Annotated in this window: 68 protein-coding genes, 1 pseudogene and 1 other annotated feature (1 of these 70 running past the window's edge); of the genes and pseudogenes, 1 reads left to right on the top strand and 68 read right to left on the bottom strand. The window is 46.3% G+C overall.

Annotated elements, in window-relative coordinates; translation table 11 throughout:
* On the bottom strand, positions 1-185 hold the start of the coding sequence (locus QD47_RS16860; protein ID WP_044647216.1) for a phosphoadenylyl-sulfate reductase. 508 nt of this gene lie to the left of the window's left edge; 185 of the gene's 693 nt are visible here — the first part of the coding sequence; it begins with the start codon at positions 183-185; the stop codon falls past the left edge of the window.
* 311 nt (positions 186-496) lie between these two features.
* Between QD47_RS16860 and QD47_RS16855 the strand changes: the two are divergent.
* Positions 497-2,077: pseudogene (locus tag QD47_RS16855) on the top strand (NAD-dependent malic enzyme).
* 364 nt (positions 2,078-2,441) lie between these two features.
* On the opposite strand, the gene rpsI reads toward QD47_RS16855, so the two are convergent.
* The 67 genes from rpsI to QD47_RS16530 all read right to left on the bottom strand — a co-directional run bounded on the left by rpsI (position 2,442) and on the right by QD47_RS16530 (position 56,144).
* Positions 2,442-2,834: a 30S ribosomal protein S9 gene (rpsI, locus tag QD47_RS16850; RefSeq protein WP_013312140.1), complete on the bottom strand. Its 393-nt coding sequence runs from the start codon at positions 2,832-2,834 to the stop codon at positions 2,442-2,444.
* Positions 2,835-2,854: 20 nt separating this feature from the next.
* Entirely contained in the window at positions 2,855-3,292 is a 438-nt protein-coding gene (gene rplM / locus QD47_RS16845; RefSeq protein WP_014278298.1) for a 50S ribosomal protein L13, read from the bottom strand.
* Positions 3,293-3,475: 183 nt separating this feature from the next.
* On the bottom strand, positions 3,476-4,261 hold the full coding sequence (truA, locus tag QD47_RS16840; RefSeq protein ID WP_044647215.1) for a tRNA pseudouridine(38-40) synthase TruA: 786 nt from the start codon (positions 4,259-4,261) through the stop codon (positions 3,476-3,478).
* 150 nt (positions 4,262-4,411) lie between these two features.
* A complete protein-coding gene (gene rplQ, locus QD47_RS16835; protein ID WP_013312143.1) occupies positions 4,412-4,777 on the bottom strand; it encodes a 50S ribosomal protein L17 in 366 nt (121 codons plus the stop codon).
* A gap of 34 nt (positions 4,778-4,811) precedes the next feature.
* Positions 4,812-5,756: a DNA-directed RNA polymerase subunit alpha gene (locus QD47_RS16830; RefSeq protein WP_014278300.1), complete on the bottom strand. Its 945-nt coding sequence runs from the start codon at positions 5,754-5,756 to the stop codon at positions 4,812-4,814.
* A 135-nt stretch (positions 5,757-5,891) separates the two neighbouring features.
* Positions 5,892-6,287, bottom strand: coding sequence for a 30S ribosomal protein S11 (rpsK, locus tag QD47_RS16825; protein WP_013312144.1), 396 nt, complete (start codon positions 6,285-6,287; stop codon positions 5,892-5,894).
* 19 nt (positions 6,288-6,306) lie between these two features.
* Positions 6,307-6,675, bottom strand: a complete 369-nt coding sequence (gene rpsM, locus QD47_RS16820) for a 30S ribosomal protein S13 (protein ID WP_007432560.1) — start codon at positions 6,673-6,675, stop codon at positions 6,307-6,309.
* Positions 6,676-6,696: 21 nt separating this feature from the next.
* On the bottom strand, positions 6,697-6,810 hold the full coding sequence (rpmJ, locus tag QD47_RS16815; RefSeq protein WP_003333770.1) for a 50S ribosomal protein L36: 114 nt from the start codon (positions 6,808-6,810) through the stop codon (positions 6,697-6,699).
* A 117-nt stretch (positions 6,811-6,927) separates the two neighbouring features.
* A complete protein-coding gene (gene infA, locus QD47_RS16810; protein ID WP_006212898.1) occupies positions 6,928-7,143 on the bottom strand; it encodes a translation initiation factor IF-1 in 216 nt (71 codons plus the stop codon).
* A gap of 2 nt (positions 7,144-7,145) precedes the next feature.
* A complete protein-coding gene (locus QD47_RS16805) occupies positions 7,146-7,454 on the bottom strand; it encodes a KOW domain-containing RNA-binding protein (protein WP_014278301.1) in 309 nt (102 codons plus the stop codon).
* Positions 7,455-7,463: 9 nt separating this feature from the next.
* Positions 7,464-8,003 carry a M24 family metallopeptidase gene (locus tag QD47_RS16800; RefSeq protein WP_044647214.1) on the bottom strand — a complete coding sequence of 180 codons (540 nt, stop codon included), beginning with the start codon at positions 8,001-8,003 and terminating at the stop codon, positions 7,464-7,466.
* Between the two features lie 5 nt (positions 8,004-8,008).
* Positions 8,009-8,653, bottom strand: coding sequence for an adenylate kinase (locus tag QD47_RS16795; RefSeq protein WP_014278303.1), 645 nt, complete (start codon positions 8,651-8,653; stop codon positions 8,009-8,011).
* A gap of 90 nt (positions 8,654-8,743) precedes the next feature.
* The gene (gene secY / locus QD47_RS16790; RefSeq protein WP_044647213.1) at positions 8,744-10,042 is read right to left on the bottom strand and encodes a preprotein translocase subunit SecY; all 1,299 of its coding nucleotides are present in this window, start codon (positions 10,040-10,042) and stop codon (positions 8,744-8,746) included.
* On the bottom strand, positions 10,042-10,482 hold the full coding sequence (gene rplO / locus QD47_RS16785; RefSeq protein WP_013312149.1) for a 50S ribosomal protein L15: 441 nt from the start codon (positions 10,480-10,482) through the stop codon (positions 10,042-10,044). The genes secY and rplO overlap by 1 nt, the downstream gene beginning before the upstream one ends.
* A 43-nt stretch (positions 10,483-10,525) precedes the next feature.
* Complete coding sequence (gene rpmD / locus QD47_RS16780; protein WP_014278305.1) at positions 10,526-10,711, bottom strand: 50S ribosomal protein L30; 186 nt, start codon at positions 10,709-10,711, stop codon at positions 10,526-10,528.
* A 12-nt stretch (positions 10,712-10,723) separates the two neighbouring features.
* Positions 10,724-11,221: a 30S ribosomal protein S5 gene (rpsE, locus tag QD47_RS16775; protein ID WP_013312151.1), complete on the bottom strand. Its 498-nt coding sequence runs from the start codon at positions 11,219-11,221 to the stop codon at positions 10,724-10,726.
* A 27-nt stretch (positions 11,222-11,248) separates the two neighbouring features.
* Positions 11,249-11,617: a 50S ribosomal protein L18 gene (gene rplR / locus QD47_RS16770; RefSeq protein WP_044647212.1), complete on the bottom strand. Its 369-nt coding sequence runs from the start codon at positions 11,615-11,617 to the stop codon at positions 11,249-11,251.
* Between the two features lie 115 nt (positions 11,618-11,732).
* Positions 11,733-12,275 carry a 50S ribosomal protein L6 gene (gene rplF / locus QD47_RS16765; RefSeq protein WP_014278307.1) on the bottom strand — a complete coding sequence of 181 codons (543 nt, stop codon included), beginning with the start codon at positions 12,273-12,275 and terminating at the stop codon, positions 11,733-11,735.
* Positions 12,276-12,308: 33 nt separating this feature from the next.
* Positions 12,309-12,707: a 30S ribosomal protein S8 gene (gene rpsH, locus QD47_RS16760; RefSeq protein WP_014278308.1), complete on the bottom strand. Its 399-nt coding sequence runs from the start codon at positions 12,705-12,707 to the stop codon at positions 12,309-12,311.
* A gap of 32 nt (positions 12,708-12,739) precedes the next feature.
* The gene (locus QD47_RS30860) at positions 12,740-12,925 is read right to left on the bottom strand and encodes a type Z 30S ribosomal protein S14 (protein WP_013312154.1); all 186 of its coding nucleotides are present in this window, start codon (positions 12,923-12,925) and stop codon (positions 12,740-12,742) included.
* A 76-nt stretch (positions 12,926-13,001) separates the two neighbouring features.
* Positions 13,002-13,547, bottom strand: a complete 546-nt coding sequence (gene rplE / locus QD47_RS16755; protein WP_025685933.1) for a 50S ribosomal protein L5 — start codon at positions 13,545-13,547, stop codon at positions 13,002-13,004.
* A gap of 31 nt (positions 13,548-13,578) precedes the next feature.
* On the bottom strand, positions 13,579-13,932 hold the full coding sequence (rplX, locus tag QD47_RS16750) for a 50S ribosomal protein L24 (protein WP_013312155.1): 354 nt from the start codon (positions 13,930-13,932) through the stop codon (positions 13,579-13,581).
* Between the two features lie 36 nt (positions 13,933-13,968).
* Positions 13,969-14,337 (bottom strand): 50S ribosomal protein L14, encoded by a 369-nt coding sequence (rplN, locus tag QD47_RS16745; protein ID WP_007432573.1) that lies wholly within the window; start codon positions 14,335-14,337, stop codon positions 13,969-13,971.
* 34 nt (positions 14,338-14,371) lie between these two features.
* Entirely contained in the window at positions 14,372-14,635 is a 264-nt protein-coding gene (gene rpsQ, locus QD47_RS16740; protein ID WP_007432574.1) for a 30S ribosomal protein S17, read from the bottom strand.
* 50 nt (positions 14,636-14,685) lie between these two features.
* Positions 14,686-14,883 carry a 50S ribosomal protein L29 gene (gene rpmC, locus QD47_RS16735; RefSeq protein ID WP_014278310.1) on the bottom strand — a complete coding sequence of 66 codons (198 nt, stop codon included), beginning with the start codon at positions 14,881-14,883 and terminating at the stop codon, positions 14,686-14,688.
* Positions 14,873-15,307, bottom strand: a complete 435-nt coding sequence (rplP, locus tag QD47_RS16730) for a 50S ribosomal protein L16 (protein ID WP_007432576.1) — start codon at positions 15,305-15,307, stop codon at positions 14,873-14,875. The genes rpmC and rplP overlap by 11 nt, the downstream gene beginning before the upstream one ends.
* 2 nt (positions 15,308-15,309) lie before the next feature.
* Positions 15,310-15,975, bottom strand: a complete 666-nt coding sequence (gene rpsC / locus QD47_RS16725; protein ID WP_044647211.1) for a 30S ribosomal protein S3 — start codon at positions 15,973-15,975, stop codon at positions 15,310-15,312.
* A 13-nt stretch (positions 15,976-15,988) separates the two neighbouring features.
* Positions 15,989-16,321 (bottom strand): 50S ribosomal protein L22, encoded by a 333-nt coding sequence (rplV, locus tag QD47_RS16720; protein WP_013312157.1) that lies wholly within the window; start codon positions 16,319-16,321, stop codon positions 15,989-15,991.
* 36 nt (positions 16,322-16,357) lie between these two features.
* Positions 16,358-16,636, bottom strand: a complete 279-nt coding sequence (rpsS, locus tag QD47_RS16715) for a 30S ribosomal protein S19 (protein WP_044647210.1) — start codon at positions 16,634-16,636, stop codon at positions 16,358-16,360.
* Positions 16,637-16,708: 72 nt separating this feature from the next.
* Positions 16,709-17,539 (bottom strand): 50S ribosomal protein L2, encoded by an 831-nt coding sequence (rplB, locus tag QD47_RS16710; RefSeq protein WP_044647209.1) that lies wholly within the window; start codon positions 17,537-17,539, stop codon positions 16,709-16,711.
* Between the two features lie 30 nt (positions 17,540-17,569).
* Complete coding sequence (rplW, locus tag QD47_RS16705; protein ID WP_013312159.1) at positions 17,570-17,860, bottom strand: 50S ribosomal protein L23; 291 nt, start codon at positions 17,858-17,860, stop codon at positions 17,570-17,572.
* Positions 17,860-18,483 carry a 50S ribosomal protein L4 gene (gene rplD, locus QD47_RS16700; protein ID WP_044647208.1) on the bottom strand — a complete coding sequence of 208 codons (624 nt, stop codon included), beginning with the start codon at positions 18,481-18,483 and terminating at the stop codon, positions 17,860-17,862. The genes rplW and rplD overlap by 1 nt, the downstream gene beginning before the upstream one ends.
* A 26-nt stretch (positions 18,484-18,509) precedes the next feature.
* Entirely contained in the window at positions 18,510-19,133 is a 624-nt protein-coding gene (gene rplC, locus QD47_RS16695; protein WP_013312161.1) for a 50S ribosomal protein L3, read from the bottom strand.
* A gap of 32 nt (positions 19,134-19,165) precedes the next feature.
* Complete coding sequence (rpsJ, locus tag QD47_RS16690; RefSeq protein ID WP_005544556.1) at positions 19,166-19,474, bottom strand: 30S ribosomal protein S10; 309 nt, start codon at positions 19,472-19,474, stop codon at positions 19,166-19,168.
* Between the two features lie 338 nt (positions 19,475-19,812).
* Positions 19,813-21,003, bottom strand: coding sequence for an elongation factor Tu (gene tuf, locus QD47_RS16685; protein ID WP_044647207.1), 1,191 nt, complete (start codon positions 21,001-21,003; stop codon positions 19,813-19,815).
* 94 nt (positions 21,004-21,097) lie between these two features.
* Positions 21,098-23,176 carry an elongation factor G gene (fusA, locus tag QD47_RS16680; protein ID WP_044647206.1) on the bottom strand — a complete coding sequence of 693 codons (2,079 nt, stop codon included), beginning with the start codon at positions 23,174-23,176 and terminating at the stop codon, positions 21,098-21,100.
* A 47-nt stretch (positions 23,177-23,223) separates the two neighbouring features.
* A complete protein-coding gene (gene rpsG, locus QD47_RS16675) occupies positions 23,224-23,694 on the bottom strand; it encodes a 30S ribosomal protein S7 (protein WP_007432586.1) in 471 nt (156 codons plus the stop codon).
* Positions 23,695-23,744: 50 nt separating this feature from the next.
* Positions 23,745-24,167: a 30S ribosomal protein S12 gene (rpsL, locus tag QD47_RS16670; RefSeq protein ID WP_044647205.1), complete on the bottom strand. Its 423-nt coding sequence runs from the start codon at positions 24,165-24,167 to the stop codon at positions 23,745-23,747.
* A gap of 143 nt (positions 24,168-24,310) precedes the next feature.
* Complete coding sequence (locus QD47_RS16665) at positions 24,311-24,562, bottom strand: ribosomal L7Ae/L30e/S12e/Gadd45 family protein (RefSeq protein ID WP_044647204.1); 252 nt, start codon at positions 24,560-24,562, stop codon at positions 24,311-24,313.
* 231 nt (positions 24,563-24,793) lie between these two features.
* Entirely contained in the window at positions 24,794-28,408 is a 3,615-nt protein-coding gene (rpoC, locus tag QD47_RS16660; protein WP_044647203.1) for a DNA-directed RNA polymerase subunit beta', read from the bottom strand.
* A 144-nt stretch (positions 28,409-28,552) separates the two neighbouring features.
* Positions 28,553-32,098: a DNA-directed RNA polymerase subunit beta gene (gene rpoB, locus QD47_RS16655; protein WP_044647202.1), complete on the bottom strand. Its 3,546-nt coding sequence runs from the start codon at positions 32,096-32,098 to the stop codon at positions 28,553-28,555.
* Positions 32,099-32,440: 342 nt separating this feature from the next.
* A complete protein-coding gene (locus tag QD47_RS16650) occupies positions 32,441-33,055 on the bottom strand; it encodes a class I SAM-dependent methyltransferase (protein ID WP_044647201.1) in 615 nt (204 codons plus the stop codon).
* Positions 33,056-33,202: 147 nt separating this feature from the next.
* Entirely contained in the window at positions 33,203-33,568 is a 366-nt protein-coding gene (gene rplL / locus QD47_RS16645; RefSeq protein ID WP_025685943.1) for a 50S ribosomal protein L7/L12, read from the bottom strand.
* Between the two features lie 69 nt (positions 33,569-33,637).
* Positions 33,638-34,141, bottom strand: coding sequence for a 50S ribosomal protein L10 (gene rplJ, locus QD47_RS16640; RefSeq protein WP_044647200.1), 504 nt, complete (start codon positions 34,139-34,141; stop codon positions 33,638-33,640).
* A 72-nt stretch (positions 34,142-34,213) separates the two neighbouring features.
* Positions 34,214-34,365 (bottom strand) — a sequence feature (ribosomal protein L10 leader region).
* A gap of 68 nt (positions 34,366-34,433) precedes the next feature.
* A complete protein-coding gene (gene rplA, locus QD47_RS16635; RefSeq protein WP_014278322.1) occupies positions 34,434-35,126 on the bottom strand; it encodes a 50S ribosomal protein L1 in 693 nt (230 codons plus the stop codon).
* An 88-nt stretch (positions 35,127-35,214) separates the two neighbouring features.
* On the bottom strand, positions 35,215-35,640 hold the full coding sequence (rplK, locus tag QD47_RS16630; RefSeq protein WP_014278323.1) for a 50S ribosomal protein L11: 426 nt from the start codon (positions 35,638-35,640) through the stop codon (positions 35,215-35,217).
* A gap of 73 nt (positions 35,641-35,713) precedes the next feature.
* Positions 35,714-36,247 carry a transcription termination/antitermination protein NusG gene (nusG, locus tag QD47_RS16625; protein ID WP_014278324.1) on the bottom strand — a complete coding sequence of 178 codons (534 nt, stop codon included), beginning with the start codon at positions 36,245-36,247 and terminating at the stop codon, positions 35,714-35,716.
* Between the two features lie 22 nt (positions 36,248-36,269).
* A complete protein-coding gene (secE, locus tag QD47_RS16620) occupies positions 36,270-36,461 on the bottom strand; it encodes a preprotein translocase subunit SecE (RefSeq protein ID WP_044647199.1) in 192 nt (63 codons plus the stop codon).
* A 20-nt stretch (positions 36,462-36,481) separates the two neighbouring features.
* Positions 36,482-36,631: a 50S ribosomal protein L33 gene (gene rpmG / locus QD47_RS30855; RefSeq protein WP_023990562.1), complete on the bottom strand. Its 150-nt coding sequence runs from the start codon at positions 36,629-36,631 to the stop codon at positions 36,482-36,484.
* Positions 36,632-36,964: 333 nt separating this feature from the next.
* Complete coding sequence (sigH, locus tag QD47_RS16615; protein ID WP_014278325.1) at positions 36,965-37,609, bottom strand: RNA polymerase sporulation sigma factor SigH; 645 nt, start codon at positions 37,607-37,609, stop codon at positions 36,965-36,967.
* Positions 37,610-37,786: 177 nt separating this feature from the next.
* The gene (locus QD47_RS16610) at positions 37,787-38,308 is read right to left on the bottom strand and encodes an NYN domain-containing protein (protein ID WP_044647198.1); all 522 of its coding nucleotides are present in this window, start codon (positions 38,306-38,308) and stop codon (positions 37,787-37,789) included.
* Positions 38,309-38,312: 4 nt separating this feature from the next.
* A complete protein-coding gene (rlmB, locus tag QD47_RS16605) occupies positions 38,313-39,059 on the bottom strand; it encodes a 23S rRNA (guanosine(2251)-2'-O)-methyltransferase RlmB (RefSeq protein WP_044647197.1) in 747 nt (248 codons plus the stop codon).
* Positions 39,060-39,117: 58 nt separating this feature from the next.
* The gene (locus tag QD47_RS16600) at positions 39,118-39,576 is read right to left on the bottom strand and encodes a Mini-ribonuclease 3 (RefSeq protein ID WP_014278328.1); all 459 of its coding nucleotides are present in this window, start codon (positions 39,574-39,576) and stop codon (positions 39,118-39,120) included.
* The gene (gene cysS, locus QD47_RS16595; protein ID WP_044647196.1) at positions 39,573-40,976 is read right to left on the bottom strand and encodes a cysteine--tRNA ligase; all 1,404 of its coding nucleotides are present in this window, start codon (positions 40,974-40,976) and stop codon (positions 39,573-39,575) included. The genes QD47_RS16600 and cysS overlap by 4 nt, the downstream gene beginning before the upstream one ends.
* A 24-nt stretch (positions 40,977-41,000) precedes the next feature.
* A complete protein-coding gene (cysE, locus tag QD47_RS16590; RefSeq protein WP_044647195.1) occupies positions 41,001-41,681 on the bottom strand; it encodes a serine O-acetyltransferase in 681 nt (226 codons plus the stop codon).
* 486 nt (positions 41,682-42,167) lie between these two features.
* Positions 42,168-43,628, bottom strand: a complete 1,461-nt coding sequence (gene gltX / locus QD47_RS16585; RefSeq protein WP_044647194.1) for a glutamate--tRNA ligase — start codon at positions 43,626-43,628, stop codon at positions 42,168-42,170.
* A 24-nt stretch (positions 43,629-43,652) separates the two neighbouring features.
* Positions 43,653-44,144, bottom strand: coding sequence for a 2-C-methyl-D-erythritol 2,4-cyclodiphosphate synthase (gene ispF / locus QD47_RS16580; RefSeq protein WP_044647193.1), 492 nt, complete (start codon positions 44,142-44,144; stop codon positions 43,653-43,655).
* Positions 44,141-44,839 (bottom strand): 2-C-methyl-D-erythritol 4-phosphate cytidylyltransferase, encoded by a 699-nt coding sequence (gene ispD, locus QD47_RS16575; protein WP_044647192.1) that lies wholly within the window; start codon positions 44,837-44,839, stop codon positions 44,141-44,143. Before ispD ends, ispF begins: the two co-directional genes overlap by 4 nt.
* A gap of 70 nt (positions 44,840-44,909) precedes the next feature.
* Positions 44,910-45,995 carry a PIN/TRAM domain-containing protein gene (locus tag QD47_RS16570; protein WP_044647191.1) on the bottom strand — a complete coding sequence of 362 codons (1,086 nt, stop codon included), beginning with the start codon at positions 45,993-45,995 and terminating at the stop codon, positions 44,910-44,912.
* A gap of 192 nt (positions 45,996-46,187) precedes the next feature.
* The gene (gene pssA / locus QD47_RS16565) at positions 46,188-46,934 is read right to left on the bottom strand and encodes a CDP-diacylglycerol--serine O-phosphatidyltransferase (protein ID WP_044647190.1); all 747 of its coding nucleotides are present in this window, start codon (positions 46,932-46,934) and stop codon (positions 46,188-46,190) included.
* Positions 46,935-46,988: 54 nt separating this feature from the next.
* Positions 46,989-48,065, bottom strand: coding sequence for a DNA integrity scanning diadenylate cyclase DisA (gene disA / locus QD47_RS16560; protein ID WP_044647189.1), 1,077 nt, complete (start codon positions 48,063-48,065; stop codon positions 46,989-46,991).
* Positions 48,066-48,077: 12 nt separating this feature from the next.
* A complete protein-coding gene (radA, locus tag QD47_RS16555; protein ID WP_044647188.1) occupies positions 48,078-49,451 on the bottom strand; it encodes a DNA repair protein RadA in 1,374 nt (457 codons plus the stop codon).
* Positions 49,452-49,753: 302 nt separating this feature from the next.
* On the bottom strand, positions 49,754-52,198 hold the full coding sequence (gene clpC, locus QD47_RS16550; RefSeq protein ID WP_044647187.1) for an ATP-dependent protease ATP-binding subunit ClpC: 2,445 nt from the start codon (positions 52,196-52,198) through the stop codon (positions 49,754-49,756).
* Between the two features lie 44 nt (positions 52,199-52,242).
* Complete coding sequence (locus tag QD47_RS16545; RefSeq protein ID WP_044647186.1) at positions 52,243-53,307, bottom strand: protein arginine kinase; 1,065 nt, start codon at positions 53,305-53,307, stop codon at positions 52,243-52,245.
* 29 nt (positions 53,308-53,336) lie between these two features.
* The gene (locus QD47_RS16540) at positions 53,337-53,861 is read right to left on the bottom strand and encodes a UvrB/UvrC motif-containing protein (RefSeq protein WP_044647185.1); all 525 of its coding nucleotides are present in this window, start codon (positions 53,859-53,861) and stop codon (positions 53,337-53,339) included.
* Between the two features lie 63 nt (positions 53,862-53,924).
* Positions 53,925-54,389, bottom strand: coding sequence for a CtsR family transcriptional regulator (locus QD47_RS16535; protein ID WP_044647184.1), 465 nt, complete (start codon positions 54,387-54,389; stop codon positions 53,925-53,927).
* A 567-nt stretch (positions 54,390-54,956) separates the two neighbouring features.
* Positions 54,957-56,144, bottom strand: coding sequence for a GNAT family N-acetyltransferase (locus tag QD47_RS16530; RefSeq protein ID WP_044647183.1), 1,188 nt, complete (start codon positions 56,142-56,144; stop codon positions 54,957-54,959).
* Positions 56,145-56,306: the final 162 nt, after the last annotated feature.

The following is a 56,306-nucleotide window of genomic DNA, read 5'->3' as shown; positions in this document are numbered from 1 at the left end:
ACATCACTGGAGGGACTAATTTTTTGCAGCATATCTACAAGCACTACATCCTCCGCCCCAAAGCTACAAGCAAAGGTTAGATTGGGGAATGTATGAACAGCATACTGGATAATTTCCTCGGGCGTAGCCTCTTCCAGCTCAATTGCCTTGACCTTAATCAATGCTTCTTTCTCCAATAAGTTCATTATTAATACGCCTCCGTCTGAAAATTCATAAATAAGTACCATATTCCAAAAGCCGACTAAACTAATAAGAATAAATAAAGTATAAAACTTTCATATTCATTGTCAATCCACAGTATGTGGGCCTGAGATAACCATTTTCAAGCCTGAAATTAGCAGGATCGTTGTTCTGTCAGCATTCTATAACCCTATCCTTCGTATCCGACCAGGTTCATTGACTTTATATAAAATATTCTTATACAGTTCATTTGGGAATGATCCTAAAGTTACTTGGCAACTAAAAGTAATTAGTCAAAGAAAGAAGGTTTGCTTGAATGGAAGCTTTTTACGTCAACGAAGACGGTTCGCTCGCTACTCCGCTCAAAGGAAAAGATGTACTCGCCAATCCGCTTTTAAACAAGGGTGTCGCCTTTACACCGAATGAACGGAAGGAGTTGGGGCTTGAAGGTATACTGCCTCCGACGGTCCTGACTTTGGAAGAGCAGGCCGAACGTGCGTAAAAGCAGTTTCTCGCTTAACCAACCATGCTACGTAAGAATGCTTCGCTAAATGACTTGTATCATCGGAATGTGGTCTTATACTATCGTCTGCATACGATCACCTTTAGCGAAATGCTTCCGATCGTCTATACACCAACCGTAGGTCAGGCTATTCAGGAATACAGCCATGAGTATCACCGTCCCGGTGGGGTATATCTTTCCATTAATAATGTGGACGGCATCGCACAGGCTTTTGCCAACACGCAATTGAGCGCTGACGATGTAGACTTAATCGTGGTTACTGACTCCGAAAGCATACTGGGCATCGGGGATTAGGGTGTGGGAGGCATTAACATCGCCATAGGTAAGTTAGCGGTGTATACAGCGGCAGCTAGTATTAATCCGGGGCGTGTGCTGCCTGTCGTCTTAGATGTCGGAACGAACAATGAAAAACTGCTACAGGACCCTCTCTACATCGGTAATCGACAACAGCGGGTGCGTGGAGTGCAGTATGACCGTTTTATTGATGCGTTTGTACAGCATACATTGAGACAGTTCCCAAAGGCACTTCTTTATTGGGAAGATATGGGCAATGTTAATGCTCGCAATATTATGGAAAAGTACGGAGAACATATTTTTACGTTTAATGATGACATACAAGGAACGGGTGCGGTTACATTAGCAGCTGTTATTTCGGCGTTAAAGGTGACGGGAATTCCGTTGCAGAAGCAACGTATTCTTATTTTTGGTCCCGGTGCTGCAGGAATTGGAAATACCGACCAAATTCGAGATGCTATGATGAAGCAAGGACTATCTGAGAAGGAAAGTAGCCAACGTTTTTGGACTTATGATTACCGAGGGCTGTTAACCGAGGGGATGGAGAATATATTGGATTTTCAAAAGCCCTATCTACGTTCCGAAGACGAAGTACGTTCATGGGCACGGTCCGATGACGGTAAAATTACTCCGCTTGAGGTCATTCGTCAGATTAAGCCTATTATACTGATCGGCACCTCAGGTGTCCACGGGGCTTTCTCAGAGAAAATTATAAAAGAAATGGCTAACCACGTTGAACGGCCTATCATTATGCCTATGTCTAACCCTACAGCGTTCGCAGAGGCAATTCCAGAGGATCTGATCTGCTGGACACAAGGTAGGGCGCTTATCGCTACTAGAAGCCCCTTTGAGCCTATCATCAATGACGGGACGGTTTATGAGCTTGGACAATCGAACAATGCATTTGTGTTCCCAGGATTGGGGCTTGGCGCGATTGCAGTACAGGCCAAGGCGATCACTGGAAGTATGTTTACTGCCGCTGCAAATGCTGTAGCCAGTGTCCAACTAGATCATACAGAGCAGTCGCTTCGTGAACTCATGTGGAAACCGAACTATAGACGTGTAACTGCGCTAAGCTAAGACGATTATACGGAAGTATGTTGAGTATTCACTTCTTATCATATTTAGTCACAGGTTATGAACACAACGGGATAACTGAATTTGAAATAAACAAATACGATTGTGCATAACATAACTGCCTTTGATACAACGTGGACAACTTCGAGTGTTCCTTGCAATCAAGGCGGTTATTTTGTACCCATACGGCTTTATAATTCACTCCTACACTTTACTATCTGGTTACATGAAGGGTTGAGGATGAATCAAACGTTCTAGTTAGGATAGCTGTAGCACTTATCCACATGTGGATATTTTCAAAAAAATATTTATAACAGCAAAAAAAGAACCCTTTCCATAAGGAAAAGGTTCTTCTGTATTCGAAATATTAACGTTTCGAGAACTGTGGAGCACGACGAGCGGCTTTGAGACCGTATTTTTTACGTTCTTTCATACGTGGGTCACGAGTCAGGAAGCCTGCTTTTTTCAAAGCTGGACGGAATTCCGGATCTGCTTTCAGCAGAGCACGGGAAATACCGTGGCGGATTGCGCCCGCTTGACCAGAGATACCACCACCATGAGCGATAACGAGTACGTCATAGCTACCCACTGTTTCAGTCAGGTTCAATGGTTGTTTTACGATCAATTTGAGTGTTTCCAAACCGAAATATTCATTAATATCACGCTTGTTGATGACAATGCGTCCTTCACCCGGTACGAGACGAACACGAGCTACCGAATGTTTACGACGACCTGTCCCATAGTATTGTACTTGTGCCATGAAACTGTCCTCCCTTTTAATTATCCGCGAAGTTCGTAAACTTCAGGTTTTTGTGCTGCATGTGGATGCTCTGCGCCTTTGTAAGCTTTAAGTCTCAGCTTCATTTTCTCGCCTTGACGAGTTTTAGGAAGCATACCGTGAACAGCCAGTTCCAGCATACGCTCAGGTTTGTTCTTAACCATGTCTTGTGCAACCGTTACTTTCAGACCACCCGGATGCAGGGAGTGACGGTAGTATTTCTTCTTCTCCATTTTTTTACCAGTCAATACGATTTTCTCCGCATTGATTACAACAACAAAATCACCTGTGTCCACATGTGGTGTAAACTGTGGCTTGTGTTTGCCGCGAATCAACGCAGCCGCTTCGCTTGCCAGACGGCCGAGCGTTTTGCCTTCGGCATCAATGATGTGCCAGTTGCGCTCAACTTCATTTGGCTTCGCCATATACGTAGTACGCATGAAAAGTTTCCTCCTTAAGTTCGTTAACAGAAATCATCATTTATCTTCGTTCGTTAAGTTGCTGCATTATTGATGGATTAGATGTTGTTTGAAAGTGATCGTCTTAATTGGGGCTGTGGGAAAGCCATTAAGAAAACACAACTTTTATATTACAGGATAACCATCAATTCTGCAAGGGTAAAATCAATGTTTTTTGATGTTTTCGTCGTACTCCACATTCCAGAGGGTTAAAGCATGTCCAACAGCCGTAGGACCGGCCTTTGAGCGATTCTTGGCTTCTAAAATGGAAGGAATATCATCCGGCGATTTTTTGCCTTCTCCCACTTCCAGCAAAGTTCCCATAATGATCCGAACCATGTGCTGTAAAAATCCGCTGCCTGTAATATAGGTATGGATAATTCCCTGATCATCCGAACCCGGACGTGAAAAGGAATGGTCTACCGTCATGTAAGCTTCGTAAATTGTACGGACATGGTTCGTTTTCTGGGAACGTCGGGATGCGAACGATGTATAGTCAAAAGTGCCGATCAAATGGGCCAGCCCTTCCTCCATCGCTCGTATATCCAAACTCGTCGGGTGATGTGCCTGTGTACGACGGTGAAAGATGTCCGGAAATCGGTTCGCATTAATGCTGTACCGATACGTCTTCCGCTTCGCCATACGGCGTGCATGAAAGGACAACGGCACCTCTTTCGCATCCGTAACGATGATATCACGAGGCAGCCAGGCATTGAGTGCCAGACACCAGCGCTGTATCGGGATCGGTGATTCAGTATGAAAATTGAATACCTGTCCATATGCATGTACACCTGCGTCTGTGCGGCCTGAGCCTGTGATTTTTAGACGTTCGCCCGTCAATGAGTAAATAGCATTTTCAAGATAGTCCTGAATGGTATTACCACTGGGCTGCGTCTGAAAGCCATCATAGCGGGTTCCGTCATAGTTCACCTTCATGCACAAGTTCCGCATGTCTCTCACACCTTTGCGGGGTATTCACTGGCCTTATAAGGAATAACCGTACATAACAAAGGAGAAGCCCCTCAAGGACTCCTCCAAGAGAAAAAAAGGGTTGTTCAGAATCAAGCTGATTCTGTCCACCCTTCCCTCATCTTCGCCTGTTTACGCGCGGTCAACCAGTTCCAGATATACCATTGGAGCGGCATCGCCACGACGAGGTCCCAATTTCAGGATACGAGTGTATCCACCTGGACGCTCGGTGTAACGTGTAGCCAATTCGCTAAACAGCTTTTGGATTGCATCCTGCTCACCATCCAAAGTTTCACGGCGAACGAACGCAGCCACTTGACGGCGTGCGTGCAGATCTCCTTTTTTCGCTTTGGTGATCAGTTTTTCAGCAATAGAACGAACTTCTTTCGCTTTAGCCTCAGTAGTTTGGATACGCTCGTACAAGAACAAATCGGTTACCAAATCACGAAACAAAGCTTTACGGGCACTGGAGTTACGGCCCAATTTTTGGTATGCCATGTAGTTTCCCCTCCTTCACAAAAACGTTGCTGTACTATTCTTCCGTACGAAGTCCTAAACCAAGTTCCTCGAGCTTCTCTTGTACTTCTTCCAAAGATTTGCGGCCCAGGTTGCGGACCTTCATCATATCTTCTTCAGATTTAGTAGTGAGTTCTTGTACCGTATTGATACCAGCGCGCTTAAGGCAGTTATAGGAACGGACGGAGAGATCCAGCTCTTCGATCGTCATTTCAAGAACTTTTTCTTTCTTGTCTTCTTCTTTTTCGACCATAATTTCCGCATCTTTTGCTTCGTCGGTTAGACCTACGAACAACATCACATGCTCGGTCAAAATTTTTGCTCCAAGGCTTACTGCTTCCTCAGGGCGGATACTTCCGTCAGTCCAAACCTCAAGTGTCAGCTTGTCATAATTCGTAACCTGGCCGACACGCGTATTTTCTATGCCATAGTTCACGCGTGAAATCGGAGTGTAGATGGAGTCGACGGGAATGACGCCGATCGGCTGGTCATCACGTTTATTCCGATCCTGCTTAACGTAACCGCGACCGCGATTGGCGAAAATACGCATGTGAAGTCTCGAACCCGGTCCGAGCGTAGCAATGTGAAGATCCGGATTAAGAATTTCCACATCACTGTCCGCACGGATATCTCCTGCCGTTACAACTCCTTCGCCTTCCGCATCGATTTCGAGTACCTTCTCTTCATCCGAGTGGATTTTAAGCGATAAAGCTTTCAGGTTCAGTATGATCTCCGTTACGTCTTCCTTCACACCGGGAACCGTTGCAAATTCGTGCAAAACTCCATCGATCTGAACCGATGTGACTGCTGCCCCAGGTAACGAGGATAACAGAATACGGCGAAGCGAGTTTCCTAGCGTCGTACCGTACCCGCGTTCCAGCGGTTCTACTACGAATTTTCCATAGGTGCCATCATCATTGACGTCTACCGTCTCAATTTTCGGCTTTTCGATTTCTATCACTGCAATATCCCTCCTTCAAAACGTCGCTCCTATATGAAACATTCACCTTATCCATAGTCTATCATGCAGTATGCCTAAACATCCATTCTTGGCAGTTTGTGCCGGATTTATACTACACGCAGAGGAGAAATCTCATTAGACGCGACGACGTTTTGGAGGACGGCATCCGTTATGAGGTACCGGAGTTACGTCTTTAATCAGGTTAACTTCCAGTCCAGCTGCTTGCAAAGAGCGGATTGCTGCTTCGCGTCCTGCGCCTGGTCCTTTAACCATGACTTCGACAGTCTTCATGCCGTGTTCCATTGCAGCTTTAGCAGCTGTTTCTGCGGCCATTTGAGCTGCGAATGGAGTAGATTTACGGGAACCACGGAATCCCATGCCGCCTGAGCTGGCCCAAGAGATTGCGTTACCGTGTGGATCTGTGATCGTAACGATCGTGTTGTTGAACGTGGAACGGATGTGTGCCACGCCAGTCTCGATATTTTTACGGTCACGGCGTTTTGTACGTACAACTTTTTTCGGTTTAGCCATTGAATGTTATCCTCCCTTCTTATTTCTTTTTGTTCGCTACAGTCCGACGAGGACCTTTACGGGTACGAGCATTAGTTTTGGTACGTTGTCCGCGAACAGGCAATCCACGACGGTGACGAACACCACGGTAGCAGCCAATCTCAGTCAGACGTTTAATATTCAAGGAAATTTCACGACGCAGATCGCCTTCTACTTTAACTTCTTTGTCGATCGTTTCACGTAATTTGCTCACTTCATCTTCAGTCAAATCACGAACACGCGTGTTTGCACTGATGCCTGTTTCCTTCAAAATTTTCTGAGAAGTCGTTTTACCGATTCCGAAAATGTAAGTCAAGGCGATCTCAACGCGTTTGTCACGTGGCAAATCCACACCAGCTATACGAGCCATTTTACGCTACACCCCCTTCTATTAACCTTGTTTTTGTTTGTGTTTCGGATTTTCGCAAATAACCATTACATTCCCTTTACGGCGAATGACTTTGCATTTCTCGCAAATAGGTTTTACAGAAGGTCTTACCTTCATGTTGATTACCTCCTCCAAGCTTTACCCTGGTAAAACTCGCTTCGTGAACATTCACATCGTTTTGCCGAGCAAAACAAGTTTTTTTAAATGACATACGTTTAATTAAACCTACATGAATTACTTGCGGTACGTAATACGGCCTTTAGTTAAATCGTAAGGCGATAACTGTACAACCACCTTGTCGCCTGTCAAAATACGGATAAAGTGCATCCGCAGCTTTCCGGAAACATGAGCAAGAATTTGATGACCGTTCTCCAGCTCTACCTTGAACGTAGCGTTCGGCAGTGGCTCGATTACCGTACCTTCAACCTCAATGACATCTTCTTTGGCCAAAGTCAGTCTCCTTTCTCTTCAGCTTGGTATTCGGACGACTCCAGGAAAGTCTTCACTGCATGACGCAGCTTTCCGTTTGTCACCCGACCGCTTTCGTTTAAACTGTTTACAACCTCGCTACTAATCTTGGGTTGAGGCATCAGATGAAGAACGTTTTTCTTCTTCGCCTGATCAAACTTTCGTTTGTCCCCATCCGCAATATATACAAACCTGCTATCCGCTATAGAAACGACAACCGCAATCTGTCCGACATCTCTGCCTTTCAGAATCTTCACCAGCTGACCGATTTGCAGGTTTCCTTGCTGAATCATTCAAATCACCTACGCACTCAGTTTCGTGAAAATGTCCATGCCGTCCGTTGTGACCGCCACCGCTTGCTCGTTACGAGCACGAGAGGCCACGTTCACCGTTACGACCGTCCAGTTGTCTTCCAGCGCCCCCACATGGCGAGAACCTATATGAACCATGAGTTCAATAGCCAGCACCATGCCGGTTTTCAGCCTCGGCCCCTGTTCGGGAATACCACGGTTTGGATTCTCAATATATTGCCGAATGGCATGCGACATTGTAAACTGGCGAGTCTTTGCGATGATATCGCCTTTGTTTAACTTGCGTTTGCCGGGAAATCCGTGCACCAGTTGTTCGTTGACTGAAGCGCAAATGCTGGCAGGAAAACCGTTATAACCTTTAAAAGACGGCACAGCTCCTTGACTGCGAATATACCGATCAGCTAAATGATCAAGTTCACCGGTCGTAATACTGGGCTCGATGTGTTCCGCCAAGAAATGATCCGTTTCCGAATCCACTCTCTCAGCTTTCCTCATAAAGCTTAATTCCGTCCCCGACTTGCAAATGATCATTACAGCTAACCCCGCAACAAGGACACGATATTTTGGGAAACCACATCAATATCCTGTTCTCCGTCAATATGACGCAGAAGATTCTGGTTCTCATAAAACGTGAGGAGTGGTGCTGTTTTATTACTATATTCGTCAAGCCGTGTTCTTACGCTATCTTCGTTGTCGTCAGGGCGCTGGTAGAGCTCCCCGCCGTCTTTATCGCAAATGCCTTCAACCTTAGGAGGATTAAAGACAACATGATAGCTAGATCCACAGGTTTTGCAAACCCGCCGTCCCGTGATTCGTACCAACAATTTGTCACGATCCACTTTCAGGTTGATGACGTCATCAAGCTTCGTATTTAAACGCCCCAAAATTTGATCCAAGGCTTCAGCCTGAGCTAAAGTTCTAGGAAAACCGTCCAGCAAGAAACCTTTCTTACAGTCCGGCTGTTGCAGCCGTTCTTCAACGATACCAATCGTTACGTCATCCGGAACAAGTTCACCCTTGTCGATATATTCCTTGGCTTTAATGCCAATAGGTGTTCCCTGTTTCATCGCCAGGCGAAACGCGTCACCTGTCGAGATATGAGGAATGCCGAATTCCTTCACAATGACATCTGCTTGTGTACCTTTACCAGCCCCCGGAGGGCCCATGATTAAAATATTCACAATCTGTCACTCCTCAAGACGACCCCTACACAAGAAACAGCACAAAAGGTGCCGGTAAGTATGCGAACATCCTAAGCCGGAACCTGTTGCCTATTTGTTGATGAAGCCTTTGTAATGGCGTTTGATCAGTTGGCTTTCGATCTGCTTCATCGTATCCAATGCTACACCGATAATGATGAGCAATGAAGTACCGCCAATTTGCACGGAACGAGGCAAGCCCGAAAGCGAACCGAAGAATACCGGCAATACGGATATGACTGCCAGGAACAAAGCTCCTGTCATTGTCAAACGTGACATTACTCGTGTCAGGTATTTCTCCGTGGCTTTACCCGGGCGAATTCCCGGAATATAACCGCCGTTTTTCTTCATATTGTCGGCCATTTGCTGCGGATTCATCTGTACAAAGGTATAGAAGAATGTGAAACCGATAATCATTACGACATACAAAACCATACCCAGCGGCTTGTCATAATACAAGTAAGTGGTAACCCACTTCGCCCAAGCATGATCTGCCCAAAAACTCGCAATAATTGTCGGGAATTGCAGCAATGATACCGCAAAGATTACCGGAATAACGCCTGCCGCATTAATTTTCATCGGAATATGCGTATTCTGGCCACCGTACATTTTGTTACCAACTACACGTTTAGCGTATTGTACCGGGATTTTCCGAATACCTTGCTGGATGTAGATAACACCCACAATAATCAGAATAATCACCAAGGCAATAATAATTGCCTTCAGAATATTCATAAACAATTGATCTGCCTGAATAAACTGGGATTCTACAACCGTCCGAATATGTCTTGGAATACCTGCCGCGATCCCTGCAAAGATAACGATAGAGATACCGTTGCCGATTCCCTTTTCGGTAATTTGCTCACCTAGCCACATAAGGAACGTAGTTCCTGCTGTAAGTACAATAGCTATTACCAGATAATCTGCAAAAGTCGCTCCTGGAATCATCGCTGCACCATACAGTCGGTTAAAGCCGATCGACGTTCCGAATGCTTGAATCAAGCCCAGTATTACCGTACCATACCGTGTAAGTTGAGCCAACTTCTTTTTACCATGCTCTCCTTGTTTAGCCCATTCCGCAAGTTTCGGAATAACGTCCATTGACAGCAACTGTACAATGATGGACGCTGTAATATATGGCATAATCCCGAGGGCGAAGATCGAGAATTGATACAAAGCGCCCCCTGAGAAGGTGTTAAGGAGTCCAAACAACTCGCTTCCTGCCTGATCCTGAGAAGTAAAGACTTGCTTGTTCACGCCGGGAACCGGCACGAAGGAGCCAATACGATATACCAACAGTATAAACAGGGTAAACAGGATTCGGGTTCTAAGATCCTCAACCCGCCATATATTTTTCAGGGTCTTGAACATTAGATCACCTCGGTTTTACCGCCGGCAGCTTCAATTTTCTCTACCGCAGATTGAGAGAACTTGTTCGCTTTAACTGTCAATTTTACAGTGATTTCACCGTTACCCAGAATTTTAATTCCGGATTTCGCGTTTTTCACAATGCCATTGTTCAGCAAAAACTCAGGGCTTACTTCTGTACCCGCTGCAAAACTGTTCAAATCTTCGATATTCAAAACCGCATACTCTTTACGAGTAGGATTTACGAAACCGCGTTTAGGCAAGCGACGATACAGTGGGTTTTGACCACCCTCGAAGCCCGGACGTACACCACCGCCGGAACGAGCGTTTTGACCCTTATGACCACGACCAGAAGTTTTACCCGTACCGCTACTAGGACCACGACCCAAACGTTTACGTTCTTTGCGGGAGCCTGGAGCTGGGGAAAGCTCATGTAACTTCATCGTTCGTTGCACCTCCTTGATTATTGTTAAAATGCTTTATTTCCTATGCCTCGATTTCTTTAACAGAAACCAAATGGCTAACTTGATTGATCATCCCGCGAATCGCTGGATTGTCGGGTTGAATTACTTTATGGTTGATTTTACGCAAGCCGAGCGTTTTAACAGTCGTTCTTTGAGTACCAGGACGACCGATCAACGAACGAACGAGGGTAATTTCTAATTTCGCCATGACATTCCCTCCTTAGCCCAGCAGCTCTTCGATGGATTTGCCGCGCAATTTTGCAACTTCTTCAGCGCGTTTCAAGCGGGACAAACCTTCCAATGTCGCATTGACCATGTTCATGGAATTCGAAGAACCCAGAGATTTTGTCAAGATATCACCTACACCAGCAAGTTCCAGTACAGCACGAACCGGACCGCCAGCGATAACTCCAGTACCTTCCGATGCCGGTTTCAACAGAACCCGGCCAGCACCGAACTTACCTGTAACAAGGTGAGGAATAGTTGTTCCTACAAGCGGAACGTGAACCAAGTTTTTCTTAGCATCTTCAATACCTTTGCGAATCGCATCAGGTACTTCGCCAGCTTTACCGATTCCGGCGCCTACCCAGCCGTTACCGTCGCCTACTACTACCAGAGCACTAAAGCTGAAACGGCGTCCGCCTTTGACAACTTTAGCTACACGATTAATATTTACTACTCTTTCAGTCAGTTCCAAAGTGTTCGGATCTACACGCAAGTCGTTAACCTCCTTTTGAGAAATGTCTTAGAATTCAAGGCCTGCTTCGCGAGCTGCATCAGCCAAAGCCTGAATCCGTCCATGATACAAGTATCCACCACGGTCAAATACGATGTTAGCATGACCTTTTTCTTTTGCACGTTTAGCAACGAGTTCGCCAACCTTACTAGCTGCCTCTACGCTACCACCGTTTTTGATCTCACTGCTCAGTTCTTTATCCATAGTGGATGCAGATACCAATGTTACACCAGCTACATCATCAATCAATTGTGCGTAGATATGTTTGGAAGAACGGAATACGTTCAAACGAGGACGCAGAGCCGTACCTTCGATTTTCTTACGTACACGCAGATGTCTTCTGACACGTGCTTTATTTTTATCTTGTTTTGTAATCATCTTAAGTTTTCACTCCCTTCAGTTTGCCTTTTAAATCTTTATACTAAGACGCACTGGGTAAAAAAGAAGTACGAAGTCTTTCCGGCAGAAAGACCGCACAAAGTCGGTAAGAAACTTATTTCTTCTTACCGGCTTTACCTTCTTTACGAATGATGCGCTCGCCTTCGTATTTAATCCCTTTACCTTTGTACGGCTCAGGTTCACGAACGGAACGAATTTTAGCAGCATAGGCACCTACACGCTCTTTATCAATTCCGCGAACGATGATTTTAGTGTTCGAAGGAACTTCGAATTCGATGCCCGCTTCCGGTGTGATTTCAACCGGGTGAGAGTATCCAACGTTCAGAACGATTTTATCTCCGGATTTGCTTGCACGATATCCGACCCCAACCAGCTCCAGAGATTTTGAAAATCCTTCAGTTACACCACTTACCATGTTGTTGACAACGCTGCGGGTTGTTCCATGCAAAGAGCGGTGAAGTTTGTTGTCCGAAGGACGAATTACGTTGATTTCATTGTTTTCCACAGTAACGGACATGTCTTTATGAAGCTCACGAGTCAATGTTCCTTTAGGACCTTTAACTGTGATCGCTGTGTTGTTCAAAGTTACGTCAACACCACTTGGTACTGTGATTGGCTTACGACCAATACGGGACATATCTGTTGCACCTCCTATCTTTTAAACGTTATCTTACCAAACGTAGCAAACCACTTCTCCGCCGGCTTTAGACTGACGCGCTTCTTTGTCGGTCATGATACCTTTGGATGTCGAAATGATTGCGATCCCGAGTCCACCCAGAACGCGTGGAATTTCGTTGCTCTTCGTGTAAACACGAAGACCTGGTTTACTGATTCTTTTCAAACCTGTAATAACACGTTCGTTGTTTGCACCGTATTTCAAGAAAACACGGATGATCCCTTGTTTGCTATCTTCAACAAATTCCGCATCACGAATGAATCCTTCACGTTTCAGGATGTCAGCGATTTGTTTTTTCATTGTAGATGCAGGCATTTCTACTGTTTCGTGACGAACTGTGTTCGCGTTACGAATACGAGTAAGCATATCTGCAATTGGATCAGACATAGTCATTGTGTATAAACCTCCTTCCCAAACAGGACTTTTTACCAGCTTGCTTTTTTCACGCCAGGAATCTGGCCTTTATAAGCTAATTCACGGAAGCAAATTCTGCAGATCTTAAACTTTTGCAGTACCGAATGTGGACGACCACAACGCTCGCAACGAGTATAAGCACGAACTTTAAACTTTGGTGTGCGTTGTTGTTTGACTTTCATTGAAGTTTTTGCCACTTAGCCTGACACCTCCTAAATAGTTTCGGAGAACAGGGTGTCTCTTATATCAGACGCCCAAAACGTTATGCCAACATTACTTTGCGAAAGGCATGCCCAGTTGAGTCAGAAGCTCACGGGACTCTTCGTCAGTTTTGGCAGTCGTTACGATAACGATGTCCATACCACGAACTTTATCAACTTGATCGTACTCGATTTCCGGAAAGATCAATTGTTCTTTCAGACCAAGCGTGTAGTTACCACGTCCGTCGAAAGCTTTTGTTGAAACACCATGGAAGTCACGTACGCGAGGAAGCGTGATATTGAACAATTTGTCCAAGAAATAATACATACGCTCGCCACGAAGTGTTACCTTAACACCGATCGGCATGTTTTCACGCAATTTAAAACCTGCAATAGATTTTTTTGCGCGAGTGATTACTGGTTTTTGACCAGCGATCAACTGCATGTCGCTCACAGCCGAATCGAGCACTTTGGAGTTTTGGACTGCGTCGCCAACACCCATGTTGATTACAACTTTCTCGATTTTAGGCACTTGCATTACTGATGTATAGCTAAACTTCTGCATCAAGGCAGGAGTGATTTCTTTCAAGAAACGCTCTTTCATTCTTGTTGTTGCCATGAATCATAGACCTCCTTTCTTTGAAAATTAATTAGTCGATCACTTCGCCAGAACGTTTTGCAATGCGCACTTTTTTTCCGTTGTCCAATACTTTGTAACCAACACGAGTTACTTTTCCGCTCTTCGGATCAATGTGCATAACGTTGGAAACGTGAATCGGAGCTTCTTTCTCGATGATGCCGCCTTGTGGATTCAGCTGATTAGGCTTTTGGTGTTTTTTAATCATGTTAACACCTTCCACAAGCACACGGTTTTGACGAGGGTAAGCAGCGATAACGCGACCTTTTTTACCTTTATCTTTACCTGTAATCACCAGAACAGTATCGTCTTTTTTGACGTGCAGCTTGTTGTTATGGGATTCCAGAACTTTTTTCACTTTTGGCATTTCGTACACCTCCTACGGGCACATTTTAAGGTGAATTTAGATCACTTCCGGAGCCAAGGAAACGATTTTCATGAAGTCCTTGTCACGAAGCTCGCGAGCAACTGGTCCGAAAATACGAGTACCACGTGGGCTCTTGTCTTCTTTAACGACCACTGCTGCGTTCTCGTCAAATCCGATGTAGGAACCGTCTTTACGGCGGATAGAACGTTTAGTACGAACGACAACCGCTCTTACTACATCACCCTTTTTGACAACGCCGCCTGGTGTTGCTTGTTTTACGGAACAAACGATCAGGTCACCAATTTGAGCCGTACGACGTCCCGTACCACCGAGCACACGGATACACATCAGTTCCTTCGCGCCGGAATTGTCAGCTACAGTCAAACGTGTAAATGGTTGAATCATTTATTTATCCTCCTTTCGGAAAAACTACACTACATTAGATTATAACAGCTTTTTCAACGATTTCGACCAGTCTCCAGTTTTTGTCTTTGGACAAAGGGCGAGTTTCCATGATTTTAACAGTATCACCGATTTGTGCGGTGTTGTTTTCATCATGAGCTTTGAATTTCTTTGTTACTTTAATGCGTTTATGGTAGAGATCATGTTTTTTGTAAGTTTCTACAGCAATCACAATCGTTTTGTCCATTTTATCGCTGACTACTTTACCGACTAACACTTTACGGGCATTACGTTCGCTCATTGTTGGCCTCCTTCCTAATTACAGGCGGAATCTCCACCCAGTCTGATATCTTAGCTAATCCCAAGTTCTCTTTCACGGATCACGGTTTTAGCACGAGCAATTTCCTTACGTACATCGCCGATCCGAGTCGGGTTATCAAGCTGACCGGTAGCGAGTTGAAAACGAAGGTTAAAGAGTTCTTCTTTGAACCCAGAGATCTTTTGTTCAATTTCAGCAGTGGTTAGGTTGCGAAATTCACTAGCCTTCATTTGCTTCACCACCCAATTCTTCACGTTTCACAAACTTAGTTTTGATTGGCAGTTTGTGAGCGGCAAGACGCATTGCTTCACGAGCAATCTCTTCCGGAACACCAGCAAGTTCGAACATGATCTTACCTGGCTTCACTACTGCAACCCATTTTTCTACGTTACCTTTACCACTACCCATACGAACCTCAAGAGGCTTCTGAGTAATTGGTTTGTCAGGGAAAATTTTAATCCAAACCTTACCACCACGTTTGATGTAACGAGTCATCGCAATACGAGCAGCTTCGATCTGACGGTTAGTAATCCATGCAGGTTCAGTAGCTTGTAAACCATACTCACCAAAGTTCAGTGTAGTGCCGCCTTTTGCACGACCCTTCATATGACCACGTTGTTGCTTACGATGTTTTACGCGTTTTGGTACCAACATGATTAGTTGCCTCCTTCCTGAGGAGCTTGTTTCTTAGCTGGAGGAAGAACCTCTCCACGATAGATCCATACCTTTACGCCAATACGGCCGTAAGTTGTATGAGCTTCCGCTGTACCGTAGTCAATGTCGGCACGAAGCGTATGCAGTGGAACTGTTCCTTCGCTGTACCCTTCGGAACGAGCGATTTCGGCACCGCCAAGACGTCCGCCTACTTGAGTTTTAATTCCTTTTGCTCCAGAACGCATAGTTCTTTGAATCGCTTGTTTCAAAGCACGACGGAAAGAAACGCGACGTTCCAATTGTTGTGCAATGCTCTCAGCAACCAAGATTGCATCCAGCTCAGGATTTTTAATTTCAGAGATATTGATGTGTACCTTTTTACCGCCTGCGATTTTAGTAATTTCATTACGCAAGTTTTCAACTTCGGAACCACCCTTACCGATAACCATACCAGGTTTCGCAGTGTGAATCGTTACGTTGACGCGGTTAGCTGCTCTCTCGATTTCAACACGGGATACAGCGGAATCTTTCAATCTTTTTTTCAGATGTTCACGAATTCTAACGTCTTCTAGCAAAAGATCACCGAAATCTTTGCCTGCATACCATTTGGATTCCCAATCACGGATAATACCGATTCGGAGTCCGATTGGATTTACCTTTTGGCCCACACGTTTTCCCTCCTTATTTTTCAGATACCACCAAAGTAATATGACTGGTGCGTTTATTGATGCGGCTTGCACGTCCCATTGCACGCGGGCGGAACCGTTTCATTGTAGGACCTTGGTTCACAAAAACTTGCGATACAACCAACTTGTTCACGTCCAAAGAGTAGTTGTGGTCTGCATTTGCAATAGCAGAGTTCAACAGCTTCTCAACGACTGGAGAAGCGGATTTCGGAGTATGGCGAAGAATTGCGATCGCCTCACCAACCTGCTTGCCGCGAATCAAATCGATAACGAGTTTAACTTTACGAGCGGAAATCCGTACGGATTTAGCATGTGCTTTTGCTTCCATTGAGTTTACCTCCTCTCAAACACTACGCTGTGTTGATTATCTTCTTGTTTTTTTATCGTCATCCGAATGGCCTTTATAGGTACGTGTTGGAGCGAATTCGCCCAATTTGTGTCCGACCATATCTTCCGTTACGTATACTGGCACGTGTTTACGACCATCGTATACACCAAACGTATGTCCGATAAATTGTGGGAAAATTGTAGAGCGACGGGACCAAGTTTTGATCACGACTTTTTTGTCCGATTCGTTCAAAACCTCTACTTTTTTCAGCAAGTAACCATCAATGAATGGTCCTTTTTTGAGACTGCGACCCATGTATGAATCCTCCCTTCGTTAAAACGTTGTCGTTCCTTAATATGTTAACGTGCGACTTAAGCGCACGTCTTATTACTTAGTACGACGACGAACGATGTATTTATCAGATGCTTTGCCTTTTTTACGTGTTTTGTAACCAAGGGTTGGTTTACCCCAAGGAGACATTGGAGATTTACGTCCGATTGGAGCGCGACCTTCACCACCACCGTGTGGGTGATCATTAGGGTTCATAACAACACCACGAACTTCAGGACGTTGTCCCAACCAACGGCTACGTCCGGCTTTACCGATCTTCACCAATTCATGGTCTTCGTTACCAACAGAACCGATTGTAGCGCGGCAAACTTTCAGAACGCGACGAACTTCACCAGAAGTCAAACGAATTGTTACATACTTCTCTTCTTTACCAAGAAGTTGGGCTTCCGTACCGGCAGCGCGAACGAGTTGACCACCTTTGCCCGGTTTCAATTCGATGTTGTGGATAACCGTACCTACTGGAATGTTCTCCAAAGGTAAACAGTTACCGATTTTGATATCGGAACCTACGCCGGAAACCACTTCGTCCCCTACTTTCAAACCTTTAGGAGCGATGATATAACGTTTTTCACCATCCACATAGTGGATAAGTGCGATGTTGGACGTACGGTTCGGATCATATTCGATCGTAGCAACGCGGCCCGGTATTCCATCTTTGTTACGTTTGAAGTCGATAATACGGTATTTACGTTTGTGTCCACCGCCATGATGACGAACCGTAATTTTACCTTGGTTATTACGTCCAGCTTGCTTGCTCAGAGGCGCCAGCAACGATTTCTCGGGCTGATTAGTTGTGATCTCCTCGAAAGTAGATACAGACATAGCACGTCTGGCTGGGGACGTCGGTTTATACTTTTTAATTGGCACTGAGTTTCCCTCCTTACTTTACAGTTTCAATTATACCGTTTCAAAAAACTCAAGCGGCTTACTGTCTTTGCTCAGCGTTACGAACGCTTTTTTCCACTCGCTCGTATAGCCGGAATGACGGCCGTAGCGTTTTGGTTTTGCAGGAACACGAAGCGTGTTTACGTTACTTACTTTCACGTTAAAGATCGCTTCGATTGCTTTTTTAACTTCGACTTTATTGGAACGAATGTCTACCTCGAAAACGTATTTCAAGTCATTCATCATACCAGCCGTACGTTCGGTGATTACCGGACGTTTGATAATATCACGAGGATCCTTCATTACGCGAGCACCTCCTCTACCTTCTGAACTGCTTCCTTCGTAATGATCAGTTTGTCGTGTCCAAGCACGTCAAGAACATTAATGCCGTCTGCGGATACAAACTTCACACCAGGAATATTACGAGCGGACAGAGCCACATTATCATCATAGCTAGGAGCTACGACCAATGCTTTACGGTCAGCTTTAAGGTTGTTCAAAATGGCTGCGAATTCTTTCGTTTTAGGTCCGTTCAGTGTAAGAGCGTCCAATACGATGATTTCATTCTCAATCACTTTGGAAGACAAAGCCGATTTGATCGCCAAGCGACGAACCTTTTTAGGCAATTTGTAAGCATAGCTGCGTGGAGTCGGACCAAATACAGTACCGCCACCAACCCATTGCGGTGCACGGATCGAACCTTGACGAGCGCGGCCAGTACCTTTTTGTTTCCAAGGTTTACGTCCGCCACCACGTACTTCAGAACGTCCTTTTACTTTGTGAGTACCTTGACGCAGGGAAGCCAATTGCATAACAACAGCGTCATGAAGAACGTGTTTATTCGGTTCGATACCGAATACTGCGTCGTTCAATTCAATTTCGCCAACTTGGCTGCCGCTAATATTAAAAAGTGCTACTTTTGGCATTTTGTGTTCCTCCTTTCTTCAGTTGTTTATTTTTTCACCGTTTCTAGTACTTTAACGAAGCTGTTTTTAGGTCCTGGAATGGAGCCCTTCACGAGCAATACATTACGTTCTGTATCGATCTTAACAACTTCAAGGCGTTGGATCGTTACCGTTTCATGCCCCATGTGTCCTGGCAGGTGTTTACCTTTAGGAACGCGATTAGCTTGAATGGAGCCCATCGAACCTGGACCTCTGTGGTAACGCGAGCCGTGTGCCATTGGTCCGCGGCTTTGTCCCCAACGTTTGATAACGCCGGCAAAACCTTTACCTTTAGAAATACCTGTTACGTCAACGAATTCGCCTTCTGTGAAGACATCAGCCTTCAGTTCTTGGCCAACCTCGTACGCAGCAAGGTCGATGCCACGAAGTTCACGAACGTAGCGCTTAGGTGCAGTATTTGCCTTTTTCGCATGTCCTGCTTCAGGTTTATTGGATCTTTTTTCTTTTTTATCAGAGAAACCGAGTTGAATAGCTTCGTATCCATCGTTTTCCAGATCTTTCTTTTGCAGAACAACACAAGGGCCCGCTTCGATAACCGTAACAGCAAGTACGTTACCTTCAGGGGTAAACACTTGAGTCATTCCGAGTTTTTTTCCTAAGATACCTTTCATGTTGACACCTCTTTTCTTTTCCTAATCACAAATTACAATTTAATTTCGATATCTACACCGGACGGCAGGTCCAAGCGCATCAAGGCATCCACAGTTTGTGGAGTCGGGTTAACAATGTCGATCAGACGCTTATGTGTGCGCATTTCGAACTGTTCCCGGGAATCCTTGTACTTGTGTACCGCACGGAGAATAGTAATGATTTGTTTTTCAGTTGGCAGCGGAATTGGTCCGGATACACCTGCGCCCGAACGTTTAGCTGTTTCAACAATTTTCTCAGCGGATTGATCAAGAATTCTGTGGTCGTAAGCTTTCAAACGAATACGAATCTTTTGCTTTGCCATTTTAGTCCCTCCTTCTATCGCCCAATTTGGTATCGGACATACTCCGTGAAAATTTTCCGACATCCCTCCCATGGCAAAGGGGCCGGGTGTGTCAGTAACCTCTCACATCATCGCACAGTCACAAACAACATTAGTTATTATATCTAATAGTTCTGCCTATTGCAAGCAAAAACGAAAAAACAATGTATCTTATTTTGAAAAGATACAATTGCACTCGCGGCTCGCGATTTATTCAAGAGAAAAGCCCCCGCACCAGGGCGGGGGCTTCTTTTAGCTCCGTTCCAATACAATGTTACTCGTTCCAGTACAATGTTGCTTTATTTAAAGGCCAAAGCCTCTTATTTGGTGATTGTTGCTACCGCACCAGCGCCAACTGTACGTCCACCTTCACGAATAGAGAACTTAGTTCCTTCTTCGATAGCGATTGGGTTGATCAGTTGAACAGTAACTGTGATGTTGTCACCAGGCATTACCATTTCGGAACCTTCTGGCAAAGTGATGATACCAGTTACGTCAGTTGTACGGAAGTAGAACTGTGGACGGTAACCAGTGAAGAAAGGTTTGTGACGTCCACCCTCTTCTTTAGTCAAAACGTAGATTTGAGCAGAGAATTCTGTATGAGGTTTAACAGAACCTGGTTTAGCCAATACTTGGCCACGCTCGATTTGCGCACGATCTACACCACGAAGCAATGCGCCGATGTTATCGCCAGCTTGAGCGGAGTCAAGCAATTTGCGGAACATTTCTACGCCTGTTACTACGGATTTACGGGACTCTTCTTGAATACCGATGATTTCGATTTCTTCGCCCACTTTAACAGTACCACGCTCTACACGGCCTGTAGCAACTGTACCACGACCTGTGATGGAGAATACGTCCTCGACAGGCATAAGGAAAGGCTTGTCAGTGTCGCGTTCTGGAGTTGGGACGTAAGTGTCGATTATTTCGAACATTTCAACGATTTTCTTAGCATAGTCGCCCTCTGGGTTTTGCAGAGCTTCACGAGCGGAACCGCGAATGATTGGAGTGTCGTCGCCTGGGAAGTCATATTCGCTCAGCAAGTCACGAACTTCCATTTCAACCAGTTCCAATAGCTCTTCGTCTTCAACCATGTCACATTTGTTCAGGAATACAACGATGTAAGGAACGCCTACTTGACGGGACAACAGGATGTGTTCGCGAGTTTGCGGCATTGGGCCGTCAGCTGCGGATACAACCAGAATCGCTCCGTCCATTTGTGCAGCGCCAGTGATCATGTTTTTAACATAGTCGGCGTGACCTGGGCAGTCAACGTGTGCATAGTGACGGTTAGGTGTTTCGTATTCCACGTGTGCTGTGGAGATTGTGATACCGCGTTCGCGCTCTTCTGGAGCTTTATCGATTTGGTCGAATGCTACAGCAGCACCACCATAAGTTTTGGACAATACAGTTGTGATTGCAGCAGTCAAAGTAGTTTTACCATGATCGACGTGACCAATAGTACCGATGTTAACGTGCGGTTTGTTACGTTCAAACTTAGCCTTTGCCATTTGAACAATTCCTCCTCAATAACTTGTTTTATTTTTAGGCTGGCGGCTTCCTCTTGGAAAAACCTTGATTATACCAGTCAGCTGATACATTGTATTACTCGCCGCCTTTGGTTTTGGCAACGATCTCTTCAGCGATGCTCTTCGGAACTTCTTCATAATGAGAAAGCTCCATGGAGAACACACCGCGTCCTTGTGTACCGGAACGAAGTGTAGTCGAGTATCCGAACATTTCGGACAAAGGGACCTTCGCACGAATGATTTGAGCTCCACTACGGGAATCCATACCTTCAATCCGACCACGACGGGAGTTCAACATACCCATTACGTCACCCATGTATTCCTCAGGAGCCGTTACTTCAACTTTCATAATCGGCTCAAGCAATACCGGTTTACATTTGTCTTTCGCTGCTTTCAGCGCCATTGAACCGGCAATTTTAAACGCCATTTCATTGGAATCGACATCATGGTATGATCCGTCCACGATTGTAGCTTTAACGTCCACAAGCGGGAAGCCTGCGATAACGCCGTTTTTCATTTGTTCCTCAATACCAGCAAGTGCAGGAGCAATGTACTCTCTAGGAACAGAGCCGCCGACTACCTTACTTACGAATTGACTACCAGTACCTGGCTCGAGCGGTTCGAACTCAACCCATACGTGACCGTATTGACCACGACCACCGGACTGACGAACGAATTTACCTTCGACACGTGCTGGAGCACGGAACGTTTCACGGTAAGCAACCTGTGGTTTGCCCACATTGGTTTCCACCTTAAACTCACGACGCATACGGTCAATGATGATATCCAGATGAAGCTCACCCATACCTGCCAAGATGGTTTGGCCTGTTTCTTCGTTAGTATGAGCACGAAGAGTTGGATCTTCTTCGGTCAATTTACCGAGGGCAACAGACATTTTATCTTGGTCAGCTTTGGTTTTAGGCTCAACCGCGATTTCGATAACCGGATCAGGGAAATTCATGGACTCGAGAATAACAGGATCCTTCTCATCACACAGTGTATCACCTGTACCTGTATCTTTCAAACCTACGGCTGCCGCAATATCACCGGAGTAAACTACAGTGATTTCTTGACGGCTGTTCGCATGCATTTGAAGAATACGTCCGATACGTTCGCGTTTGCCTTTTGTTGCATTCAATACGTATGAACCGGATTGAAGAACACCGGAGTATACGCGGAAGAATGTCAGCTTACCAACGTAAGGGTCCGTCATGATTTTGAAGGCCAATGCGGAGAATGGCTCTTCATCGGAAGAGTGACGTTCAACTTCCGTACCGTCTTCCAAATGCCCTTGAATACTTGGCACGTCAGTAGGAGCCGGCAAGTAGTCGAGAACAGCATCCAACATCAGCTGAACACCTTTGTTACGGTAAGAAGATCCACAGATAACTGGGAAGATTTTAACTTCTACAACACCTTTACGGAGAGCGGCTTTAATTTCGGCAACCGAAATTTCTTCACCTTCCAGGTATTTCATTGTCAATTCTTCGTCCAGTTCAGCAACCTTCTCGATCAATTCATTGCGAAGTTCTTCAACTTGATCTTTGAATTCCGCAGGAATTTCGACTTCTTCGATATCTTGACCAAGATCATCTTTGTACATATGAGCTTTTTGTTCAACGATATCGATGATACCAATAAAATCATTTTCTGCACCGATTGGCAATTGAATCGCAACTGCGTTCGCTTGAAGGCGATCACGCATGTCAGAGACAACATTCAGGAAGTCGGCACCAATGATATCCATTTTGTTCACATATGCGATCCGTGGAACGCCGTAGCGATCAGCCTGTCTCCATACGGTTTCGGACTGAGGCTCAACGCCTTCTTTCGCACTGAAAACACCAACTGCTCCGTCCAATACACGAAGGGAACGTTCAACTTCAACAGTGAAGTCAACGTGCCCCGGGGTGTCGATGATATTGACGCGGTGACCTTTCCAGGCAGCGGTCGTCGCAGCGGAAGTAATCGTGATTCCGCGCTCTTGTTCTTGTTCCATCCAGTCCATTGTCGCAGCGCCTTCGTGAACTTCACCGATTTTGTGCGTACGTCCTGTGTAGAACAAGATCCGCTCTGTTGTTGTGGTTTTACCCGCGTCAATATGAGCCATGATCCCGATATTACGTGTATTCGTCAAGGAGAACTCTCTTGCCATGAAATGGGTCTCCCTTCAAAATTGAAGTTATTTTTTCGAACTGAATCCTACCAACGATAGTGAGCAAACGCTTTGTTCGCTTCAGCCATTTTGTGCGTATCTTCGCGTTTCTTCACGGAAGCGCCTGTGTTGTTGGAAGCGTCGATAATCTCAGCTGCCAAACGCTCTTCCATAGTTTTCTCGCCGCGGTTGCGGGAGTAGTTTACGAGCCAACGTAAACCCAGGGAAGTACGTCTTTCTGGTTTTACCTCGATTGGTACTTGGTAGTTGGCACCGCCGACACGGCGTGCTTTAACTTCCAGGACTGGCATGATATTCTTAATAGCTGCTTCAAAAACTTCCATCGGGTCATTCCCCGTACGTTCTTGGATAAGCTTGAACGCATTGTACAGAATGCTTTGAGCAACGCCTCGTTTTCCGTCGAGCATGATGCGGTTGATCAGGCGGGTAACCAACTTGCTGTTATATACCGGATCTGGCAACACGTCTCTTTTGGTAACTGGACCTTTGCGTGGCATGGATATCCCCCTTTCTTACATGTTAAACCGATTTATTCGGTTTATATTCATTAGGATTTTTTAGCTTTAGGGCGTTTTGCGCCATATTTGGAACGAGCTTGCATGCGGTTGTTTACGCCTGCAGTATCCAAAGCACCGCGAACGATATGGTAACGTACACCTGGAAGATCTTTTACACGACCCCCGCGAATCAGCACTACGCTGTGTTCTTGCAGGTTGTGTCCGATACCCGGAATGTAAGCAGTCACCTCTACACGGTTCGTCAAACGAACACGAGCATATTTACGAAGTGCGGAGTTTGGTTTTTTTGGAGTCATAGTACCTACACGAGTGCATACTCCGCGTTTTTGCGGGGCACTGATGTTGGTAGCTTCACGTTTCAAGGCGTTAAAACCTTTTTGCAAAGCCGGTGATTTCGATTTCTCGATTTTGGCTTGACGTCCTTTACGAACCAGTTGGTTAATAGTTGGCATTGTGGTTGCCACCCCCTTCCTCAATTTTTCCTGTTGCTTCACAAACCATTTCTAAGCCCACAGACCCAGGCGGTTCATAAAAGAACAAATGAAAAGTCTTTGCCGCCAAGAATTCATTCTCTTAGACAAAAACGTTCCTTACCCTATTGTTTTACGATAGCAGCCATAGCGGCTCCCACTTCAATCCCACATGCAGCTCCGAGATTTTTCATTGTATCTACAAGAGTCACTTTGACTCCTTGCCTGTTGCACAAAGCAATGATGTTGGAAGTGAGACGTGGATCTGCGTCTTCTGCCACATATACTTCAGAGGCGAAGCCCAATTCGACCATACGTATGGTTTGTTTGGTACCGATTTTGACATGAGCATCTTGCAGTCCCTGTTCTTTAGACATATCTCATTCCTCCGAAAAGACACAATAGCATATAGGCTGCTCACGCACCTTTGCTATATTAGCATTGACTATAAGCAATGTCAAGAAAATTATCGACTATAGTCTACTTAACAAAGCAATATATTTCATTTCGAGAAAAAAGCGCCGGAACACCGTCTGATAGAGCATAATCTAAAAGCTCCATCAGAGAACGAATGTTCCGGGCCCATCATGCCATTTGTTAATGTTATATTACTCGGCCGAAATCGGTTCGAGTTCTTCGGAAGAGGATTGCTCCCCTTCCGGTTGGGCAAATTTCACACTGCGGTAACGGTTCATACCTGTACCCGCAGGGATCAACTTACCAATAATAACGTTCTCCTTCAGACCAAGCAACTGATCGACTTTGCCTTTTATAGCCGCATCGGTCAGCACGCGAGTGGTCTCTTGGAAGGAAGCTGCTGACAAGAAGGAGTCAGTTTCCAGAGATGCCTTGGTGATACCAAGCAGAACCGGTTTGGCTACCGCTGGCTCTTGGCCACTGAGAATTGCTGTCTTGTTCGCATTTTCATACTCGTGCACATCAACAAAGGAGCCTGGAAGCAGCGTGGTATTCCCCGCATCAAGGATACGGATTTTACGCAACATTTGACGAATCATAACTTCCACGTGCTTATCATTGATTTCTACGCCCTGATTCCGATATACGCGTTGAACTTCCTGAAGGATATAGTTCTGTACCCCGCGAATACCTTTAATGCGCAGCATTTCTTTAGGGTCGATTGAACCGTCTGTCAGTTCATCCCCGGCTTCAACAGTCATGCCTTCGCTTACGCGCAGACGAGAACCATACGTAACCGAATAAGTTTTCGTTTCAGCTTCACCCTGAATATCGATCTCACGGCGATCTTTACCTTCACGAATTTCTTTAACTGTACCGTCAATTTCACTGATGGTTGCCTGACCTTTAGGATTACGTGCTTCGAAAAGCTCCTGAATACGCGGCAAACCTTGTGTAATATCGTCGCCCGCTACACCGCCTGTGTGGAATGTACGCATTGTAAGCTGGGTTCCTGGTTCACCGATGGATTGTGCCGCGATAATACCAACTGCTTCACCAATCTCAACGTGTTTGCCAGTAGCCAGATTGCGACCGTAGCATTTCTTGCAGACGCCATGTTTGGCACGACAGCTCAGTACTGAACGAATTTGAAGCTTTTGTACACCAGCTTTAACAATTGCTTCCGCTTTGTCGGAATCGATCAATTCGTTACGGCCAGCCAAAATCTCGCCAGTCTCCGGATGACGTACCGTTTCAAAGCAATAGCGACCTTCCAGACGGTCATACAGATCCTCAATAACTTCTTTACCGTCCTGAATACGGCTTACTGTAAAGCCTTTGTCCGTTCCGCAATCTTCTTCACGCACGATAACATCCTGCGCCACATCGACAAGACGACGAGTCAGGTAACCTGAGTCAGCCGTACGAAGCGCTGTATCCGCCAAACCTTTACGCGCTCCGTGAGTGGAGATGAAGTACTCGAGTACTGTCAAACCTTCACGGAAGTTCGATTTAATTGGGAGCTCGATAATACGACCGGATGGATTCGCCATCAGACCACGCATACCGCCGAGCTGGGTAATCTGTGATTTGTTACCCCGCGCTTTGGAGTCTACCATCATCATGATGGAGTTGTAGCGATCCATGGACTTCATCAGCACTTCGGTAATATCATCTTTCGCTTTGGACCAAATATCAATAATCCGGTCATAGCGTTCCTCGTTCGTAATCAAACCACGACGGTATTGATTCGTTACGACTTGCGCTTTGTCCTCAGAACCTTTAAGAATTCCTTGTTTTTCCACCGGCACGATAACGTCCGATACAGCAACAGTTACACCTGAACGAGTAGAATACGTAAAGCCAAGCTGTTTGATTTTATCCAAAATCACAGCTGTTTCTGTTGTATGGTAAGTTTCAAAGCAACGGGCAATAATGTTACCAAGGTAATCCTTACCTACCCCGTTAGCTTGCGGAGCATTTTGAATCGCTTCTGTAAGGTTTACACCCTTTTCGTAAACAAAGAACTCCTCAGCAGTACCATAAAGCAGGTTGGCACGGGTAGCATCATTGATGTACGGGAAGCTGGCCGGGAAAATTTCATTAAAGATAATTTTACCAACCGTGGTGATCAGCATTGCATCCTGTTGTTTTTCCGTAAAGCTCGTTTTATTCAAAGCTTTAACCGGAATAGCTACACGAGCATGAAGACCCGCTGTACCGCGCTGGTAAGCCGATATAGCCTCGTTCATATTGCGAAGGATCATGTTGCTGCCTTCTTCTTCTTTGTTATCCATAGTCAGATAGAAAGAACCAAGGACCATATCCTGGGAAGGAGTAACAACAGGTTTGCCGTCTTTCGGATTCAAAATGTTACCGGATGCCAGCATGAGCAAACGAGCTTCTGCTTGGGCTTCCGCAGACAATGGAACGTGAACCGCCATTTGGTCACCGTCAAAGTCGGCATTATATGCCGTACATACGAGCGGATGCAAACGGATTGCACGACCTTCAACCAAAATCGGTTCAAACGCCTGAATACCGAGTCTATGCAGCGTAGGGGCACGGTTCAGAAGAACCGGATGCTCCCTGATTACTTCTTCGAGCACATCCCATACTTCTGCGCTCACGCGCTCTACTTTACGTTTCGCGCTCTTAATGTTGTGTGCAAGACCTTTGTTCACAAGTTCTTTCATAACAAAAGGTTTGAACAGTTCCAATGCCATTTCTTTCGGCAAACCGCATTGGTACATTTTCAAGTACGGACCTACAACGATAACGGAACGACCGGAGTAGTCAACACGTTTTCCGAGCAAGTTTTGACGGAAGCGTCCTTGTTTACCTTTCAGCATATGGCTGAGGGATTTCAAAGGACGGTTACCCGGACCTGTAACAGGGCGGCCACGACGACCATTATCGATCAGGGCGTCAACAGCTTCCTGCAGCATCCGTTTTTCATTTTGTACGATAATATCCGGAGCACCCAGATCTAGCAGGCGTTTCAGACGGTTGTTACGGTTAATAACACGGCGGTACAAGTCATTCAGGTCAGAGGTAGCAAAACGTCCACCATCCAGCTGTACCATCGGACGAAGCTCCGGAGGAATAACAGGCAGCACGTCCATGATCATCCAGTCCGGCTGGTTGCCGGAGTTACGGAACGCCTCAATCACTTCAAGACGCTTGATCGCACGGTTGCGGCGTTGTCCTTGAGCTGTACGCAGCTCTTCTTTCAGGAATTCCAGTTCTTTGTCTATATCCAAATCTTGAAGGAGCTTCTTAACCGCTTCAGCACCCATACCTGCCTGGAATCCGTAGCCGTACTTTTCACGGTAGCTGCGGTATTCTTTCTCGGACAGGAGTTGCTTTTTCTCCAATGGCGTATCTCCTGGATCAGTTACAACATAAGATGCGAAGTAAATGATCTCTTCCAGAGATCTTGGAGACATATCAAGAGCAAGACCCATACGGCTCGGAATGCCTTTAAAGTACCAAATATGCGATACAGGGGCAGCCAGCTCGATGTGACCCATACGCTCACGACGAACCTTAGCGCGGGTAACCTCTACACCACAACGGTCACAGACAACACCTTTATAGCGCACGCGCTTGTACTTACCGCAATGACATTCCCAGTCTTTCGTAGGTCCGAAAATTTTCTCGCAAAATAGTCCTTCTTTTTCCGGTTTAAGCGTACGATAGTTAATCGTCTCCGGTTTTTTGACTTCTCCGCGGGACCAAGAACGAATCTTTTCGGGGGAAGCAAGCCCGATTTTCATATATTCGAAATTGTTAACGTCCAACAAGGAGCAACCCTCCTTAACCAAATCCTGAGTTTTTAGGTTTGATACCGCCCGGCAGCACCGGGCGGTATCAAGAAGCCCGATCCATCCTGTAGAAAATGGATCGAGGCATATAACAAAGCTGATATGATTCAGTCAGCAGACAGACTACTCTACGCCAACCTCAGAGCCTTCCAGATTCAAACTCAGCTTGTCGCTGGTTGTATCATCTTCATCATCAAGCTCTCTCATTTCGATCTCTTGTTCGTCTCCGGACAGAATCTTCACGTCCATACCCAAGCTTTGCAGCTCTTTGATCAAGACCTTGAATGATTCAGGCACACCCGGTTCAGGTACATTTTCACCTTTGACGATGGATTCGTATGTTTTAACACGTCCAACCACATCATCGGATTTGACAGTCAAAATTTCCTGAAGCGTGTAAGCCGCGCCGTAGGCTTCCAGTGCCCATACTTCCATCTCCCCGAAGCGCTGACCACCGAATTGAGCTTTACCACCCAACGGCTGTTGCGTAACGAGAGAGTAAGGACCTGTAGAACGAGCATGGATTTTATCGTCAACCATGTGCGCCAGTTTGATCATGTGCATGACACCGACAGTAACTTCACGTTCAAAACGATCACCGGTACGTCCGTCATACAACACCGTCTTACCATTGCGCTGCATGCCTGCCTCTTCCATCGTATCGAACACGTCATACTCCTTGGCACCATCGAATACAGGCGTTGCTACATGAATACCAAGACGCATTGCAGCCATACCCAGATGAATTTCAAGCACCTGTCCGATGTTCATCCGTGAAGGTACACCCAGCGGATTCAGAACGACTTGTACTGGTGTACCGTCCGGAAGGAACGGCATATCTTCTTCAGGCAAAATACGGGCAACGACACCCTTGTTACCGTGACGTCCGGCCATTTTATCGCCTTCGGAGATTTTACGTTTTTGAGCAATATATACACGAACCAGTTGGTTTACGCCTGGTGGCAGTTCGTCGCCATTCTCACGTGTAAATACTTTTACGTCCACAACAATCCCGTCTGTTCCGTGAGGAACTCTCAAAGAAGTGTCGCGAACCTCGCGTGCCTTCTCACCAAAGATCGCATGCAAGAGGCGCTCTTCGGCTGTCAGCTCCGTTACACCCTTAGGTGTTACTTTACCAACGAGAATGTCACCTGCGCCGATTTCGGCACCAATGCGGATAATTCCACGCTCATCCAGATTACGGAGCGCTTCTTCACCGACATTCGGAATATCACGGGTGATTTCTTCCGGTCCAAGCTTCGTGTCGCGGGCTTCGGATTCGTATTCCTCAATATGGATGGAGGTGTATACGTCTTCCTTTACCAGCTTCTCACTCAGCAGGATCGCATCCTCGTAGTTGTAACCTTCCCAAGTCATGAAGGCAACGACAACGTTACGTCCCAATGCCAGCTCGCCCATCTCTGTGGAAGGACCATCTGCGAGAATATCGCCAGCTTTCACCACATCGCCTCTATTGACGATTGGACGTTGGTTAATGCATGTTCCTTGGTTTGAACGCATAAATTTGTGTAATTTATACTTAATTATGTCGCCCTTCACTTCAGAACCATCTACTGTTTCGATGCGACGCAGCCAAATTTCGTTAGCTGAAGAACGTTCGATTACACCGTCGTATTTGGATACAATACATACCCCGGAATCTTTCGCAGCCTTATGCTCCATTCCTGTTCCGACCAAAGGAGACTTCGGAATCAACAAAGGAACGGCCTGCCGTTGCATATTGGAACCCATCAACGCACGGTTCGAGTCATCGTTCTCCAAGAACGGAATCAGTGCAGTTGCCACTGACACGACCTGCTTAGGCGAAACGTCCATATAGTCAACACGGCTACTTGCCATTGGAATGATGTTATCAGACTGCTTGTTGTAACGGACAATGACAACTTCTTCCTTAAAAGTGCTGTCCTCTGTCAGTTCCTCATTTGCCTGGGCTACGATGTAGTTATCTTCTTCATCAGCCGTCAGGTAATCAATTTGGTCTGTAACTTTTCCGGTTTTCGGATCTACCCAACGATAAGGAGCTTCGATAAATCCGTACTCGTTGATACGTGCGAAGGTAGACAAGGAGTTGATCAAACCAATGTTTGGTCCCTCTGGTGTCTCGATAGGACACATACGACCGTAGTGACTCGGATGGACGTCACGTACTTCCATGCCTGCGCGTTCACGTGTCAAACCGCCGGGTCCGAGTGCGGACAAACGGCGTTTGTGTGTCAATTCAGCAAGTGGATTCGTCTGATCCATAAACTGGGACAGCTGGGAGCTACCAAAGAACTCCTTGATCGAAGCAATTACCGGACGTATGTTAATCAGTGCCTGTGGCGTAATCACATTAGCATCCTGAATCGACATTCTTTCGCGCACCACGCGTTCCATACGGGATAAACCGATACGGAACTGGTTCTGGAGCAATTCACCGACAGAGCGCAAACGACGGTTGCCCAAATGGTCAATATCGTCCGTGCTTCCGATTCCGTGAAGTAAGTTAATAAAATAACTGATGGAGGAAATAATATCGGCAGGCGTAATATTTTTAACCGATTTATCAATATTTCCGTTGGCAATCAGCTTTACAACTTTACCATCCTCAATCGGCGAGAATATATCGATCGTTTGAAGAGGAATATCGTTGCTTTCCAGCACGCCAGTAGCAACATGATACGTACGGTGTCCTACCGATTCCTCAAGCTGGGCCAAAATCTCGTCCAACAGGCGGCGATCCACCATTTGTCCTGCTTCAGCGATGATTTCACCGGTTGTCGTATCAATCAAAGTCTCAGCAAGTCGTTGATTAAACAGACGGTTTTTGATGTGAAGCTTTTTATTGATTTTGTAACGGCCTACGTTGGCCAGATCATAACGTTTTGGATCAAAGAAGCGTGCAACGAGCAAGCTCTTTGCATTATCCAGTGTAGGTGGCTCACCCGGACGAAGACGCTCATAAATCTCAATCAGCGCTTTTTCCGTAGAGTCCGTGTTGTCTTTATCAAGAGTATTACGGATATATTCGTCATTGCCGAGCAAATCCAGAATCTCAGCATCAGTGCCAAAGCCAAGCGCACGCAGCAACACCGTAACCGGAATTTTACGGGTACGGTCAATCCGGACATAGATAATGTCCTTCGCATCCATCTCCAGTTCGAGCCAAGCCCCCCGGTTAGGAATTACCGTTGCGGTGTATGTTGTTTTCGCATTCTTGTCGACTTTTGTGCTGAAATAGACGCTGGGAGAGCGAACCAACTGGCTGACAATAACCCGTTCCGCACCGTTAATAATAAACGTACCCGTATCAGTCATCAGCGGGAAGTCTCCCATGAATACTTCCTGCTCTTTCACTTCCCCGGTCTCTTTATTAATAAGCCGGACTTTTACCCGAAGCGGTGCTGCATACGTTACGTCGCGTTCCTTTGCGTCGTCAACGGTATATTTGGGTTCTCCGAGAGAATAATCGATAAACTCCAAAATCAGATTTCCTGTGAAATCCTGAATTGGCGAAATATCCCGAAACATTTCCCGCAATCCTTCCTCCAAAAACCAATCATAGGATTTTTGCTGGATCTCAATCAGGTTCGGAACCTCGAGTACCTCGTTAATACGTGCATAACTGCGCCGAGTGCGTCGACCATATTGAACAAGATGTCCTGCCAACTTAAACTCACCCCTCATGTCTACTCACTTTAAAAATTCATTGCGAACCTTTGTTTGTGACCTTATAATAAGACACAGACAGAAGATTCAATCCACAAATACAGAAAAGCCCTTACTCGAATGCATTCGAAAAAAGAGCGACGTATCTGCAGAATCCTCTTACCGGAAGATCTTCATCACTTGTAGATTTGCCCAAAATGATTGTATTATACGTAATAGGTATAAATACTATACCCTTCTACGCATAAATCTATTGACATTTCAACAAACTAAAGCCATGGAGGGCATCCTAATACTGACATTTTATAATAATATCACAGACCAGGACTCAAGTCAATGGTCCTATTGCATTTTTCTAAAACTTTTTTTCGCCTTCAAAATACGATAACCTTTATCCTTCGTAACTTCCTCCACACGTCCGAAAAGGCTCTCGATTTTAGTGCTTGCCGAAGGGGCACCCTGCTTTTTCTGTATAACCACCCACAAAGTTCCACCTTCATTTAAATGTTCATAGGCAAGCTCGAAAATGGTATGCACCGTTTCCTTACCCGCACGTATAGGTGGATTCGTTAGAATCACGTCAAAACGATCATCTTTCACTTGCTCAAACAGATCGCTTTGCTTTATGGTCACATTGGTAATCCCATTCCGTTCCGCATTCTCTATTGCCAGTTGAACGGCTCGCTCGTTAATATCCACCATTGTAACGTGACCATGCGGTACAAGCGTAGCTGCCGTCAAACCAATCGGTCCATAGCCACACCCTACATCCAGCACTGAAGCCTGCGCAGGAAGCTGCATCGCCTCAATCAACACACGGCTACCGTAATCAATTCCCTGCTTCGAGAAAACGCCTGAATCGCTGGCAAAACGGTATGTCCGCCCCCGCAGCACTGTTTCCAGGCTCCGCCGTTCGTGCGCCGTCTCTGGCCGTTTGGAGTAATAATGATCAGACATTCATGACCACCTCCTTGGTTGTAATACCATCATAGCCTTCACTATTACGTTTCAGACATGCTTGTACTGCCGATTTACAGCAACAAACCCCTTGAAGATCACCTCAAGGGGTTTGTTTTAGTGCATTGTCTGCTAAATAGCAGTCAATTATTTCACTTCTACGGAAGCGCCTGCTTCTTCCAATTTTGCTTTCAAGGAATCAGCTTCTTCTTTCGCGATTTTTTCTTTCAGTGGTTTTGGAGCGTTGTCAACCAGTTCTTTTGCTTCTTTCAGGCCAAGACCTGTGATTTCGCGAACTGCTTTGATAACGTTGATTTTGGAAGCGCCAGCGCTTGTCAAAATTACGTCGAACTCGGATTGCTCAGCTTCTGCTGCGCCACCTGCTGCGCCGCCTGCTACAGCTACTGGAGCTGCTGCAGTTACGCCGAATTCTTCTTCGATTGCTTTCACGAGATCGTTCAGTTCCAATACGGACATACCTTTAATTGCTTCCAAGATTTGCTCTTTACTCATGGTTGAACCTCCATTTAAATTCTTATTTTTTTGTTTTCAATCTGCTATACAGCAGCTTTAATCCTTAACTTATGCGCTTTGCTCTTCTTTTTCTGCAACAGCTTTAACTGCAAGCGCGAAGTTGCGCATAGGAGCTTGAAGCACGCTGAGGAGCATGGAAAGGAGACCTTCGCGGGATGGCAGTTCTGCCAGCGCTTTAATTTCCTCAACACCGATAACACGGCCTTCTACAACTGCACCTTTCAGTTCCAGCGCAGTGTTTTTCTTAGCGAAATCATTCAAGATTTTAGCTGCAGACACTGCATCATCTTTGCCGAACGCGATTGCAGTAGGACCTGTCAATACTGCGTCCAGTTCAGTCAATTCTGCTGCCGCAGTTGCACGACGGAGCAGCGTGTTTTTCAGCACTTGAAATTCGATTCCGGCTTCGCGAAGCTGCTTACGCAGCTCAGTTACTTGGGCAACATTCAGACCGCGATAGTCAGCAACCACAGTCGTTACGCTCTCGCGCAATTTTGCAGCTACAACTTCAACAGCTTCTTGTTTTGCTTGAATCACTTTTGCATTTGCCAAACTGTACACCTCCTGATCAATTTATCCGCTCTGCTCGACCAACCTATCCGGTGGTCGTCCAAAGCTATCTTCATGAGCATGAAAAAAGCCTCCGTAGAGTACGAAGGCTTGATAAATCTACATGGACGGGACAAGCCCGTCACATGAAACGTTCTATCATAACACCTCGGTAGGAAATTAAGCCCGAAGGCACCTACTGTCTACGGTAAGCATATTCAACTTTAATGGTCAGTCACACGGACTCACAACTTTTACAGAATAACAAAATCAATTGAACGTGTCAATCAAAATATTATTTGTAAACAGATGCGTTCACACGAGCACTTGGTCCCATAGTCGAAGAAATAGCGATGTTTTTCAGGTATACACCTTTAGCAGCCGCTGGCTTCGCACGGTTCAAGGCTTCGATCAAAGCTTTAAGATTCTCGTTCAGTTGTTCAGCACTGAAGGAAGCTTTGCCGATTGGCGCATGAATTTGACCCGCTTTGTCGAGACGGTATTCGATTTTACCGGCTTTAATTTCTTGAACAGCCTTGGCAACGTCGAAAGTAACTGTGCCTGCTTTAGGGTTTGGCATTAAGCCTTTACCACCGAGCAAACGCCCCAGTTTACCAACCTCACTCATCATATCAGGCGTCGCAACGCAGACGTCGAATTCGAACCAGCCTTGTTGAATTTTGTTGATCATATCTTGATCGCCAACAAAATCAGCGCCAGCTGCTTCGGCTTCTTTCACTTTGTCACCTTTTGCAAATACCAGAACACGTTGTGTTTTACCCGTACCATGCGGCAGGACAACAACACCACGAACAGCCTGGTCTTGTTTACGGGAATCTACGCCCAGACGGACTGCTGCTTCAACAGTTTCGTCAAATTTAGCAGTTGCGCCTTTTTTCACCAATTCAACGGCTTCCAAAGGCTCATAAGTCGCTTCGCTGTCGATCAGCTTAGCGGCTTCCAAGTACTTCTTACCATGTTTAGCCATAATCTTTTCCTCCTTATGTGGTATTAGCGGATATTCCTCCCACACTTGCCGGACAGTCAAACTGCCGGCACACGAAGACTAATAAAAATTAGTCTACGATGGTGATACCCATGCTGCGAGCAGTACCTTCAACCATACGCATTGCCGATTCTACGGAAGCTGCGTTAAGATCAGGCATTTTTTGCTCAGCAATTTGACGAACGGTAGCGCGATTTACAGTTGCAACTTTCGTTTTGTTCGGTTCACCGGAACCTTTTTCGATTTTAGCAGCAACTTTCAACAGCACAGCAGCCGGTGGAGTTTTGGTGATGAACGTAAAAGAACGATCTTCAAACACCGAAATTTCAACCGGGATGATCAGGCCTGCTTGATCAGCAGTACGAGCATTGAACTCTTTACAGAATGCCATGATGTTGACACCTGCTTGACCCAAAGCTGGACCTACTGGAGGCGCTGGATTAGCTTTACCTGCAGGGATCTGCAGTTTTACCATTTTGATTACCTTTTTTGCCACGGATGACACCTCCTTGACTCAATAGTGGTAGACGGACCTAATGATCCTCCCACAAGAAACCTGTAAGAAAAATCTATATTTTCTCCACCTGAGTATAATCCAACTCAAGCGGGGTTTCCCGTCCAAACATGTTGACGTGAACCTTAAGCTTGCTCTTCTCAACCAAAATTTCTTCCACGGAGCCCACAAAATTCGCAAAAGGACCAACTTTAATTCGCACGGATTCCTTAACATCGAATTCGATCTTCGGTTTCGGCTCTACCATGCCCATATGCTTCAGAATCTGTTCAACTTCTTCTGGAAGCAAAGCTGTCGGTTTGGAACCCGAGCCTGTTGATCCTACAAATCCCGTAACACCTGGTGTGTTGCGCACAACATACCAAGAGTCATCAGTTTGAACCATTTCGACCAAGACATAACCAGGGTAAACTTTACGCATAACGGTCTTTTTCTTACCGTCCTTGGTTACCAGTTCTTCTTCCATTGGAACAAGAACGCGGAAAATCTTGTCCTCCATGCCCATGGACTCAACGCGTTTCTCCAAATTGGCTTTGACTTTGTTCTCATACCCTGAATAGGTATGAACGACGTACCATCTTTTTTCCATATCAAGCCACCTGGAACCCTTCCTAGATAATCGCTTCGATCGCAGCGGAAATGCCGATATCGAGAACCCAAAAATAAATCGTGACAAACGCAATTGTCCCAATGACAATCAGCGTATAGTTGGTCAGTTCTTTACGATTGGGCCAGCGAACCTTCTTGAGTTCAGCCCAGCTTTCAGAGAAAAAGGAAAACAGAGACTTGAAACTGCGTTTCACGCCGACTACACCTCCAAAAACTATCTAGTTTCCCGATGAGAAGTCTGTTCGTTACAGGACTTACAGAATTTCTTCATCTCCATGCGGTCGGGGTGATTACGCTTGTTTTTCGTCGTTGTGTAATTTCTTTGTTTGCATGTTGTACAAGCCAAAGTAATAATTACCCGCATGATGTGCACCTCCCGAAGACATCCAACACCGGAAGTCTCATAATTGATCCTAAAAAAAACCGCGAATTTAGGCCTACCTAAAACACTTTATCACACGCGGTTTTGCATGTCAACGAATGTTTGTATACATTTCGCGGTCCCGGCTGTGGTGCATTTTAACATCTGTTCATCCTTTAAAAGTCATCTCTGAAAAACCTCTCCAAGATCCATGCGATATCTATTATTTATCTTTTTCAGTATAAATCATTCTTAACACATATAAACCTGCATATCCTGCCCTTAACGAATAAAAAAAGACTCAGACTCGAGCCTTTTCCCTGCCAGCCTCTACTTTCAGCTATCCCTTACTTCCAAATACTTTTCAAGTTTGCGCTTGACCCGTTGCAGCGCATTATCAATAGATTTCACGTGGCGGTCAAGATCCTCGGCAATTTCCTGATATGAACGCCCGTCCAGATACAACATAAGTACCTTCCGTTCCAGCTCGCTCAGAATCTCGGACATCTTGTCCTCAAGGCCCACAAACTCTTCCTGATTGATAATCAGCTCTTCAGGATCACTTACCTGTGTTCCGCAAATCACGTCCAGTAACGTTCGATCCGACTCTTCATCATAAATGGGCTTGTCCAGAGATACGTAGGAATTCAGAGGAATATGCTTTTGTCGTGTGGCCGTCTTGATTGCCGTAATAATCTGTCTTGTAATGCACAGCTCGGCAAAGCCCTTGAACGAAGCAAACTTGTCTCCCTTAAAATCACGAATAGATTTGTAGAGACCAATCATGCCCTCCTGAATAATATCCTCGCGATCAGCACCGATCAGGAAGTAGGATCTGGCCTTGGCCCGCACGAAGTTCCGATATTTATTAATCAGAAACTCCAGTGCCTCCCCATCACCTTCATGGACTGCTCCGACAATGTCTTCATCATTTTTGTAATCAAACTTTGACAACATGATATCCTTGAGGTCCACACTCACTAACAATCCCTCCGGCTGCAACGCAAGATACCCGTTACTCTCTCAAATATACGACAAGTATACGCGATGTAACCTGATACCGTCAACCACAACAGCCTAAAAAAGAAGAGCGCTAACAAAATTGTCAATGGTTTCAAAATGGGGGAGTCTCCAATTAATGGATTTTCTTTCTCTGGACTATTCTCTTCTCCAGCGCTCAAACAGCTTTCGAATTTCCGGGCTCAGCTTGGCATCCAGCGAATTGCGGGACAACTTAGCGCTATCCTGCTCTATCCGCTTTTTCACTTCCTTTTCAGATTCCTCAATCTCGATCAGAAGCTCACGCGCCGACACCCTAAGCGCTCCTTGCCCAAAAGCGACATGTTGTTCCACCTGATCACTTGTTGCCACATAAATGCTTCTTCTCCGGCTGCTTAGCTCCCGAACCAATCGCTCGATGCACTCGTCAGCGGTCTCTTTTTCTTTGGTAAAATAAATCTGTACTTTACTCTGGGAATACGTTTTACCCAATCCTGGCACCCGGTAAGCATCAAAAACGACGATGACTCTTCTGCCGGAATACGCCTGATGATCCGCGAGTCGTTCAAGCAGTCTGTCCCTCGCTTCCTGCATACCAGATTGTACCAGTGCGGAAAGTTCGGGCCAGGCTCCAATCATATTGTAGCCGTCCACAAGCAGAACATCCCGCGTGTCAGCCATATCATTAGCCCCGTGCCTGTCGTCCGCGCAACACTTCGTACATCACGACACCTGCGGCTACAGAAGCATTCAGGGAATTGATTTGCCCAGCCATCGGCAGCTTAACGAGTACGTCACATTTCTCGCGGATCAAACGGCCCAGCCCTTTATTTTCGTTACCAATGACGATAGCAACTGGCCCTGTGAATACACCATTTCCAAAAACCGGGTCCGTAGCTGTCACATCTGTGCCAACTACCCATACGCCTTCCTCTTTGAGGCGGTCGATCGTTTGCCCCAAATTGTTCACACGCGCCACTGGAACGTACTCAACCGCCCCCGCCGATGTTTTGGACACCGTTACAGTCACTGCCGCCGAACGTCTTTTGGGCACGATTACGCCATGTGCCCCTGTGCAGTCCGCTGTCCGAAGGATAGACCCCAGATTATGTGGATCTTCAATCTCATCCAATAGGATCAAAAACGGCTCCTCTCCCTTACTACGGGCAGTTGCGAGCAGTTCTTCCACTTCAACGTAGGCAAAAGGTGCAGCCTGTGCAACCACTCCCTGATGCTGTATTCCCGGAACCATTTGATCAAGCTTACGCTTATCCACCTGTAAAACAATGATCCCCGCTTTTTTAGCCTCAGCCGTAATGGGCAATGTCAGATGCTTTTGTGCATTATCCGCAATCCATATTTTATTTATCGTTCTGCCTGAGCGAAGCGCCTCCGTTACCGAATGCTTACCGGCAATCCATTCTTCTTCCATATCTAGCTTCCTCCCGGGAAACGGCGGATGTTTGACGCATTTGATCCGACGTTCCCAATTAAGATTTTTCTGTATTTTCCATTTGTGCAATACCATACGTAATCAATTCTCTCATTCTGTCCAAACGTCCGTCACAATAAAGAAAGCCAAACAATCCCTCCAGCGCAGTAGCATGACGATACTCAAGTACATCCGCATTTTTGGGCAGGCTTCCTGACTTGGCATTTCTGCCTTGTCTGACAATATCACGTTCTTCCTCCGTCAGCACCGTCTCCAGCAGCACGAGCATACGGCTCTGCGCCTTGGCAGAGACCAGCCCTGTGGCCCGCCGATGTAAATGGTTCGGGCGCAGATTGGGCTGCGCCAGCAAATATTGCCGCACCGCGACCTCATACACGGCATCGCCAATGTAAGCCAGTGCAATCGGCGGCATCAGGCGGGCGGGCTTGGACGCAGGATACGGGAACCAGTTTCCCGCACCTTCCGAAGCCCCCGTGTTCAATGGCTTATCACTCATTTTCGCCGCCACCGCATACCCTGCGCTGTATCCTCAAGCACGATTCCTTTGACAGCGAGCAGATCGCGAATTTCATCGGCTCTGCCCCAGTTCTTGGTTTTACGAGCTTCGACACGTTCTGCAATTAATTGCTCAATTTCATCATCCAGCAGTTCTTCTTTTGGTTCCGAATATATGCGAAGTACATTATTCATCGAATGAAAGGTATGCAGCACCGCCTGCAATTCTGCCTGATTGACAACGTCACGCTGCAACAAATGGTTGGCTTCGCTAACCCATTCAAATACAGCAGTAATCGCATCAGGCGTATTGAAATCATCATCCATTTTTTCGACAAACTGCTGCAAAATTCCGTCAAGCTTCGTTTGCAGCTCGGCCGATACTTCTTCATTACCTTTCAACGCATTAGCTAAACGATGCTGCACGTTGGCCACTGCATTGGCAATCCGTTCGACACTGTTCTCCGCCTGACTCATCGTCTCATGATTATAGTTTAACGGATTCCGGTAATGCGTCGACAGCATAAAATAACGTAAAGCCTCGGGCTTGTGACGAGCACGCAGATCTTTAACCAAAATACCATTACCGAGTGATTTCGACATTTTTTCATTATCAATGCGAATATATCCGTTGTGCATCCAGTAACGGGCCAATGGCTTACCCGTAATCACCTCGGATTGTGCGCATTCGCATTCATGATGTGGGAATTGTAAATCCTGTCCGCCCCCGTGAATATCCAGCGTATCCCCCAGATAGTGGCGGGCCATGGCAGAGCATTCGATATGCCAGCCCGGGCGGCCGTCGCCCCAAGGACTTGACCAATAAATTTCTCCTGGCTTGGCAGCCTTCCAGAGTACAAAATCCTCGGCATTTTCCTTACGTCCATCCACATTAATGCGAATTCCGAACTGAAGCTCTTCCAGATTTTGACCTGATAGTTGTCCGTAATTTTTGAACTTTTTGGTCCGATAGAACACATCGCCATCATTCTCATAGGCATAGTCTTTGTCTACCAATTCCTTAATAAAATCAATAATCAGGTCCATGCTCTCTGTTACACGAGGGTTCATGCTGGCAGCAGGAACATTCAATCCTGCCAGATCCTCATGGTAGGCTGCAATAAATTTCTCGGCAACTGCCGAAACATCCATATCCAGTTCCCGAGCTTTGCGGATTAATTTATCATCGACATCCGTAAAATTCACCACATAGTTTACATCATAGCCCGAGTACTCCAGGTAGCTGCGCACCACGTCAAATACAATTACAGGACGTGCATTGCCAATATGAATGTAATCATACACGGTAGGTCCGCATACATACATTTTAACCTTTCCAGGCTCCAGTGGCACAAAAGGCTCCCGACTCCTCGTCATTGTATTATAAATTTGAAGCGGCATTGTTATGTTCCTCCCTCATGAAAATCATTTTTCTATTTTATTCTCTTGGGCCACCTGATGTTTCTGAGCGGATCGTCCATCCTTCAAATCAGATATTTCTGCACGCAATCGTTCTATTTCCAGTTGAAGCTCCCGCATAGAATCCACGACCGGATCGGGTAACTGGTGACTAAGTCGATCTGGACGTCTACCGTCCTGTCTAACAACCCGTCCCGGGATACCCACCACCGTACTGTTTGGCGGTACCTCTTTTAGCACAACCGAGTTGGAGCCAATGTTGGACTGCGCCCCAATTGTAAAAGAGCCCAATATCTTTGCGCCGGAGCCTATAACAACATTATTCCCAATGGTGGGATGGCGCTTCCCCTTCTCTTTCCCCGTCCCTCCAAGAGTGACCCCCTGGTATAACACAACATCGTCGCCGATCTCACAGGTTTCACCGATGACCACTCCCATGCCATGGTCAATGAACAGCCGATCTCCGATACGAGCGCCGGGATGGATTTCAATCCCTGTCATAAACCGCGATACCTGAGATATAAAACGGGCTAGAGTACACCACTTTCGCAAATAAAACCAATGTGCGATTCGGTGTGCCCAAAGGGCATGAACGCCGGAATACGTAAAAATAACCTCCAGCTTACTCCGGGCGGCCGGATCATTATCCAAAACAGTTTGAATGTCGGATTTGATATGTCTGAACATGTCGCCCTCCTATTTCCCCCATTTCCTTGCCGCATCTTCACACAACTCCATGTTTCGCCAATTTTCGCAATTCGTCAGCACACTTCGACATTTTTCACCTTTAACGAGCTTGAGTCTGAAAAAAATGAAAAAGCGCCTCCGCAGCCTAAGCTGCAGAGACGCATGAACGTGGTCCCACTCTGCTTCAGGCATACCTGCTGCATATAAGCAGAGAAGCCCGTCTTTGGCGTCCGGTAACGAGAACGATTCGGCACACCCTTGCCATATCAGCAGTCGACGCTAATTAGGGTTCGGGCGCACGGCTCCCAGGTGCATTTCCTCCGCAGGTCATCTGGACGGCTTCCAGCCCTGGGGTTCCCCTCGGCCGTCCTCTCTGGCAAATGCCCTTATGCAGTGTACTTCTCCTGTTCTCAGCCTTTACACGTAAATATCAATCCGTATCAATGGAGTCATTATAGCGAAAAGACAACAAATTGACAAGAAATATCAGCCTTTAATTTGTGCCCTGAGACGGTCCAGCACCTTGTCACGTCCGAGCAAAAAGATCGTTTCATTCAAATCTCGTCCATGAGTTTGACCTGTAAGGGCCACACGAATCGGCATAAACAATTGTTTCCCTTTAAAGCCGGTTTCCTTTTGAACTTCCTTGATCAGCTTGGCCATTTGTAGAGCCGTAAATTCCTCACTCGCTTCCACCTTGCCAGCAAAGGCTTTAAGCACCTCAGGAACCTGCTCTTCAGCCAGCACAGCCGCAGCTTCCGTATCAAGCTCCAGATGCGAACGAAAAAACAACTCAGACAAAGCCACAATGTCGGACGCAGAGTTCATTTGTTCCTGATACAAGCGAACAAGAGCCTTGGCCCAGTCCTGCTGCTCCGCAGATAATTCATTCGGTAACAGCCCCGCTGCTTGCAAATGAGGAATCGCCATACCGGCAATCCGCTCAGGATCGGCTTTTTTAATATAATGATTGTTCAGGTAAGCCAGCTTGTTGGTATCAAAGACAGCCGGACTTTTGGACAAACGGTTGGGATCGAAAATCGAAATCAATTGTTCTCGGTCATAAATTTCTTCTTCGCCTTCCGGGGACCAGCCCAACAGCGCTATAAAATTGAATATAGCTTCTGGCAAGTAGCCCAACTTGTCGTACTGCTCCATAAACTGAATAATGGACTCGTTGCGTTTGCTAAGCTTCTTGTGATCATCGCCCACGATCAGTGTCATATGACCAAAGATTGGAGGCTCCCAGCCAAGCGCTTCAAAGATCATCAATTGTCGCGGTGTATTGGAGACATGATCCTCGCCCCGCAGCACATGTGATATTTTCATCAAATGATCGTCTACTGCTACAGCGAAGTTATATGTCGGAATACCGTCTTTTTTGACGATAACAAAATCGCCGCTTTCCTTCGAATTAAACGTAATTTGGCCTTTGACCATATCATTAAACGTATATTCGTGATCTTCTGGTACGCGGAAACGGATACTTGGTACACGACCCTCCGCTTCGAATGCCTGACACTGTTCCTCCGTCAGATCACGGTGTTTCCCGGAGTAGCGTGGTGTCTCCCCACGTTCCGTCTGTTCTTCACGTTCGCGTTCCAGTTCTTCTTCGGTGCAGTAACAGCGGTAAGCCAGGCCACGATCCAGCAGATCCTGCCAATAGGTTTTGTATATATCCAAACGTTCAGTCTGACGGTAAGGTCCATACTCGCCTCCGACATCCACGCTTTCATCCCAATCCATACCCAACCATTTCAGATATTTAAGTTGGCTTTCTTCCCCGCCTGCAATGTTGCGTTTCACATCTGTATCTTCAATACGAATAATAAATTTGCCACCTTGGTTCCGAGCATACAAATAATTAAATAATGCCGTTCTGGCATTTCCAATATGCAGATGCCCTGTTGGGCTTGGGGCATAACGTACACGAACTTCCGTGCTCATAAAATCTCCTCCAAATCTAAGTTCTCAAGATGATAGCATACCCTTTACAAGACAGACAACCGATTGAGCCGCGATTCCTTCACCCCGCCCGGCAAAGCCAAGCTGCTCCGTCGTAGTTGCCTTAACGTTTACTTGGGAAGGATCTTCTGCTTCCAACGCACGAGCGATAACTTCATTCATCTGCGGGATGTAAGATGCCATTTTGGGCTTTTGCGCAATAATCGTAGAATCAATATTCCCCAAGCGGTATCCCCGCTCTTTGGCCAAACTCCATATATGCTCCAGCAACTTGAGACTGTCGGCATCCTTGAATTCGGGATCGTTATCCGGAAAGTGCTTCCCGATGTCACCCAGACCGAGCGCGCCCAGAATAGCGTCGCTAACCGCATGCAGCAGCACGTCAGCATCGGAATGACCCAGCAATCCCTTTTCATAAGGAATATTCACGCCCCCGATAATGCACGGCCTTCCTTCCACCAGCTGATGAACGTCAAACCCTTGTCCCACTCTGATCATCTGATATCCTCTCCCTCTGTCTTTACCCATAACTCCGCCATATCCAAGTCCTCAGGCGTGGTAATTTTGATATTTTTGTAGCTGCCCTGAACGACAGTGACCGGAATACCTAATCGCTCCACCAGCATCGAATCGTCTGTCCCCAAAAATCCCTCCTGGTCCGCTTTCTCATAGGCCCGCAGCAGATCGGAAAGACGAAAAGTCTGTGGCGTTTGAATACTCCACAGACTTCGGCGATCAGGCGTTGCTGTAATGATACCATCCCCGTTCACTTGCTTGACTGTATCCTTTACAGGCACCGCCGCTACAGAAGCACCGGTACGCATAGCTGTCTCCAGACATGAACGTACAAGCTCAGGCTGAATGAGCGGGCGCACACCATCATGCACCATCACCCAATCTGCTTGCAGGTGGCTCAGACCGCGATATACCGAATGCTGACGTTCACTGCCTCCAGCCACCACCCGTACGTCCTTGCCGATTCGGTATTGACGAATCCATTCTTGACAGCGCTCGACATCTTCTGCCCCCGTCACCATCACCATTTCATCCACTTCGGGCATGGCTGCGAATATCTCAAGTGTATGTATGAAGATGGGCTTGTCCCGCAAAAGCAAAAACTGCTTACTTTCCGGCGTTCCCATACGGGAGCCGCGCCCAGCCGCCACAATGACGACTCCTACCCGATTGTTCATTGAAATGACTCCTGCCTTGATCGCACTTGGACGATCCGTATGATTACACATCTACTTCATCATACCGCGTTTATTGAGCTTTTTCCAATAATTTCGGTTTGGCAAAAATCATACGGCCTGCAGAGGTCTGAAGTACACTCGTAACCAACACCTCCATCAGAGAACCGATGTAGTCACGACCGCCTTCCACAACGATCATTGTACCATCATCCAGATAGGCCACACCTTGCCCATGCTCCTTGCCATCTTTGATAATCTGCACCATAATTTCCTCACCGGGCAGCACTACAGGCTTCACTGCATTTGCCAGGTCGTTAATATTCAGCACCGATACACCTTGAAGCTCACACACCTTATTCAGGTTAAAATCGTTCGTTACCACCTTACCCTGTAGCACCTTTGCCAGCTTGACCAATTTGCTGTCAACCTCTGAAATCTCCTCAAAATCGCCTTCGTAAATCAATACATTTACATCCAACTCTTTTTGGATTTTATTCAAAATATCCAGACCTCGCCGCCCGCGGTTACGCTTGAGCAAATCCGACGAATCTGCAATATGCTGAAGCTCCTCCAGTACAAATTCGGGAATAACAATCGTTCCTTCGATAAAACCAGTCTTGCAAATATCCGCAATACGCCCGTCTATAATAACACTGGTGTCCAAAATTTTATGTTCCTCCAGCTTGCGTTCTTCCACGCCCGTACCTCGACCAAAAAAACCCGAACTCCAAAATGAGGACAGCTCGTCCCGCTTTTCCAGTCCGACCATCAATCCCACATATCCGCATACGATGGTAACGGCCGTTTGAATCAGTTGACCTGGTGCCCCCAGCCATGACAAGAGCGGGTAAACCGCTAAGGAAAGGATCAAGCCCACCGCTAATCCAATCGCACCTGCCATCATCTCGTTCATCGGAATCCGTACCAAACCTTCGATTCCCTGTTGTAATCGATTGGCCACAGCTGTTCCGGCAAGTGAGCATCCAGCCATAAACAACACAGCTCCCGCAACCATCCAAACAGCCATTCCCGTTAAAGAACCATCACTCAACCAATCGGGCAACCATGATACGATACCTCCTACCCGATGATATAACGTATAGCCGAACCACGCTCCGCACAATCCTGTAAAAGTTAAAATAGCCTTTCTCCACATCGAGTCTCTATACCTCCTTTGTTTTCTGTTCATACACCCTGTATTTATTGGATATACACCACTTTCCTTACCAGTATGATCCAATTTCCACCCAACTAACCCTATGTATTTGATTTTTTATGCATAAAAAAAACATTTATCTCCCTGAAGTGATCCAAGGAAATAAATGCTTAATTGTTTTCTCGCTTAATACTAATGCTGTGAATGACGATATTGATCATCCTGTTCTTCCTGAGTGGAACGTCCCCGACCGCGTCCACGTCTACGTGACAGCTTACGGATATTGAGTTTCATGCCATACAATGCATACAGCACCAACGGCACGAAAATCAGCTTCGATAATTGATCCGGGAATTTAACCGCCAGTACAACGGCAGCAATTACAACCCATGGAGCGATCCAGATCGCTTTCTTCGGAAGGCCCACCTTTTTTAAGTTCGGATATTTCATCGAGCTGACCATCAAATAAGAGACAAGCAGCATCGCAATCGACATGTATAACAGGGAAATATCGTTATGGAATAAAGACAAAGTGGCTAACACACCACCTGCTGCCGGAATCGGCAAGCCTGTAAAATAACCCGGTACACCGGGACGTACATTAAAACGAGCCAAACGTAACGCTCCGCACATCGGAAAAATAGCCGTAACCGTCCAGGCCAAAGCCGAATTAGCATCATGAAAAGCAACCATGTACATAATAACTGCGGGAGCTACACCAAAAGATATCATATCTGATAAGGAGTCCAGTTCTTTACCGAATTCGCTCTGGGCATTTAGCGCCCGGGCCATTCGTCCATCCAGTCCGTCCAACAACATGGCGACAATAACCATAATAGCGGCAAGACTGTATTTTCCGTCTACGGCCAATAAAATGGCGATCATTCCGAGAAACAAGTTACCTAAGGTACACATGTTCGGAATTGATTTGGTAATCATCTCTTCACCTCAATGTATGAATTGTTCCATTATAATCCTTTCACTGTATTACATTTACATTTGTCTGTCAATGAAAACTTGTTCCTGCAATCGTTTGAGTCCCTCTTTAATGGTACGCGCACGGACTTCTCCAATGCCATCTACTTCATCCAATTCTTCAATCGTCGCTGTCATAACATGCGGAAAACGTCCAAACCGCTCCACCAGATTGTGAATGATCACATTCGGTAGACGTGGTATCTTGTTCAGCACCCGATAACCGCGCGCCACGATATATTCTTCTGATGTCGCAGCCGAAGACGGGTATCCCAGCAAACGCACAATATGATTTGCATCCAGCAGCTCATCGTCCGTGGAACGCTTGAGACCCAATATAATGCCACGAATTTTCTCATCGCTATCGTCTTTGGCATAATCCTTATACAGTAGCCAAGCCTCTTCCTCGATATTACTGACAAGCTCATCCATCTGCATGCTAATCAAACGGCCCTCATTCCCAAGCTCGTTGATAAATCGTTTGATTTCCATTTTGATGCGCAGCACCATTTCAATCCGTTGGATAACATTTATGACCTCGGGCATGGTCACCAACTCTTCAAATTCAGATGCTGTCAAATTCGTTGAGGCTTGCCCCAACACGGATCTATACTTTTCCAGCGTCTGAATGGCCTGATTAGCTTTCGTTAAAATAACCCCGATTTCCTTGAGCGCATATCGCAACGTTCCCTGGTATAAAGTAATAATATTACGCCGCTGAGAAATGGACACGACTAACTTGCCAGTTTGCTTGGCAACCCGCTCCGCTGTCCGGTGCCGAATTCCCGTTTCAATCGATGAGATGGAAGAGTCGGGAATCAGTTGCGTGTTTGCGTATAATATCCGTTTCAAATCCTCACTCAGTATGATTGCGCCGTCCATCTTAGCCAGTTCATACAAATAGTTCGGCGAAAAATCACAGTTAATCGAGAAGCCGCCGTCCACGACCTCCATTACCTCCGGGCTATAGCCAACGACCAGAAGAGCGCCCGTTTTGGCGCGCAACACGTTTTCCAGTCCGTCGCGAAAGGGAGTTCCCGGTGCCACAAGCCGCAGCAAATCATTCATTTTATCCAGTTGGCTCGCTTCTTTCATTCTCATTGCCCCCTAATCTAATGCGGCTGCCAATGCATCTGCCACCGTTCCTACTCCTACAATTTGTATCCCTTTCGGATGCGTCCAGCCCTTCAGGCTCTTCTCCGGCATAATCACCCGTTTAAAACCCAGCTTCTCCGCTTCCCGCACACGCTGCTCCGCTCTGGATACAGCACGCACCTCACCCGTCAGCCCCACCTCGCCAAAAATCACATCGTACGGCTTGGTAGGCGCATCTCGAAAACTGGAAGCAATACTCACCGCTATTGCCAGGTCCACCGCTGGTTCATCCAGTTTTACGCCCCCGGCCACATTTAGATACGCATCCTGATTTTGCAAAAACATACCCATCCGCTTTTCCAACACGGCTATAATCAATCCCATTCGGTGATGGTCAACCCCTGTACCCATTCGGCGTGGAGAAGGAAAATGCGTGGTCGCAATCAGCGCCTGCAGCTCAACCAATACAGGTCGTGTTCCTTCCATACTGGCGACAACAGTCGAACCAGCCACCCCCAGCGGTCGTTCGGACAGAAACAGCTCCGAAGGATTCGACACCTCACGCAAGCCGCTTTCAGCCATTTCAAAAATACCAATTTCATTCGTAGAACCAAAGCGGTTTTTAACTGCACGCAATAGCCGATACGTATGATGACGCTCTCCTTCAAAATAAAGTACGCAATCGACCATATGTTCCAACAGACGCGGGCCTGCAATGGCCCCTTCCTTGGTCACATGTCCTACCAGCACCGTTGCAATACCTAATCCCTTGGCAATCCGCATAAAACGTGAAGTACACTCCCGCACCTGTGCTACACTCCCCGGCGCACTCGTTACTTCAGGTAAATATACGGTCTGGATAGAGTCAATCACCAGAAACTCCGGTTTCAAGCTGTCCACCGCTTCTTCAATCGTCTCCAAATTCGTCTCACATAATACGTATAAATTGGGGGACAGGGCACCGAGACGGTCTGCACGCAGCTTCGTCTGACGGACCGATTCCTCACCTGACACGTACAGCACCTTTAAACCGGTTAAAGCCAGCTCATTCGATGTCTGTAGCATAAGCGTAGATTTTCCAATCCCCGGATCACCGCCCACCAGAACGAGTGAACCCGGCACCACACCTCCCCCGAGCACGCGATTCAATTCGCCTATTCCCGTCAAAATTCGTGTTTCTTTGCCGCTCTCCACTTCGATAATAGGGAGCGGTTTATCTTTTGTGCTATGAGTAAGAAGGGAAGAACCCATTCCTTGAGTTTTAACAACGCTTTCCGTTTCCTCCACCATGGAATTCCATGCCTGGCATCCGGGACATTTTCCATACCATTTGGGCGATTCATAACCGCACTCCGTACAGGAAAATTTAGTTTTCACTTTAGCCATACTTTGTTCCTTGGCTCCTTATATGACAACGATCAATGTCGGATTTATCTTCACACAGCCCGGAAAGAGCTGTAACAATAAAAGTTTACCATTGAAGCTTGGCGGACGTAAAGCGATATCACAAACTTTTCCAAAGCTCTTATCCGACCGCTCCACAGTGCTTTATACACAAAAAGGGCGCCCTCGCCACAGCTTTTCAGCCTGCGAGACACCCTTTCTGACCACTTTTATTGTGCTAATCTATCGTACCTCTGTCCTTTTTGGGCAAAAGCCGATGATTATCGTTAACTTTTATTGCCTGCTCAGGACTTCGCGGATACGTTATCCTTTTTCGTAACGGTCAACGCACCGTTCTCTTCATCAATAAAGAGAGAATCACCTTTAGTGATATTACCCGACAGCAACTCCTCAGACAGACGGTCCTCGATATGCTTCTGGATTGCACGACGCAATGGACGCGCACCATACGCCGGATCAAAGCCTTCCTTCGCAAGGAATGCCTTAGCCTTGTCTGTCAACTCAAAGTCCACCTCGTACTCATTCAGACGCTTACGCAGCTCTTCGGACATAAGGGACACGATTTCGGCAATGTGTTTTTCTTCGAGAGAATGGAAAACGATAATTTCATCAATCCGGTTCAAGAACTCGGGACGGAAGCTTTTCTTCAGTTCATCCATCACTTTGCCCTTCATGTTATCATAATCCGCTCCAGCGTCCACAACAGCTGTAAAGCCGAGCGTGGAGTTACGTTTGATCGCCTGTGCACCCACATTGGATGTCAGGATGATGAGTGTGTTGCGGAAATCGACAACACGGCCTTTGGAATCCGTCAGACGTCCATCTTCCAGCACTTGCAGAAGAATGTTGAACACTTCTGGATGTGCTTTTTCAATCTCATCCAGCAGTACGACGGAGTAAGGTTTACGACGCACCTTCTCAGTCAATTGACCGCCTTCTTCATATCCAACATATCCTGGAGGCGCTCCTACCAGACGGGACGTGGAATGCTTCTCCATGTATTCGGACATATCGATTCGGATAACCGCATTTTCATCTCCGAACATGGATTCAGCCAACGCGCGTGCCAGCTCAGTTTTACCAACCCCGGTTGGACCGAGGAAAATAAAGGAGCCGATTGGACGTTTCGGATCTTTCAGTCCGGCACGTGCCCGGCGAATAGCCCGGCTAACTGCCTTAACTGCTTCATCCTGCCCAATTACCCGCTCATGCAGCAATTCTTCCATATTCAACAAGCGATGCGTTTCTTCCTCTTTCAGCTTGCTAACCGGAACACCTGTCCAAATCGCAACGACCTGAGCAATATCCTCCGGTGTTACTTCGGAATCTGTACGTCCCTGTTGCTCTTTCCATTGGTTTTTCGTAACATCCAGCTCTTCACGAATTTTCTGCTCTGTATCACGCAATGCAGCCGCCTTTTCGAACTCTTGGCTTTGTACAGCCGAATCCTTTTCCTTACGAATATCTTCCAGACGGTTTTCCAGCTGTTTCAAGTTTGGCGGTACCGTATAGGAATTCAGCCTTACCTTGGAACCTGCTTCATCAATAAGGTCAATTGCTTTATCCGGCAGGAAGCGGTCGGTGATATAACGATCTGACAATTTTACTGCCGCTTCAATGGCTTCATCCGTAATTTTCACACGGTGATGCGCTTCATAACGGTCACGCAGGCCGTACAGAATTTGAACAGCTTCTTCTGGAGAAGGCTGATCTACCGTAATCGGCTGGAAGCGACGTTCCAAAGCAGCGTCCTTTTCAATATATTTGCGGTATTCGTCCAGCGTTGTCGCACCGATGCATTGCAGCTCGCCACGTGCCAGAGCAGGCTTTAAAATGTTGGAGGCATCAATTGCACCTTCAGCTCCACCAGCACCAATCAGCGTATGCAGCTCATCAATGAACAATACGATGTTTCCTGCTTGACGAATCTCGTCCATAATCTTTTTCAAACGATCCTCAAATTCACCACGATATTTGGTGCCTGCTACCACAGAGCCCATATCGAGTGTCATTACGCGCTTGTCGCGCAACGTTTCGGGAATCTCATTGGCAATAATTTTTTGCGCCAATCCTTCGGCAATTGCTGTTTTACCTACCCCTGGCTCACCGATCAGAACCGGATTGTTCTTTGTACGGCGGCTGAGCACCTGAATTACACGTTCAATTTCCTTACTGCGCCCAATGACAGGGTCCAGGTTGTTTTCCTTCGCAGATGCCGTCAAATCACGTGCCAAGCTGTCCAGCGTTGGTGTGCTGACATTAGCTGGAGCACCATGATGGCTGGAAACAGCCTCACTGCTGCCGAGCAATTGAAGCACTTGCTGACGTGCTTTATTCAGGCTGATACCCAGGTTATTCAGTACACGGGCTGCTACACCTTCGCCTTCACGGATAAGACCGAGCAAAATATGCTCCGTACCTACATAGGTATGGCCCAACTTACGAGCTTCATCCATAGACAGCTCGATGACCTTTTTGGCGCGTGGAGTATAGGCAATGTTCGTCGGTTGTTCTTGACCGCGTCCAATCAGCGTTTCCACTTCATCCTGAATTTTTTCCAGTCCCAGCCCTAAACCAATCAAGGCTTTCGCTGCAATTCCTTCACCTTCACGAATAAGGCCGAGCAAAATGTGCTCCGTGCCAATGTTGTTGTGTCCCAATCGAACAGCTTCTTCCTGAGCCAAGGCAAGCACTTTTTGTGCGCGTTCCGTAAATCTTCCAAACATCATATATCCTGCACCTCCACAGTGTGTATTTCAGATCATTCTATATATTAAAGGGTTGTGCTTAATTTTTGCCGGATCAACTTCGCCCGGTACATATCGCGCTCACCGGTATTCATTTTATCACCAAAGCTTTTTTGCAGAAATCCGGGTTGCGTCATCACATTCAGCTCATTCATCGCTGCGGTGGATGGACGCTCCAAAATCCCCAAGTCCACGCCAAGACGAACATCAGACAACCGCTGTGCGGCCTCCTTGGATTCCAGTACCGCTGCATATGACAAAATACCGAATGAACGCATCACCCGATCTGTAATCCGCAGCATGGACTCATTCATCAGTCGTTCTCTGGCGGAACGTTCATGCTCTATAATTTGCAGTACAACGCCATGCAGATTTTCGATAATTTCCGCTTCAGTCTGTCCCAGTGTAATCTGATTGGATACCTGAAACAGATTGCCGACCGCTTCGCTTCCTTCACCATAAATACCGCGAACGGTAAGACCTACCTGTGAAACAGCGGACAAAATTCGATTAATCTGATGAGTCATGACCAATGCGGGCAGATGCATCATCACCGAAGCTCTCATCCCTGTGCCGACATTCGTCGGACAACTGGTCAGAAAGCCTCTACGATCATCAAATGCATAATCGACATGCGCCTCAAATGCATCATCAATAACCGTAGCACGTTCCCAAGCTTCTCTAACCTGACATCCCGGATATAAGCACTGGATACGCAGATGATCCTCTTCGTTTATCATAACACTAACCGATTCATCATCGCTAATCAAAACAGCACCGTTACGAGATTCGTTCGCCAAATTAGGGCTAATCAAATGCTTCTCAACCAGTACCTGCTTGTCGATCTCATCCAACTCGGATATTTTCAGGGTATGAAAGGTACCAAAGCGGCCTAAATCATCATACTGAAGGATATCCGTCAAACGTTGAAGTGCTTCTTCCGACTGCTGGTTGGTAGCAAGCATGGGAAAAGGCAGATGCTGCAAGTTACGCGCAATTCTCACCCGGCTGCTAATGACAATCTCTGAATCCGCAGCATCACCACGCATCCAATCACTTAGCGGCTTTTCCGTAAACCGGATATTAGGCATTACGCATCCCCTCCTACTCTTCACAAACTTTACTCTTCAGTCATTTCTTTTTCAAGCTTTCTGATTTGATCCCTAAGCTCAGCGGCTGATTCGAATTCTTCCTGTACAATATGCTGTTGCATCTCTTTTTTCAGATCATCAATTTGCCGTTTAACCTTCAATCGGCCTCCGGTGCGAACCGGAACCTTGCCCACATGGCTCGTACTGCCATGCACACGCTTGAACAAAGGGTCTAGACGGCTGTCAAAATATTGATAGCACGACGGGCATCCAAAGCGCCCCAGCTTACTGAACTGTGCATAAGTCATGCCGCAATCCTTGCATTGCAGATTTTGCGGACCGCTATGGCCTGGCGACTGGCTCTTTGTGCTGGATTCAAAATCCAGCATACCCGACAACAAGCTATGAATTGAAAAGCCGTTAGGTGTACCAGGGATCATCTCCCCTTTTTCCTTCGCACACGTCTCACAAATATGAAACTCTGTCTTTTCGCCATTCACAATTTTGGTGAAATGCAAAGTTGCCGGCCGTTTATTACATTCTTGGCACAGCATAAAAGCACCTCCTTCAGCGTCAGGATTTTTGCAAATCCCTACATCTAAAACTTGAATCACACGCTATCTGGCCACCAGCAACGAAATCAGCATAGCCTTAAGCAGCCTTGCCCGTAGCTGGTCACGATAGGGAAGCTTCAGCAATAATGTGTCCCTTGATAAAGCGGCCTTCATTAAACCAGCTTCCCTTTTGCTTAAAAAATGTGCTTCTTCCAGCTGATAAATCAGCCCTTCCGCTGCCGATTGACTAATTTCCTCTCCAATGCTTTGATGGAGATGGGTATGGATCGCATGCTGTGCGGGCAGTTGAATTCGCTGAATGCGAATGTATCCCCCACCACCGCGCTTACTTTCCACCACATAGCCTTTTTCCAGCGTAAAGCGAGTACTGATTACATAATTAATTTGCGACGGCACGCAGGAAAAGCGATCAGCCAAATCATTACGCTGAATTTCCACTAAACCTTTGGAACTTTCCAGCAATATGCTCTTCAAATATTGTTCAATAATATCGGAAACATTGCGCATTTCATCATCCTCCACTAACGGAAACGCAAATATTCAGTACATTTCACGCTCCACAGAGTCCGCCGTATATTGAACTTAACCGAACGGTAAAGTCATGAATCTAAGCCAGTATCGAGGCTAATTAGCCCTCCTACCTCACTTAGAAATCCCGCTTAGTTTCTAGTGTGACCTTTATTCGTAATAAATCATACACCTTCCCTCATGCTCATGAGATTACAGTGACGTTTATCTACAGATCAGGTCTGTCTTTCATGCTGTGTTGGTGTCAATGTATTATATACGGCTAAAAACTCAGCGTATTCACACCATTCTAATGAAGCACTACAGGCTCCATTGACTTTGACTTTCTTTGACTATATTCACATTATAGCACAAAATATATTTTTGCCAAGGGGTCAATATCATTTTTCGCAATCTAGTTATGTTTTATACAATATAAGAAAAACTCTTCCCTTTACGGAAAGAGTTCTGAAAAAAATGTCGTTAAAATCATCCACACCTCATGCAAGGTATTTAAGCCAGACTCCCTAAAGAATGAAGCCTCAAGAGCATTTAAGAGCATTACAATTAGAAAAAATCCAGCAAAAATGTTTGTTTTACCGGTATTACACGTTCTAATGCAGACACAGACTCACCTCGCCCTGTAATACGACTCCACTTATACAGATCATTAGGCCGCTGATAGCCAAGCATCAGGGTGGTCAGCGACTGGATTCCCAAGCTCAAGTCAGCTTCTATACCGTCCTCGGAAGAACTGCTTGAATCCACTCTGTCCAAATGTCCTTGCCCTTCCGCGTTGACCGTCAATGTCCATATTCCTTCATTCCATGGAGCATAATGATCTGTCAGATGTAAGGTCAAACGTGTTTCCTCTCCAATTGCCTCAAAAGGATATTTCTCCACAAAAGCAGCTGCATCTACAATACGGCCCATAAAATAAGGCACTGTTTCCTGCTGAATTCGCGGATCATCTAGCAGAAATGGCAGATTGTCATCGGCCGGAATGTAAATGAATTTACCCTGGGTTATCATCGAATCATGATTGGCAAAATACGTCCACAACGCCCGCCGTGCCGTCTCATTAATATATACCAGTTCGTCGCAATTCAGCTGCTTATCTTCAATTTTGTATAGTGCATATCCCTGAGGATCGCCTGCTTCAGAGTAATACACTGCGGTCCGGTAGTTCTTATTTAATGTCCGCTCTTGCCACCATTCCTTGTTTCGTACCAGTGTACCATTATAACGCAAAGCATAGGCTTGATACACTTGGTCCAGATCAGAAATATCCTTCACATCCCGTTTGACCGTTCCTTCGGTTTTAAGCTTGGCAGGGAACTTATCGATCGGAATAATATACTTTTTGTATTCAATATACGTTTCCCATCCAAATTTACGATAGAAGGCAAAGGAGAAAGGATGTAAAAAAGAAAGACTCTGCCCCGCATCCTTCATCTCTTCAAGCGCATGCGTTAAAAGGCGCGAAACCAGACCCCCGCGCCGTTTTTCCGGCCACGTTGCCACACCAGCGATGCCCCCCATGTCAAAAACCTGACCTTGTATGTATACCTGTAGCGGTAACAAAGTCAGCTTTGCATTCAAGTCATTTCCGTCGAAAATCCCCCAAGTTTGTTCTGGTTTGAATTTCTTTTTGGATTTCTCCAGATCCTCCGGGGACATTGTAAACTGAAAAGCATATTGAGACAACTCAATAGCAGCTTCAAATTCCTCACGTTGTAATTGTCTGATTTCCATAAGTTCGTCACCTCGCTCGTATACTTGGACTTCCGCAAAAAGATCACACCCTTAGAGTGTCGCAAAGCCTTGGTTCTCTGTCAACCTCAGGAACAGATGGTTATAGCAAAAACATAAAAAAATAACCACAATCTCAAAGAGATCATGGTTATTTTTACTTTT

Source organism: Paenibacillus terrae (assembly GCF_000943545.1).
GTDB lineage: Bacteria > Bacillota > Bacilli > Paenibacillales > Paenibacillaceae > Paenibacillus > Paenibacillus terrae_A.
This window is presented reverse-complemented; position numbering and strand designations above follow the sequence as displayed.

What these genes read in the sequence shown, in the direction of transcription:
- QD47_RS16610 (WP_044647198.1), bottom strand. Translation starts at nt 38,308, where the DNA reads ATGGCTGACACGCGGGATGTTCTGCTTGTGGACGGCTACAATATGATT.
- gltX (WP_044647194.1), bottom strand. Translation starts at nt 43,628, where the DNA reads ATGAGCACGGAAGTTCGTGTACGTTATGCCCCAAGCCCAACAGGGCAT.
- truA (WP_044647215.1), bottom strand. Translation starts at nt 4,261, where the DNA reads ATGCGGAACTTGTGCATGAAGGTGAACTATGACGGAACCCGCTATGAT.
- rplA (WP_014278322.1), bottom strand. Translation starts at nt 35,126, where the DNA reads ATGGCTAAACATGGTAAGAAGTACTTGGAAGCCGCTAAGCTGATCGAC.
- rplE (WP_025685933.1), bottom strand. Translation starts at nt 13,547, where the DNA reads ATGGCAACAACAAGAATGAAAGAGCGTTTCTTGAAAGAAATCACTCCT.
- ispF (WP_044647193.1), bottom strand. Translation starts at nt 44,144, where the DNA reads ATGATCAGAGTGGGACAAGGGTTTGACGTTCATCAGCTGGTGGAAGGA.
- QD47_RS16570 (WP_044647191.1), bottom strand. Translation starts at nt 45,995, where the DNA reads ATGTGGAGAAAGGCTATTTTAACTTTTACAGGATTGTGCGGAGCGTGG.
- disA (WP_044647189.1), bottom strand. Translation starts at nt 48,065, where the DNA reads ATGAAAGAAGCGAGCCAACTGGATAAAATGAATGATTTGCTGCGGCTT.
- rpsS (WP_044647210.1), bottom strand. Translation starts at nt 16,636, where the DNA reads ATGGGTCGCAGTCTCAAAAAAGGACCATTCATTGATGGTTACTTGCTG.
- QD47_RS16800 (WP_044647214.1), bottom strand. Translation starts at nt 8,003, where the DNA reads ATGATCATTTGCAAGTCGGGGACGGAATTAAGCTTTATGAGGAAAGCT.
- rplV (WP_013312157.1), bottom strand. Translation starts at nt 16,321, where the DNA reads ATGGAAGCAAAAGCACATGCTAAATCCGTACGGATTTCCGCTCGTAAA.
- rplX (WP_013312155.1), bottom strand. Translation starts at nt 13,932, where the DNA reads ATGCCAAAAGTGAAAAAAGTTCTGGAATCCCATAACAACAAGCTGCAC.
- rplC (WP_013312161.1), bottom strand. Translation starts at nt 19,133, where the DNA reads ATGAAAGGTATCTTAGGAAAAAAACTCGGAATGACTCAAGTGTTTACC.
- QD47_RS16540 (WP_044647185.1), bottom strand. Translation starts at nt 53,861, where the DNA reads ATGCTGTGCCAAGAATGTAATAAACGGCCGGCAACTTTGCATTTCACC.
- nusG (WP_014278324.1), bottom strand. Translation starts at nt 36,247, where the DNA reads ATGGAAAAAAGATGGTACGTCGTTCATACCTATTCAGGGTATGAGAAC.
- rpsL (WP_044647205.1), bottom strand. Translation starts at nt 24,167, where the DNA reads ATGCCAACTATTAACCAACTGGTTCGTAAAGGACGTCAAGCCAAAATC.
- rplP (WP_007432576.1), bottom strand. Translation starts at nt 15,307, where the DNA reads ATGTTGGTACCAAAACGCGTAAAACATCGTAAGCAACAACGTGGTCAT.
- QD47_RS16650 (WP_044647201.1), bottom strand. Translation starts at nt 33,055, where the DNA reads ATGTCTGATCATTATTACTCCAAACGGCCAGAGACGGCGCACGAACGG.
- rpmD (WP_014278305.1), bottom strand. Translation starts at nt 10,711, where the DNA reads ATGGCGAAATTAGAAATTACCCTCGTTCGTTCGTTGATCGGTCGTCCT.
- QD47_RS16530 (WP_044647183.1), bottom strand. Translation starts at nt 56,144, where the DNA reads ATGGAAATCAGACAATTACAACGTGAGGAATTTGAAGCTGCTATTGAG.
- rpsJ (WP_005544556.1), bottom strand. Translation starts at nt 19,474, where the DNA reads ATGGCAAAGCAAAAGATTCGTATTCGTTTGAAAGCTTACGACCACAGA.
- ispD (WP_044647192.1), bottom strand. Translation starts at nt 44,839, where the DNA reads ATGAACAATCGGGTAGGAGTCGTCATTGTGGCGGCTGGGCGCGGCTCC.
- rpmG (WP_023990562.1), bottom strand. Translation starts at nt 36,631, where the DNA reads ATGCGGGTAATTATTACTTTGGCTTGTACAACATGCAAACAAAGAAAT.
- rplN (WP_007432573.1), bottom strand. Translation starts at nt 14,337, where the DNA reads ATGATTCAACCATTTACACGTTTGACTGTAGCTGACAATTCCGGCGCG.
- rlmB (WP_044647197.1), bottom strand. Translation starts at nt 39,059, where the DNA reads ATGGAAGAAGAATGGATTGCCGGTAAGCATTCGGTAACGGAGGCGCTT.
- rpsG (WP_007432586.1), bottom strand. Translation starts at nt 23,694, where the DNA reads ATGCCACGCAAAGGTCCAGTTACCAAAAGAGACGTGTTGCCAGATCCG.
- fusA (WP_044647206.1), bottom strand. Translation starts at nt 23,176, where the DNA reads ATGGCAAGAGAGTTCTCCTTGACGAATACACGTAATATCGGGATCATG.
- pssA (WP_044647190.1), bottom strand. Translation starts at nt 46,934, where the DNA reads ATGATTACCAAATCAATTCCGAACATGTGTACCTTAGGTAACTTGTTT.
- rplR (WP_044647212.1), bottom strand. Translation starts at nt 11,617, where the DNA reads ATGATTACAAAACAAGATAAAAATAAAGCACGTGTCAGAAGACATCTG.
- QD47_RS16665 (WP_044647204.1), bottom strand. Translation starts at nt 24,562, where the DNA reads ATGTCTAAAGAACAGGGACTGCAAGATGCTCATGTCAAAATCGGTACC.
- rplD (WP_044647208.1), bottom strand. Translation starts at nt 18,483, where the DNA reads ATGCCAAAAGTAGCACTTTTTAATATTAGCGGCAGCCAAGTTGGCGAA.
- rpsM (WP_007432560.1), bottom strand. Translation starts at nt 6,675, where the DNA reads ATGGCTCGTATAGCTGGTGTGGATTTGCCACGTGACAAACGCGTTGAG.
- rplO (WP_013312149.1), bottom strand. Translation starts at nt 10,482, where the DNA reads ATGAAGTTACATGAGCTTTCCCCAGCTCCAGGCTCCCGCAAAGAACGT.
- cysE (WP_044647195.1), bottom strand. Translation starts at nt 41,681, where the DNA reads ATGTTCAGACATATCAAATCCGACATTCAAACTGTTTTGGATAATGAT.
- rplF (WP_014278307.1), bottom strand. Translation starts at nt 12,275, where the DNA reads ATGTCCCGTATTGGTCGTAAGCCAATCACAGTACCAAGTGGTGTTGAC.
- rpsK (WP_013312144.1), bottom strand. Translation starts at nt 6,287, where the DNA reads ATGGCTAAACCGAAAAAAGTTGTACGTACAAAACGCCGTGACCGTAAA.
- rpsI (WP_013312140.1), bottom strand. Translation starts at nt 2,834, where the DNA reads ATGGCACAAGTACAATACTATGGGACAGGTCGTCGTAAACATTCGGTA.
- clpC (WP_044647187.1), bottom strand. Translation starts at nt 52,198, where the DNA reads ATGATGTTTGGAAGATTTACGGAACGCGCACAAAAAGTGCTTGCCTTG.
- cysS (WP_044647196.1), bottom strand. Translation starts at nt 40,976, where the DNA reads ATGCCGCTTCAAATTTATAATACAATGACGAGGAGTCGGGAGCCTTTT.
- tuf (WP_044647207.1), bottom strand. Translation starts at nt 21,003, where the DNA reads ATGGCAAAGGCTAAGTTTGAACGTAACAAACCGCACGTTAACATCGGT.
- rpsH (WP_014278308.1), bottom strand. Translation starts at nt 12,707, where the DNA reads ATGACTATGTCTGATCCAATTGCAGATATGCTTACTCGTATTCGTAAC.
- rplW (WP_013312159.1), bottom strand. Translation starts at nt 17,860, where the DNA reads ATGAAGGATCCTCGTGATATTATCAAACGTCCGGTAATCACCGAACGT.
- rpmC (WP_014278310.1), bottom strand. Translation starts at nt 14,883, where the DNA reads ATGAAGGCTAGTGAATTTCGCAACCTAACCACTGCTGAAATTGAACAA.
- rplL (WP_025685943.1), bottom strand. Translation starts at nt 33,568, where the DNA reads ATGAGTAAAGAGCAAATCTTGGAAGCAATTAAAGGTATGTCCGTATTG.
- secY (WP_044647213.1), bottom strand. Translation starts at nt 10,042, where the DNA reads ATGTTCAAGACCCTGAAAAATATATGGCGGGTTGAGGATCTTAGAACC.
- QD47_RS16545 (WP_044647186.1), bottom strand. Translation starts at nt 53,307, where the DNA reads ATGCCTAATATCCGGTTTACGGAAAAGCCGCTAAGTGATTGGATGCGT.
- rplM (WP_014278298.1), bottom strand. Translation starts at nt 3,292, where the DNA reads ATGCGTACTACGTATATGGCGAAGCCAAATGAAGTTGAGCGCAACTGG.
- radA (WP_044647188.1), bottom strand. Translation starts at nt 49,451, where the DNA reads ATGGCTAAAGTGAAAACTAAATTTTCCTGTACGGAGTGCGGTTATGAA.
- QD47_RS16535 (WP_044647184.1), bottom strand. Translation starts at nt 54,389, where the DNA reads ATGCGCAATGTTTCCGATATTATTGAACAATATTTGAAGAGCATATTG.
- rpmJ (WP_003333770.1), bottom strand. Translation starts at nt 6,810, where the DNA reads ATGAAGGTAAGACCTTCTGTAAAACCTATTTGCGAGAAATGCAAAGTC.
- rpsQ (WP_007432574.1), bottom strand. Translation starts at nt 14,635, where the DNA reads ATGAGCGAACGTAATGCCCGTAAAGTGTTAGTCGGTAAAGTAGTCAGC.
- QD47_RS16600 (WP_014278328.1), bottom strand. Translation starts at nt 39,576, where the DNA reads ATGAGTGATAAGCCATTGAACACGGGGGCTTCGGAAGGTGCGGGAAAC.
- QD47_RS16805 (WP_014278301.1), bottom strand. Translation starts at nt 7,454, where the DNA reads ATGATTCAGCAAGGAAACCTGCAAATCGGTCAGCTGGTGAAGATTCTG.
- rplQ (WP_013312143.1), bottom strand. Translation starts at nt 4,777, where the DNA reads ATGGCATACCAAAAATTGGGCCGTAACTCCAGTGCCCGTAAAGCTTTG.